Annotated in this window: 51 protein-coding genes and 2 riboswitches (1 of these 53 running past the window's edge); of the genes, 4 read left to right on the forward strand and 47 right to left on the reverse strand. The window is 28.0% G+C overall.

What is annotated here, in order from left to right; translation table 11 throughout:
* Positions 1-63 precede the first annotated feature (63 nt).
* On the forward strand, positions 64-210 hold the full coding sequence (locus KGF52_RS01675) for a hypothetical protein (protein ID WP_227838923.1): 147 nt from the start codon (positions 64-66) through the stop codon (positions 208-210).
* 49 nt (positions 211-259) lie between these two features.
* Here the strand turns inward: KGF52_RS01675 and KGF52_RS01680 are convergent, their stop codons facing one another.
* From KGF52_RS01680 to xylB, 11 genes are all read right to left on the reverse strand, one after another.
* On the reverse strand, positions 260-472 hold the full coding sequence (locus KGF52_RS01680) for a hypothetical protein (protein WP_227838924.1): 213 nt from the start codon (positions 470-472) through the stop codon (positions 260-262).
* A gap of 175 nt (positions 473-647) precedes the next feature.
* Positions 648-896 carry a hypothetical protein gene (locus KGF52_RS01685; protein WP_227838925.1) on the reverse strand — a complete coding sequence of 83 codons (249 nt, stop codon included), beginning with the start codon at positions 894-896 and terminating at the stop codon, positions 648-650.
* Positions 897-2,738, reverse strand: a complete 1,842-nt coding sequence (locus KGF52_RS01690) for an ABC transporter permease (protein ID WP_227838926.1) — start codon at positions 2,736-2,738, stop codon at positions 897-899. It abuts the gene before it with no gap.
* Between the two features lie 59 nt (positions 2,739-2,797).
* Positions 2,798-3,817, reverse strand: coding sequence for a sensor histidine kinase (locus KGF52_RS01695; protein ID WP_227838927.1), 1,020 nt, complete (start codon positions 3,815-3,817; stop codon positions 2,798-2,800).
* On the reverse strand, positions 3,817-4,491 hold the full coding sequence (locus KGF52_RS01700) for a response regulator transcription factor (protein ID WP_227838928.1): 675 nt from the start codon (positions 4,489-4,491) through the stop codon (positions 3,817-3,819). The genes KGF52_RS01695 and KGF52_RS01700 overlap by 1 nt, the downstream gene beginning before the upstream one ends.
* A 246-nt stretch (positions 4,492-4,737) precedes the next feature.
* Complete coding sequence (locus tag KGF52_RS01705) at positions 4,738-6,645, reverse strand: FtsX-like permease family protein (RefSeq protein WP_227838929.1); 1,908 nt, start codon at positions 6,643-6,645, stop codon at positions 4,738-4,740.
* On the reverse strand, positions 6,646-7,398 hold the full coding sequence (locus tag KGF52_RS01710; protein WP_227838930.1) for an ABC transporter ATP-binding protein: 753 nt from the start codon (positions 7,396-7,398) through the stop codon (positions 6,646-6,648).
* Between the two features lie 268 nt (positions 7,399-7,666).
* Positions 7,667-8,176, reverse strand: coding sequence for a helix-turn-helix transcriptional regulator (locus KGF52_RS01715; protein WP_227838931.1), 510 nt, complete (start codon positions 8,174-8,176; stop codon positions 7,667-7,669).
* 160 nt (positions 8,177-8,336) lie between these two features.
* Positions 8,337-9,536 (reverse strand): S41 family peptidase, encoded by a 1,200-nt coding sequence (locus tag KGF52_RS01720; RefSeq protein WP_227838932.1) that lies wholly within the window; start codon positions 9,534-9,536, stop codon positions 8,337-8,339.
* Positions 9,537-10,235: 699 nt separating this feature from the next.
* The gene (gene xylA / locus KGF52_RS01725; protein ID WP_227838933.1) at positions 10,236-11,573 is read right to left on the reverse strand and encodes a xylose isomerase; all 1,338 of its coding nucleotides are present in this window, start codon (positions 11,571-11,573) and stop codon (positions 10,236-10,238) included.
* A gap of 105 nt (positions 11,574-11,678) precedes the next feature.
* Positions 11,679-13,226 carry a xylulokinase gene (xylB, locus tag KGF52_RS01730; protein ID WP_413841437.1) on the reverse strand — a complete coding sequence of 516 codons (1,548 nt, stop codon included), beginning with the start codon at positions 13,224-13,226 and terminating at the stop codon, positions 11,679-11,681.
* A 206-nt stretch (positions 13,227-13,432) separates the two neighbouring features.
* Between xylB and KGF52_RS01735 the strand changes: the two genes are divergently transcribed.
* On the forward strand, positions 13,433-14,614 hold the full coding sequence (locus KGF52_RS01735; RefSeq protein WP_227838935.1) for an ROK family protein: 1,182 nt from the start codon (positions 13,433-13,435) through the stop codon (positions 14,612-14,614).
* Between the two features lie 478 nt (positions 14,615-15,092).
* Here the strand turns inward: KGF52_RS01735 and KGF52_RS01740 are convergent, their stop codons facing one another.
* The 10 genes from KGF52_RS01740 to KGF52_RS01785 all read right to left on the reverse strand — a co-directional run bounded on the left by KGF52_RS01740 (position 15,093) and on the right by KGF52_RS01785 (position 26,479).
* A complete protein-coding gene (locus tag KGF52_RS01740; protein WP_227838936.1) occupies positions 15,093-15,497 on the reverse strand; it encodes a PTS sugar transporter subunit IIA in 405 nt (134 codons plus the stop codon).
* Between the two features lie 20 nt (positions 15,498-15,517).
* Positions 15,518-16,000 carry a PTS sugar transporter subunit IIB gene (locus tag KGF52_RS01745; RefSeq protein ID WP_227838937.1) on the reverse strand — a complete coding sequence of 161 codons (483 nt, stop codon included), beginning with the start codon at positions 15,998-16,000 and terminating at the stop codon, positions 15,518-15,520.
* A gap of 19 nt (positions 16,001-16,019) precedes the next feature.
* Positions 16,020-16,835: a PTS system mannose/fructose/sorbose family transporter subunit IID gene (locus KGF52_RS01750; protein WP_227838938.1), complete on the reverse strand. Its 816-nt coding sequence runs from the start codon at positions 16,833-16,835 to the stop codon at positions 16,020-16,022.
* A complete protein-coding gene (locus KGF52_RS01755; RefSeq protein ID WP_227838939.1) occupies positions 16,822-17,601 on the reverse strand; it encodes a PTS mannose/fructose/sorbose/N-acetylgalactosamine transporter subunit IIC in 780 nt (259 codons plus the stop codon). Before KGF52_RS01755 ends, KGF52_RS01750 begins: the two co-directional genes overlap by 14 nt.
* Positions 17,601-19,679 (reverse strand): TIM-barrel domain-containing protein, encoded by a 2,079-nt coding sequence (locus KGF52_RS01760; RefSeq protein ID WP_227838940.1) that lies wholly within the window; start codon positions 19,677-19,679, stop codon positions 17,601-17,603. Before KGF52_RS01760 ends, KGF52_RS01755 begins: the two co-directional genes overlap by 1 nt.
* Positions 19,680-20,135: 456 nt before the next feature.
* Positions 20,136-21,470, reverse strand: coding sequence for a sensor histidine kinase (locus KGF52_RS01765; protein WP_227838941.1), 1,335 nt, complete (start codon positions 21,468-21,470; stop codon positions 20,136-20,138).
* Entirely contained in the window at positions 21,464-22,174 is a 711-nt protein-coding gene (locus KGF52_RS21560) for a LytR/AlgR family response regulator transcription factor (RefSeq protein ID WP_227838942.1), read from the reverse strand. The genes KGF52_RS01765 and KGF52_RS21560 overlap by 7 nt, the downstream gene beginning before the upstream one ends.
* 170 nt (positions 22,175-22,344) lie before the next feature.
* Positions 22,345-24,855 carry an ABC transporter permease gene (locus KGF52_RS01775; protein WP_227838943.1) on the reverse strand — a complete coding sequence of 837 codons (2,511 nt, stop codon included), beginning with the start codon at positions 24,853-24,855 and terminating at the stop codon, positions 22,345-22,347.
* 8 nt (positions 24,856-24,863) lie between these two features.
* Positions 24,864-25,526 (reverse strand): ABC transporter ATP-binding protein, encoded by a 663-nt coding sequence (locus KGF52_RS01780; protein ID WP_227838944.1) that lies wholly within the window; start codon positions 25,524-25,526, stop codon positions 24,864-24,866.
* A 431-nt stretch (positions 25,527-25,957) separates the two neighbouring features.
* Positions 25,958-26,479, reverse strand: coding sequence for a CD3072 family TudS-related putative desulfidase (locus tag KGF52_RS01785; protein WP_227838945.1), 522 nt, complete (start codon positions 26,477-26,479; stop codon positions 25,958-25,960).
* A 165-nt stretch (positions 26,480-26,644) separates the two neighbouring features.
* Between KGF52_RS01785 and KGF52_RS01790 the strand changes: the two genes are divergently transcribed.
* Positions 26,645-27,211, forward strand: coding sequence for a CD3073 family putative ECF transporter S component (locus KGF52_RS01790; RefSeq protein WP_227838946.1), 567 nt, complete (start codon positions 26,645-26,647; stop codon positions 27,209-27,211).
* Positions 27,212-27,556: 345 nt separating this feature from the next.
* Here KGF52_RS01790 and KGF52_RS01795 read toward each other — a convergent pair whose 3' ends face one another.
* From KGF52_RS01795 to KGF52_RS01845, 11 genes are all read right to left on the reverse strand, one after another.
* A complete protein-coding gene (locus KGF52_RS01795) occupies positions 27,557-27,985 on the reverse strand; it encodes a hypothetical protein (RefSeq protein WP_227838947.1) in 429 nt (142 codons plus the stop codon).
* Positions 27,975-28,355 carry a nucleotidyltransferase domain-containing protein gene (locus KGF52_RS01800; RefSeq protein ID WP_227830062.1) on the reverse strand — a complete coding sequence of 127 codons (381 nt, stop codon included), beginning with the start codon at positions 28,353-28,355 and terminating at the stop codon, positions 27,975-27,977. The genes KGF52_RS01795 and KGF52_RS01800 overlap by 11 nt, the downstream gene beginning before the upstream one ends.
* Before the next feature lie 626 nt (positions 28,356-28,981).
* Positions 28,982-29,857: a tagatose-bisphosphate aldolase subunit GatY gene (gene gatY, locus KGF52_RS01805; RefSeq protein ID WP_227838948.1), complete on the reverse strand. Its 876-nt coding sequence runs from the start codon at positions 29,855-29,857 to the stop codon at positions 28,982-28,984.
* 19 nt (positions 29,858-29,876) lie between these two features.
* Positions 29,877-31,793: a PTS fructose transporter subunit IIABC gene (locus KGF52_RS01810; protein WP_227838949.1), complete on the reverse strand. Its 1,917-nt coding sequence runs from the start codon at positions 31,791-31,793 to the stop codon at positions 29,877-29,879.
* A 2-nt stretch (positions 31,794-31,795) separates the two neighbouring features.
* Entirely contained in the window at positions 31,796-32,716 is a 921-nt protein-coding gene (locus KGF52_RS01815) for a 1-phosphofructokinase (protein WP_227838950.1), read from the reverse strand.
* A 102-nt stretch (positions 32,717-32,818) separates the two neighbouring features.
* Complete coding sequence (locus tag KGF52_RS01820; protein WP_227838951.1) at positions 32,819-33,571, reverse strand: MurR/RpiR family transcriptional regulator; 753 nt, start codon at positions 33,569-33,571, stop codon at positions 32,819-32,821.
* Between the two features lie 296 nt (positions 33,572-33,867).
* A complete protein-coding gene (locus KGF52_RS01825) occupies positions 33,868-34,542 on the reverse strand; it encodes a hypothetical protein (protein ID WP_227838952.1) in 675 nt (224 codons plus the stop codon).
* A gap of 106 nt (positions 34,543-34,648) precedes the next feature.
* Positions 34,649-36,088 (reverse strand): glycoside hydrolase family 1 protein, encoded by a 1,440-nt coding sequence (locus tag KGF52_RS01830; protein WP_413927382.1) that lies wholly within the window; start codon positions 36,086-36,088, stop codon positions 34,649-34,651.
* An 8-nt stretch (positions 36,089-36,096) separates the two neighbouring features.
* Positions 36,097-36,456 (reverse strand): PTS lactose/cellobiose transporter subunit IIA, encoded by a 360-nt coding sequence (locus KGF52_RS01835; protein WP_227838954.1) that lies wholly within the window; start codon positions 36,454-36,456, stop codon positions 36,097-36,099.
* Between the two features lie 28 nt (positions 36,457-36,484).
* Positions 36,485-37,717: a PTS transporter subunit EIIC gene (locus KGF52_RS01840; RefSeq protein WP_227838955.1), complete on the reverse strand. Its 1,233-nt coding sequence runs from the start codon at positions 37,715-37,717 to the stop codon at positions 36,485-36,487.
* A 22-nt stretch (positions 37,718-37,739) separates the two neighbouring features.
* A complete protein-coding gene (locus KGF52_RS01845; protein WP_227838956.1) occupies positions 37,740-38,057 on the reverse strand; it encodes a PTS sugar transporter subunit IIB in 318 nt (105 codons plus the stop codon).
* 253 nt (positions 38,058-38,310) lie between these two features.
* Between KGF52_RS01845 and KGF52_RS01850 the strand changes: the two genes are divergently transcribed.
* Entirely contained in the window at positions 38,311-40,224 is a 1,914-nt protein-coding gene (locus KGF52_RS01850; RefSeq protein WP_227838957.1) for a PTS sugar transporter subunit IIA, read from the forward strand.
* Between the two features lie 129 nt (positions 40,225-40,353).
* On the opposite strand, the gene KGF52_RS01855 is transcribed toward KGF52_RS01850, so the two are convergent.
* From KGF52_RS01855 to KGF52_RS01925, 15 genes are all read right to left on the reverse strand, one after another.
* Positions 40,354-41,508 (reverse strand): glycerate kinase, encoded by a 1,155-nt coding sequence (locus KGF52_RS01855; RefSeq protein WP_227838958.1) that lies wholly within the window; start codon positions 41,506-41,508, stop codon positions 40,354-40,356.
* A gap of 387 nt (positions 41,509-41,895) precedes the next feature.
* The gene (locus tag KGF52_RS01860) at positions 41,896-43,215 is read right to left on the reverse strand and encodes an APC family permease (protein ID WP_227830071.1); all 1,320 of its coding nucleotides are present in this window, start codon (positions 43,213-43,215) and stop codon (positions 41,896-41,898) included.
* Between the two features lie 37 nt (positions 43,216-43,252).
* A complete protein-coding gene (locus KGF52_RS01865; RefSeq protein WP_304521243.1) occupies positions 43,253-44,005 on the reverse strand; it encodes a gamma-glutamyl-gamma-aminobutyrate hydrolase family protein in 753 nt (250 codons plus the stop codon).
* A gap of 246 nt (positions 44,006-44,251) precedes the next feature.
* On the reverse strand, positions 44,252-46,261 hold the full coding sequence (locus KGF52_RS01870) for a sigma 54-interacting transcriptional regulator (RefSeq protein WP_227838959.1): 2,010 nt from the start codon (positions 46,259-46,261) through the stop codon (positions 44,252-44,254).
* 266 nt (positions 46,262-46,527) lie between these two features.
* Positions 46,528-47,715, reverse strand: coding sequence for a M20 family metallopeptidase (locus KGF52_RS01875; protein ID WP_227838960.1), 1,188 nt, complete (start codon positions 47,713-47,715; stop codon positions 46,528-46,530).
* 13 nt (positions 47,716-47,728) lie between these two features.
* Positions 47,729-49,120 (reverse strand): YfcC family protein, encoded by a 1,392-nt coding sequence (locus KGF52_RS01880; RefSeq protein ID WP_227433860.1) that lies wholly within the window; start codon positions 49,118-49,120, stop codon positions 47,729-47,731.
* Between the two features lie 147 nt (positions 49,121-49,267).
* A riboswitch (Lysine riboswitch) is annotated at positions 49,268-49,447 on the reverse strand.
* A gap of 119 nt (positions 49,448-49,566) precedes the next feature.
* Complete coding sequence (locus tag KGF52_RS01885; RefSeq protein ID WP_227838961.1) at positions 49,567-50,388, reverse strand: class I SAM-dependent methyltransferase; 822 nt, start codon at positions 50,386-50,388, stop codon at positions 49,567-49,569.
* Between the two features lie 112 nt (positions 50,389-50,500).
* Positions 50,501-51,265 carry an ATP-binding cassette domain-containing protein gene (locus KGF52_RS01890; protein ID WP_227838962.1) on the reverse strand — a complete coding sequence of 255 codons (765 nt, stop codon included), beginning with the start codon at positions 51,263-51,265 and terminating at the stop codon, positions 50,501-50,503.
* A complete protein-coding gene (locus KGF52_RS01895; RefSeq protein ID WP_227838963.1) occupies positions 51,249-52,199 on the reverse strand; it encodes an ABC transporter ATP-binding protein in 951 nt (316 codons plus the stop codon). Before KGF52_RS01895 ends, KGF52_RS01890 begins: the two co-directional genes overlap by 17 nt.
* Before the next feature lie 13 nt (positions 52,200-52,212).
* A complete protein-coding gene (locus KGF52_RS01900) occupies positions 52,213-53,049 on the reverse strand; it encodes an ABC transporter permease (protein WP_227830078.1) in 837 nt (278 codons plus the stop codon).
* 1 nt (position 53,050) lies between these two features.
* Positions 53,051-53,998 (reverse strand): ABC transporter permease, encoded by a 948-nt coding sequence (locus KGF52_RS21565; protein WP_227830079.1) that lies wholly within the window; start codon positions 53,996-53,998, stop codon positions 53,051-53,053.
* The gene (locus KGF52_RS01910) at positions 53,998-55,578 is read right to left on the reverse strand and encodes an ABC transporter substrate-binding protein (protein ID WP_227838964.1); all 1,581 of its coding nucleotides are present in this window, start codon (positions 55,576-55,578) and stop codon (positions 53,998-54,000) included. Before KGF52_RS01910 ends, KGF52_RS21565 begins: the two co-directional genes overlap by 1 nt.
* Positions 55,579-55,739: 161 nt before the next feature.
* A riboswitch (cobalamin riboswitch) is annotated at positions 55,740-55,877 on the reverse strand.
* A gap of 216 nt (positions 55,878-56,093) precedes the next feature.
* A complete protein-coding gene (locus KGF52_RS01915) occupies positions 56,094-56,792 on the reverse strand; it encodes a methyltransferase (protein ID WP_227838965.1) in 699 nt (232 codons plus the stop codon).
* A gap of 2 nt (positions 56,793-56,794) precedes the next feature.
* Positions 56,795-57,562, reverse strand: a complete 768-nt coding sequence (locus KGF52_RS01920; protein WP_227838966.1) for a Rossmann-like domain-containing protein — start codon at positions 57,560-57,562, stop codon at positions 56,795-56,797.
* A protein-coding gene (locus KGF52_RS01925) for an ATP-binding cassette domain-containing protein (protein WP_227838967.1) crosses the window boundary here: on the reverse strand, positions 57,546-57,671 show its end. The gene runs 930 nt beyond the window's last position; the window shows 126 of its 1,056 coding nt (coding positions 931-1,056); its start codon lies beyond the right edge, outside the window; it ends in the stop codon at positions 57,546-57,548. The genes KGF52_RS01920 and KGF52_RS01925 overlap by 17 nt, the downstream gene beginning before the upstream one ends.

A 57,671-nucleotide genomic window follows, 5' to 3' on the forward strand; every position in this document is an offset into this window, starting at 1 on the left:
AGATAATATCTTAAGGAGTATAGGTAAAGGGGACTCAGAAAAATAGAAGAAAAATATAAACAAATGTTAATGGCCACAAAACAAATAGTTAAAAAACATGATGATAAATTTATACATTCAATTTCTACATTACATAAAGATGAACACTTAACTGAAGAAAAACTTAATGAATTAGAAAATTGGGCAAGAAGCTGGAAAGATGAGGAGTAATGTATAAAATTATCTTAAAAAAGAGTTATCAGGTTTAAATAACTCTTCTCTACTTATCATTCTGATTTTTATTTAAATTTTTTATTAGAGCATATAAAACATCTGAAACAATCTTTAATCCTTTTGCATCTAAATTTTCTAGTCTTCCTGTTATATCATTTGGCAAATGATGCTTTGCATATTTAACAGAATCTTTAAGAATTATGTCTGATGTTGTATTCAATTCATTTACTATTTTAATAAATGTTTCTAGACTAGGCATTTTCTTACCTCATTCAATATTACTTAAATGATTATATCCTATATCAGTTTTCTCTGCTAATTCTTCTTGTAATTCCTAGTTCTTTTCTGCGGTCTCTGATTCTTTCTCCTAAATAATTTAAATTCAATTTATAATCTCCTATTTTTTATATAATTCTTATTAATTAGTATATATTTTAAAGACTCCATTTTTTAAAATCCAATAGGTCTAATTTAGCCCTCTCTTGTACTAAATTTCTTGGTATAATATTATCTCCTGTTGATGTAATTTTAGATATACTATTTTCAATTGTTTTATGATTATATCCATTTTTAATATCAATATTGATTGAATAGTAATCTACTACACCTGTAACACTTTCAAAAGTATCTTCACTTAAGATTAAATTAGGACTTAAAGAACTTCTTTCAAACCCATCATACATTTAATCATAAGAAACTATAGCTCCTATCTTAAATGTTTTGTAAAGATACTTTTCATTTAAATCCTCTAATTTATAATATTTATCATCTAATACTTTATTTTCTCTAAACTTAATAGTAACTGAATCTCCTGGTTGTATATTGACTACACTTTCTCCTTGAAGCAATACTCTAATACTTTTATTGTTAGTCTGTGGAATATATAAAATTGCATCTGCATGCTCTTTCATATCTTTAATATTTATATCTCCTTTTATCGTATATCTTTTTAATTTATTTAAAGCTGAATCATTATATCCCCTCAAACTATTTTTTAGAATAAGCTCATTTGTATTTTTATCTTTATCCAAATAGGAATTAAAGTACATATCCTTAACACCTAAGTTTAAATTGTTAAAATATTTTTGATTTTTTATATCCTCTTCATTTAAAATCATTTTTGATGGTATTAGTTTACAAGTATCTATATCTTTTATGCCATCTAGTTTTTTAAGTTTATTTAGATAAGTTTCTGATATTCCTTTTGATTTATTCTCACTATATACATCTATTTGGAAATCAGAATTAGAGTGCAATTCCCAGTTTTGATAATTCCCTCTTTCTTTTTCTATTGAAAGTTTGTATGATAAAACGATAAATGTTATTCCACATATACTTAATGAAAGTAATATAATTAAAAATGTCTTTTTATTTCTAAATATATTTTTAAAAGATAGTGCTATATATGTTTTCATAAATTTCCTTAAAGTGGTTATTGATATAATACTTTTTTCTAAATTTGCAGTACTAAGCCTTTTATTTATTCCATCTATAATTGAAATCTTTCTTATTTGTTTGTATAATAAAACTGATATTAAAAGTATTATAATGCTGATAAATAATATTGATATTAAAATAATAGATATTGGTATAATAACTTTAAGTTCTACTAATGTTCCATGAATTATTATATTTGTATTAACCTTATTTGATATATTATTTATACCAAATACTCCTAAAAACCCAAATACTATACCTATAGGTATAGAAATTATGTACATAAATATAAGTTCAATAAAAACAAGCTTAAAAATATTATAATTATTACATCCAACAGCCTTTAAAATGCTATAGTCTTTGATTCTGTTATATATTGAAATGTTAAAAATACCATATATAATCAATCCATATATAGAGCTTATTATAAACACAAATTGTAAATCATTAAAATTAATTTTGTTATTTATATTTTCTAAACTGATAATATCACTTTGTGAGTGAACATTTTCTCTTGGAATGTTAATCGAAATTGCTATTTTTTCTATTTCTTTTTCTATATTGACGTGTTGCTTAAACTCTATATATGCAAATATTTCATTGATAGCTTTTTCCTTAAAGTTTAAGTATAAATTCCTTCTTCCATACAATTTATTTGAAGCTATATCATTTAATATACCTACAATAAAAAAATTTTCTTCTTTGTATTTTCCATCATTATCATTAACTTTTAAAGTAATTTCTTGATTTAACTTAAAATCCAATCCTAATAGCTTTAAAATCCAGTCATCTACAACTATTTCATTTTTATTTCTTGGCAATCGCCCTTCTTTTATTTTAGATCCACTCAATAAGTAATCATTATTTGCACTCATTATATCTATATTTTGCTTTTCTTCTTTTGAAGTTTGATTATATAAATATTGTAATCCTATGTGTTCAATACTACTATTTGATTGAATTTTATTTAATTGTTCTTTATTAATTCCATTAAATAAAACATGATAAGGTCCATTTTTATATTTTAATGTCTGTAAATCTAAATTATTATTAGTATATCTAAGAACACTCGTTCCAACTATTGACATTAAAGTAAAAATACTACTATATTTTTCATATTTAAAATGAATTCACTATTTCTATTAATCTAATTATCTAGATTTAAATAATCTGATATATCATAAAAATGAATATTAAAAATTGTATAAACACCATTCTCTGAGTACACATCAATCTTATGCCCTAAATTATCCAACATCTTTTTTGCAAAGTATAATCCCATTCCAGTAGATTTATACAATCTATTTCTTCCATTTGTTCCTGTAAATCCTTTATCAAAAATTCTACATGTATCCTCTTCATTTATACCAATGCCATAATCTTTTATAGATAACACTACTCCGTTTTCTAATGGTTTTGCATTAAATTCAATTTTACCAACTTCTTTTGAGTATTTTATAGCATTATTAATAATTTGGTCTAAAATATATGCTATACATTTAGAATCCGTGTAAACAGTATAATTTAAGTTGTTTAAACTAACTTCAATATTGTTTTTTATGAGTAAAAACGAGTTATTCTTTATAGAGGATTTTATTAATTTTTCTAAATTAACTTTATTCATAAATATGTCCTCAAATATACTATTACTTCTACTGCTATATAAAATAGAATTTACTAAAAAGTTTATTTTTGCAATTTGATTCTTAATATCTATACTATCTTCTATATTATTTAATCTATCTGTAATTATACTCAAAGATGATATTGGAATCTTTATTTCATGAACCCATTTAGCTATGTATTCATCCAATTCTTTTAGAGATTGTTTGTAATTTTTTGTATCATCATTGTTCTTTGATTTCAAATTTTCAATAATATCTCTTATGATATTTTCTTCAAAGGACTGTCCACTAATCAAGTAGTTGTCTATATCATCATGATTTTCTAAACACTTACATAAATCTTTATAGCTATTTTTAAAGTTTATATAATCTACAATAAAAAATACTATTATTATGAGTAAAGCTAAAAAATCTAAGTATATTAACTCTGCATATTGATTCTCAAATATATTTATAGCAAATAAGTAAATATTTATTATACTAATGATAATTAAAAAAAGTACAATATACTTGAATCGGTCTTTTAAATATTTTACTATCATTATATTGTATATCCTATTCCTTTTTTAGTTTTTATAAAATCATCAAACCCTAACTCTTTAATTTTACTTCTTAGCCTATTCATATTTACTGTAAGAGCATTATCTGTAACAAACTCATCATTATCCCATAGAGTCATCATAAGACTTTCTCTTGATACAACTTTATTTTTATTTTTTAATAATAAAGTTAAAATTTTTATTTCATTTTTAGTCAATTCTATATCTTTTTCCTTGTACTTGTTCTTTATGATTCCTTTTCCCACATCAAACATCAAATCTTTGTAGTATAGAACACTATTAGAGTCGCTATAATTGTAAGCTCTTCTTATTATCCCATTTATTTTGGTAACTAATATATCTATAGAAAATGGTTTTGTAATATAATCATCTCCTCCATTATTTATTCCCATTATTAAATCCATATCAGAATCTCTTGATGAAAGGAATATTATTGGAACATTTGAAACAGACCTTATTTTCTCACACCAGTAAAATCCATTATACAGTGGTAAATTAACATCCAAAAGTACTACATCTGGCTTTTTATCTATAAATTCTTCTAAAATCAGTTCAAAATTATCAATTACTTCTACTTTAAATCCCCATCTTTCTAATGCCAAAGCAATTTCTTTTGATAAATCAATATCATCTTCTATTAATAAAATTTTATACATTTATGTAATCTCCATTATTTTAATATTTTCTTATAATATAAATTATCTCTATCATATCATATTTTGTATACATTTATTAGTCAAACGACTTAGACCTAATTAATAAGGTGCTGTCTCAAAATAGATATATGCCTCTTTTTCATTTTTGAAATGATGAAAATATATTTGATTTTATACAAAAAAGAGTGCCTCATGAACTAAAAAGTTCATTTTGAGACACCCCCTTTGTTTTAATAGATTTGTTGATTAATTTTCGTATATTACCTTCTTAAACTTATTAACAGATACTGCTCCATATATTATAAATATTATTAAGCATATTACTAAGCTCAATATATATATACTAAATAAATCAGCCATTAATAAATTACCTGCTAGTCTTAATGCAAAGTAACTTGATATTGTTGCACTTAACATTGGTAAAGTGTAAAATATGGCTACTTCTTTAAATACAGCTTTATTTATTTCTTTTTCTGTAGTTCCTATCTTTAATAAAGTTTTATATTTATCTCTATCTTCATAAGCATCACTATATATTTTCATGTATATTATACTTCCAGCCACAAGCGTAAATACTAAAAATAAAAATACAAGCACTACATATGCAAATTTCATCCATTGACTTTCGTTTTGAGCTTTATATCCATTTCTCATGTAGCCACTTTTCATACTTAAATTTTTTTCAATATTATCAAACATCTTTTGGCTATTTTCTTCATCAGATACTTTTGCTCCATAGAAATATATTGCTTGTCCTTTGTCTTTTAACTTAGAGTAGATGTTATCATTCACTACTATAATACTGTCATTAATCCCTGTTCCTAATACTGGTACTTTTACTTCCCCTTTTGTAATATTATATACTTGTCCATCAATGTTCACACTGGTTTCTTTTTTAGCTAATGTTACTATCGTTTGAGGACTTTTTAACTGTATTACATTATTTCCTTTAACTAATTTTTCGCCATACTCTTTTAATTCTTTCTCATTTCCATTTACTTTAAGAGTATTGTAAAAATCACTGTATTTCATTATTGTATTTAATTTATCATAATCATTTTTGCTATCTGGATTTTCTAAAGCAATTAGTTCTGGATTTACTGAATACCTTATATTATTAGTGTCTTTGATTATATCTTCTATTTGTTTTCTGTTTACTTCATTTCTATCTGTTGAAACTATACTAACAGTATATACATTTCTTTGTTCTTGAGCATTTTGTTGTAGATGTTTTATAGCAACTGATGCACCAAGGGTTGATATTGTAGTAGTTATAATTATAGCTATTATAGAGTAAGTTTTATAGTTTTTATTTAATCTGTAATTTATATTGTTTATAGCAATTATATTATTTCCATTAAATAATACTTTTTTATTTTTCATTATCATATGAAATACAACAGGCATAACTGATTTAAATAGACCATAAGTACCTATTATTATTATCACTATAACTGCCATTACACTAGTTATGTTTCCAGAGCGTATATCCATAGAAAGATAATAACCACATCCTAATACTAAAGTTGATATTATGGCTAATATGTATAATCCTATTCCTACTTTTGGTATTTTGTCTTGCTTCTTAGATGTGTTAATTAGGTTTATTACACTACTTCTACATATTGTTACAAAACCTTTTATAGTCATTATCATAAATATAGAAATAAATATCAAACTGGCATACATTATAGCTTTGATACTAAGCCCATTGGATACATTTATATCAAATCCAGATAATTTTATTATCACTACCTGGAAAAATCTAGATGTTATTATCCCTATAAGTATCCCTGTTATACAAGAGCTTATTCCTATAAGCATATTTTCTACAAAATATATTTTTCCTATAGTATATAAATCCAACCCCATAAAAGATAGTATTCCTATTTCTTTTGACCTATTTTTAAAGAATATATTTGTTGCATACCATATAAAGAAAAATAAAAATACTGATAATATTATTATTACAGATATTAACACTGATAATGTGAATTTCTGATTTTCTCCTTGCAATACATTTATGGCATCACCATATCTTAGTAATTCAAAATTAGTCAGTACAACTACTGAAAAGACCATAGATATAAAAAATGCCAAATAAGTTCTTATATTACTTTTAAAATTATTATAAGCAATCCCAAGTACACTCACTTACATTTCACCTCCCATAGAGGCCAACATATCCATAATTTTTCCATAAAATTCTTTTCTACTACTTCCTTTGTTTAATTTACACTTTATAGTTCCATCATTTATCATATATACTTCATTTGAATAACTTGCTGTTAGAGGGTCATGTGTAATCATTATAATAGTAGCATTATTTTCTTTATTTATCCTTTCTAATGAGTTTAAAAGTTCATAAGCTGATTTAGAATCTAAAGCACCCGTTGGTTCATCTGCAAATATTACTGCTGGGTTTGTAATTAGTGACCTTGCTGCTGCACCTCTTTGTTTTTGACCACCTGATAATTGGTATGGATATTTATCTAAATGATTTTCTAATCCAAATTTTTTGGCTATAGAAAATACCTTATCTTCAATTTCCTTACTTTTCTTTTTCCCTAACGCCAGAGGAAGTGCTATATTATTCATGAGTGTCATATTATCTAGTAAGTTATAGTCTTGAAATATAAATCCTATTTTTTCTCTTCTTAATTTCGATAGTTCATTATTTTTTACTTTCGATATATCAATCCCATCGAGTATTATTTCTCCTGAGGTTTGTTTGTCAAGCGTAGACATTAGATTAAGTAATGTTGTTTTGCCTGCACCTGATGGCCCCATTATTGCTATAAAATCACCTTCATTAACTGTAAGAGATATACTTTTTAGTACATTTGTTTTAAATCCTTTTATACCGTAATCTTTTGATATATTCTTTATTTTTAATATTTCTTTCATAATTAATAACCTCCGTTTGCTCACTTCTTAGTATATCTTCATTTTAAAGGTTTTGTACGGTTAAATCCTTATGTAAATATTACATTTTGCCTACCAATATTACACTTTTGTAACATAGAAAGGTTATTAATAAATATGTTTCTTAAATTTTTACTTATATTAATTTTTTAATGCTGAAAATGCCATTTCCTTATTAAATACTCATCATATATATTTATTTTATTTTTATATTCAATACTTCTAAATGCTTTGCTTATATTATTTTCTGTCATTTTAGATTTAAAATATAATTTTTAGCATCCTCAAAGTTATCAAATATTCTAAAATTGTTTGATTTATTTAACTCTAACATTAATTCTGAAAATCTTTTATTTATCTTATTTTCATCACTTCGCCAGAATGTAAAATCAACTTTCAACCACTTTGGTTCCAAGACATTTCTAAAAATATCACTAATTTTACTTAATGCAATTTCAGCATTAGGATATTTTATAACCTGTAACATTTGTAATCCCTGATATATGTTCTGTTGCTCCTCTTTAGATAACAATGATTTGTCGAGAGCATGTCCGTCTATTAGCGATATTCCCCCACCTGTTCCCTTTGTGGATATGATAGGTATTCCGGCAATAGACAGAGTATTGATATAGCGGTATATTGTTCTTGTTGATACATTAAAATAATCTGCCAATTCTTTAGCTGTTATATGTTCATGATTGACTATATAAAAAAAATTTGTACTAATTTCCTCCTTTCTGTTGCCATATGAAAACGCCACCTATAGTCTCTACTTAGGTGGCGTTATTCACTGGTTGGAAATCTATTTTTACTTGTTCTTATATATTTGCCTTGGTCAAGTGATGGGAGTAATATAACTTCTCAAACCATTGATTTTTTAATTCTATTCTATCCAGCATAAAGTAATATTTAATTGTTATTTAATAATTGATATTTTCAAGTTTCAATACCTTTTTTATACTGTTATCATCTTTAAAATTTATCGTTCTTTTACAGTCTTTTACTTTAAACTCAGGAATAGTTTTAAATTCTTCATCACATGTTCCGTCTTTGTTTAAATACATACAGCTTGACATTCTAACTATTAAACCACTATTTTTTAACTCAAACAACACAGGGTCTATTCCTCCACCATCACCTCCAGTAGTTTCTCCTACTAAAGTTGCAAGCTTAGTCTCTTTACAAAACATAGAAAACGACTCTGATGATGAGTATACTTTTTCGTCTATAAGTAAGTATATATTACCTTGAAATTTTAAATCATTATTAGTATTTATAGTATAAGAAGTCTTTTCAAAATCACTAAAATTTTTTAAAGTTTCTTCTGGTGCATTTTTCTTTACACCTACTGGTAGATTTTCTATAGGCTCTAACTTTATATTTCTTGCATTGGTGTATTTTTTAACTATTTCATTATTATTTCTATAGAGTCTATAACCCTCTATTTTTATATCATTTTTTATAAGTTTAGATACAATTCCTTTCCAATATCTGTCACTTCCCCCTGAATTTCCTCTTATATCAATAATTAAAGCTTGATGTTTTTCTAAATTATTAATATAATCTCCTATAATTTTTAAATCCTTATCTATTGACCCATTTTGTGGCGACATTGCAGGTAAATACATGTATCCAACCTTGCCTTTAATTATATCTTCTAAAATTAGTTCTTTTTTCACAAAAATATCATTTGGCATTTTTATCTTAGTATTTATAGAATCATATCTATCTACAACTTTTTTATCATTAAGAAAGTCATACCAATTATTATTAGAGTATGATTTTTTAAAAAGTTCATATCGGTTTTTATTATCTATTAATTCAGTATGTTTATTGTTTAATTCAGATAATATAGATGACATTTTTTCTATAAATTCTTCATCACTTTCAGTATTTTTAATTCTTTTTATATACTTATCCTCATTTTCTAACCAGTCAATATTATTAAGTCTCTTATTTACATCTAAGTAAGGATACCCCGTTTTTATAACATTATATACATATTTAAAGTCATCTACCTTTTCTTTCTCAGATAGTTGCTTCTTTTGGGAATAAGTAGAATTACCTAGTAAAATTATAGATATACAAATAATTCCTAAAAACAATATTTTCTTTTTCATATAATTCTCATCAACTTTCCAGCTTCATATTTTAATATATTATATTATTATAAATATTTAGAGTAATACTTATATATTATATTTCATTATAATTTATATATCCATAAATATATTTTAAATTTATTATTCTATAGTTTTATCAAAGGAATTCTAATCTGTATTTATATATTAATAAACAAATTAATAATAACTTTTGCCACTAACTTTTAACTGTACACAATGTATTTCTATATAACAAAAAATATTTAGATATATATTTATATAATCTTTATTAGTGTAACCACTTATCTCATTATATATATATTTCTCAAAACTACTAACTAAAACAAACATCATTCAAAATTATTGTAAATAAAAACGTAGGAAGATTTATCTAACAAAAATCTCCCTACGTTCTTATTTACCCTATTTTCCTTTTTAGTTATTCTTCATCTAATACTGTTATCCATATTTTCTTTATGTAAAGCAACTCCACTAGTAACTATACATATATAGCTTCTTGATAAGTTTATTATAGCTTATTTTTTACTTAGTGTTATATATCTTTTATCTCAAAGGTATTTGAAAACTCACTATAAATAGAAAATCTTTCAGACAATTTTTTACTGATAAAGAATGCTCTTATTTATATTTTTTTAATAAAAACTATAGAATACTCCATAGTTTTTATTTAATCATCTAAGATTTATAACAATACAACTACTTGTTACAAATTGTATCAACTTCATATATATACCTATTAAGCATATTTTCTAACATTTCTTGTCTTCCCGACTTATTCTTTATAGTTGGCATTTGTAGTGCATAAGCTTCTAAATCCTTAAATCCAACCTTACCTTCTACTATGTCTTTACCTATACCTTCACTAAAGCTTCTATATCTATCTTTAGTAAAGTTTTCAAATACCTCATCCTCTAATAATTTATGAGCTATCAATAATCCTTTTGCAAATGTATCCATTCCTGCAATATAAGCTAAGAATAAATCTTCTACTTCAAAAGATGCTCTTCTTACTTTAGAGTCAAAGTTAAATCCACCTGGTGCTATTCCACCTTGTTTTAACACTTCATACATTGCAAGGGTTGCATCATATATGTTTGTTGGAAATTGGTCTGTATCCCATCCTAATAATAAATCTCCTTGATTTGCATCGACACTTCCTAAAACATTGTTTATTCTAGCTATATTTAATTCATGTTGGAAAGTATGACCTGCCAGTGTTGCATGGTTTGCTTCTATATTCAACTTGAAATATTTATCTAAATTGTACTTTCTTAAGAATCCTAAAACTGTAGCAGTATCAAAATCATATTGATGTTTAGTAGGCTCCTTTGGCTTAGGTTCTATTAAGAATTGTCCAGTAAATCCAATTTCTTTAGCATAATCTACAGCCATTTTTAGAAATCTTGCAAAGTTATCCATTTCAAGTTCTGTATTAGTATTAAGTAAAGTTTCATAACCTTCTCTTCCACCCCAGAATACAAAGTTTTCTCCACCTAAATACTTAGTCACTTCCATAGCCTTTTTCACTTGAGCTGCTGCATAAGCATAAACATCAGCATTACAAGTTGTAGATGCCCCATGAACAAATCTTGGATTGCCAAACATATTAGCAGTTCCCCATAACAACTTTATGTCTGTTTCTTTCATTTTAAGTTTTATGTACTCAACTATTTCATCTAATATTTTATTTGTTTCAGCTAAATCTTTTCCTTCTGGAGCTATATCTCTATCATGGAAACAGAAATACTCAATTCCCATCTTAGTCATAAATTCAAATCCTGCATCAACTTTAAACTTTGCTATTTCCATTGGATTTGTCATGTTATTCCAAGGTCTATCTACTGTACCTACTCCAAATGGGTCGTTACTTTCTCCACATAAAGTATGCCAGTAACTCATTGCAAACCTTAAGTGCTCTTTCATAGCCTTATTGCCTACTACTTGTTCAGGATTGTAGTATCTAAATGCTAACTCATTGTTAGATTTTGGTCCTTCAAATTTTATCTGTCCTATTCCTTCAAATATCTCACTCATTTTATATCCTCCCAATGTTTTACACACATGATATATGTAATATTTTTTCTTAATTTAAAATTATCTTTTATTTTTATCTTTATCTTCATTTTTAAGCTGTCTTAATTATTTATCTTTAAAATTAACTGCTTCATCTAATAACTTAAAATCTTCTTTCAAAGATTTATATATTTTTTTATACAATTTGTGATATCTCTTGTATATGTCCACACTTTCACTTATTGGCTCTAATTTAGTTGAAGCTTTTATTATAATATCACAAGCTTTTTGTACATTTTCGTATATTCCAGCTCCTACTAATGCAAGAATTGCCACTCCAAGTGCTGGTCCTTCACTTGAGTTTATAGTATATACATCTTGATTAAACATATCTGCCTGCATCTGTCTCCAGACTTTACTTTTACCTCCTCCACCAGAGGCCCTTACTTCATTAACTTCTATATTAAGACTTTGTATTATATCCATACAGTCTTTTAAACTGTATGAAACACCCTCCATAATTGCTCTTGCCATTTCTTTTTTAGAGTGCATTGGAGATAATCCAAAGAACACTCCTCTAGCATAAGGGTCAAGATAAGGAGTCCTCTCTCCCATCATATATGGTAAGTAAAGTAATCCATTACATCCTGATGGCACCTGACTTACTTGCCCATTTATAATTTCATATACATCTTTCTCTAAAGATTTTGAAATTTCTATTTCTATTTGGCAGAAATTATCCTTAAACCATTTTAATGATAATCCTGCTCCTTGAGTAACGCCCATAACATGCCATGTATTTGGTACTGCGTGACAGAAAGTATGAACTCTACCTTCTTTATCAATTTTAGGTTCTTTTGTATATGCAAATACCACCCCTGATGTGCCAATAGTAGATGAAACTACACCTTCTTCAACTATTCCATTTCCTATAGCTCCTGCTGCTTGGTCTCCAGCTCCACCTACAACTATTGTTCCTTCCTTAAGTCCTGTTAAGTTTGCTACCTCTTTAGTCACATATCCTGTAATTTCTTGAGATTCATAAACTTTACCTAAGAGGTTTTTATCTATATTTAACTTTTCAAGTACTTCATCACTCCAATTTCTTTTACTTATATCAAGTAACTGCATACCACTTGCATCTGATACTTCTGTAGCATACTCTCCTGTCAACTTGTATCTTATATAATCTTTTGGAAGAAGTATTTTATTAGTATTTTCGTAAATATCAGGTTCATTATTTCTAACCCATAATATTTTTGATGCTGTAAAACCTGTAAGTGCTGGATTAGCAGTTATTTCAATTAATCTTTCTTTTCCCACTAAATCAGTTATCTCTTCACATTCTTTTATTGTACGTTGGTCACACCATATTATAGAGTTTCTTAATGTATTACCTTCTTTATCTAGCATAACTAGACCATGCATCTGTCCTGATAATCCAATTCCTTTTATATATTCACTACTTATACTTGAACTTTGAATTACATGTCTTATAGATTCTACTACAGCTTCCCACCAGTCATTAGCATCCTGCTCTGCCCAGCCTGATTTCTCTTGTATAAGAGGATATTCATATGTACAGCTTTCTATAGTATTTCCTAGTTTATCAAATAAGACAGTTTTAGTACCTGATGTACCAATATCTACACCTAATACATACTCCAATTTAATCCCTCCTTGAGATAGTGCTTAAAATTATCGTTTTCCTATTCCAATTTTTTTATATTTAGATATATTTTACTTGCTTTATTTTTGTTAGTATATTAAACTAACTTATGAACTAATAATAAAATATTTAATTATCTTTGTCAATGCAAAATAACCTTTTATTTTTAACTAAAAAGTATTACAATATTATTTTAAGGAGGAATATCAAATTGGTTACTGATAAATACACTATTCGAGAAATGAACGAAAGATTGGTACTTGAACAAATTATAAAAAATCAGCCTATTTCTAGGGCGAGTATCGCGTCTACCATAGGATTAAACAAAGCAACTATATCCGCTATTACCAAAAAGCTTATTGATGAATCTCTAGTCCATGAAATAGGAATTGGAAATAGCACTCATAGTGGTGGAAGAAAACCCATACTTTTAGTATTTAATAAATGTGCAGGTATTTCTTTAAGTATGGATATTGGATATGACTATATATTTTCTTCTTTATCTTATTTAGATGGAACTATTATAAAGTCAAAGAATTTGACAGATATACAGATAAATAAAGATAATGTCATACAACTAATAGATGAAGTCATAAATAGTTATAATATATCCAAAATAGACACTCCTTATAATGTAATAGGATTCACTCTGGCTATACATGGGATTACTTGTGAAAATAAAATACTGTTCACTCCATATTATAATCTTAATGAGATTGATTTATATAGTATCCTTAGTGAAAAATACGACTTCCCTATTCATATAGAAAATGAGGCAAACTTAACAGCTTTAGCTGAGAGTACTTTCTCAACTGTACATAATTCACTACTTAGTCTTAGTATTCACAGTGGATTTGGTTCAGGCATTATAATAAATAATAAATTATATAGTGGTAGAAATGGTATGAGTGGCGAAATTGGTCACACTATTATCATGCCTAATGGTAAACCCTGCCCTTGTGGAAACCTTGGATGTTTAGAACAATATTGTTCAGAGAAAAAAGTATTTGAACAACTTTCTACTTTAGAAAATATCCCTAAGATGGATTCTAATATGGTAAAACAGCTATACTATGCAAATAATCAAAATGCTAAAAAAGTTATTCAGGATTTTTGCAGTTACTTATCAATAGCTATAAATAACGCTATTGCAACTTATGCTCCTGAGATAATCTATTTAAATAGCCAAATAATTAGAGATATACCTGAGATATTACAGATTACAAAAGATATGTTAGTTAGTTCTTTTAACAAAGGTATAAATATAGAAATTTCATCATTAGGGTCTGAGGCATCTCTATATGGTGGTTCTGCTGTAAATATTAAGAGCTTTTTAAATATACAAAATTTAACTTTGATGAACGAAATAAATGAAAAAATAGCTGTACTATAATATTAAATAATCTGTGAACTAGCTTATTTAAGCTAGTTACATTTTTTAATATCTAAGTGAATCGATACCTATTATTTTTACTACAAATGTAATAGAACACTAGAAAAGACAACTACATCTAAATCAACATTTACAACAGATGAATCACTTCATAAGTCACTTTATTTAATAGCTTCAAGATTATATATAAGTGAATTCAAAGTTTTAGAACCTGACCTAAAGTATTAAATCGATTAAATATTCATCTTAATGAAATATTAGTTACAGTCATTATTAAAGTCAAAAAAATTAAGAATAGCTTTATATAGATGCTATTTTTATAAAAATAGTAATAATCTTAAATAAGGGTTATGACTACATAGCCATAACCCCTTTAAAGTATAAATTCTAAAATTAAATTTATTCTGGAGTTTACACAAGATTATTTATATTCTCTTTCTCAGAAGTTGTACATTAATTAAATATTAATATGAGATTTCTATTCATCATCAGCTAATAAATTCATTGTAGGTTCAACTATAGAAATATTGTCTTTACCTATCTTCTCTAACTTTACTGCTAGTTCTTTTGCATCTGAAAAAGCTGATTCAATAACCATACCTAAATTTAGCCCTGAAATGATTTTAATTCTACTATCACTATTGGCTTCTAATAAAGCGGCATTGCATGGCGTCCCACCGATTAAATCTACCATTATAATTATTTCTGAACTTTCTTTATATACTTCTAAAGCTTTTTTTAGTTTTTTTATTGTTCCTTCAATTCCATCATCTTGCTTCATATTTACTGTAGGATAGTCTACAGAGTCCCCTATTATCATTTTAGCAGCATTCAAAACTTCTTCAGCCATATTTCCATGACTCATCAAAATAATACTATTCACTTTAATACACCTCTCTAATTTTATAAAATATCTACAAGATAAGTTTTCTTATCATCAGGCGTCATTATAGTTGTAATTTCAATTCCTTCATCTAGGAGTTTTCTAAATGCTTCTTTCTCTTCTTCAGTAACACTGATATTAGGTTTTAACACAGTTGTATTCTTTCTACTTGACATATTTCCAACATTTATATTATGTATCTTTAATCCTGCTTCTATAAACGGAATAAGGTCAACAGGAGACTTTACAATTAACAATACATTTTGTCCTTCATACTTACCAGCAGTAATATTTTTTATAGCAGTTTCTTCTGTAATTATAGATGATGCTATTCCCGCAGGTGTCGCCATTCTTAGAACTTGTTTTTGAACAGAATTATTGGCTACTGCGTCATTTACTACCATTAATCTTGTAACGCCTAATTTATTACTCCACATAGTTGCAACTTGACCATGAATTAAACGGTCATCTATACGAATATTTTTAATTCCTTTCATTTCCATATCTAATATCACCCTTTCCTTATTTTAAAATACCTAACGCATATAGAATTATTGAAACCACCATTACACCTAAAATTAAGTATATTGGTTTTATATTTTTTTTAAGAGCCCAATAAACAATAACAACTAAAATTGCAGGAATTAAACCAGGCATAATTTGGTCTAATATTTCTTGACCTTTCATTGTAAAATCACCTTGCTGAAAGTTAAGAGCAACATTAGCTTTTACTACTGAAGGTATTAATGCACCTACAACCATCAATCCTAAAATAGATGTACTCTCAGTTAATATTTTTAAACTTTTTTCAATTGAAGATATTAGCTTAGTCCCTGATGTATAACCAGCATTAAACAGCGGTATACTTAATAGTTTCAATGCTACACTTACTATAATCCATAATAAGATTCCAAAAGGACTTCCATCTATCGCCATATTAGCTGCTATAGCTCCAAAAATTGTCCATGGAATAACGACAAACAAACTATCTCCTAGACCTGCTACTGGCCCCATCAATCCTGTTTTAATTGAAGTAACAGCCTCCTCAGTATCTTCACTTGATAATTCCTCCATAGCTACATTAATACCCAAAATATAAGGAGCAACCCATGGATTAGTATTAAAAAATTGTAAATGGTTTAATACAGCATTTTGAAGTTTTTCTGGCTTATCTTTATATACTGTTTTTAAAAATGGTAATACTGCATAACAATATGCTAAAGCTTGCATCTTCTCATAATTTGAAGAAACAGAACTGGTAAAAAACCAACGCCATAAAACACTTTTTTTAACTTTTTCATTTGATTTATTTAATGACACATTATCACTCATCTTCATCCATACCTCCTACTACAGTATATTGTTGTGCTTGATTTTCCACATTCTTTTTATAAATTATAAGTGCGATTGCTCCTCCGATTAAAGCCACACCTAATAATGGTACTTTCATATAGACTGCTAAAACAAATCCAATCACTAAATAACTAAAATACTCTTTTGCAGGAAGATATCTAAGTAGTAATCCTATTCCTACTGCTGGAAGTAATCCTCCAGCTACTGTTAAACCACCTGTTAACCATTCAGGTGTATATTTTAAAATAGTATCAACCAAGGAAGGCCCAAATATTACAGCTAGAGCAACTGGAATACCCGTTGTAGCTGCTGTTAATAATACTCCTAACATTTGCATATATGTTATGTTTTTATAATTTCCTTTTTTAGCTCCATCTTCTGCTTTATGAACTAGCCATATACCAATAGTATTTCTAAGGACATCCAATTGTACCATTAACAAAGCAACTGGAATACCTATAGAAATTCCTACAGATGCTTCTTGATTAGTCGTAATAGTTATAAACGTAGCTACTATACTTGCTGTTTGATAATCAGGAATGGATGCTCCACCAAAATTACTAATCCCTAATGATAGTAATTGTAATGTACCCCCAATATATAAACCTGTATTTATATCACCTAATATAAGACCAGTAATAAAACCTGCTGTTACTGGCTGATATGTCCCAAACATTGTTGAATTTTTTTCATAGTTTATAAAAAATCCATATAGTACGATTAATAATAATTGCCATAATTGTGGCTCCATTATGATTTCACCTCACTCAAAATATTTTTTAGTTCTTCAAAATTATGCTTAGAATTTTTATTTAAGAAGATAGGAATTTCTTCAAGTGGGCATTCTATTTCATAAACTTCTCCACCTGCATAACTAATTCCACTAAATATATTCTCCCATGTGTATCCTTTTGGCAAATATACTTTTCTACTTCTATCTTTATAATTCATTATTGGAGCAACCAAAATTTCATCTCCAAACATATATGTATTATCAATCTCCCAAGTTTTCTCATCTTCAGGAAATTCATAAAATAGAGTTCTCATAACTGGTGTTCCATCTTCATGAGCTTCCTTCATTAATTTTTTTAAATAGCTTTTTAAACTTTCTCTAATTTTTATAAACCTTGTAAGAATTCTTTCAACATCTTCACCATAAGACCATATCTCATTAGGAGCTCCAGTGACCATTGAACCTCCACCTTTGTTTGATAATGGCTTACTGTGAGGTAGCCTATCTCCATGCATTCTCAAAATTGGTGAAAAAGTAGCATATTGGAACCATCTTACCATAAGTTCTCTAAACTCTGGGTCGTTAGGATTTCCTCCATGGAAACCTCCAATGTCTGTAGTCCACCAAGGTATACCTGCTAGTCCCATATTTAGCCCTGTATTTACTTGATTGTTAAAAGCCTCAAAACTAGAATCAATATCACCAGACCATACTAAAGCTCCATACTTTTGAGCACCTGCCCAAGCTCCTCTTACAAGAGTTACAACAGACTCTGTATCATCATGTAAACCATCATAAATCATTTTTAAATAATCGATAGGATATATATTTCCACAGCTTAAAACATTTCCTTTTTTGTATCTATAATTATCAAAATCATAAACAGAATATCCAGGTTCAGCTACATCTAACCAATAATAATCAATTCCTAGTTGCTTATAATTTTTATCTATTCTATCCCAAACATACTCCCTTGCATTTTTGTTTGTCATATCTACAAAGACTGTATTCCCTTGAATTTGCATTGTCATTCTGACACCACGATTAACATTAACCAAATAACCATTTTCTAAATAATCATTGTAGTTTTCTGCATCACTTTGAACTGTGGGCCATACAGATACGATTGGTTCTACTAAATACTCTTCTTTCAGTTTTTTAACTAATTCCTTAGGATTTTTCCAATAATCTAAGTCAAATTTATATTCTCCTTGCTTAGGCCAATGAAAATAGTCGATTGCAATTGATGAAAGTTTAATTCCCCTTTTTGAGTATTCTTTCACAACATCCAAGACTTCTTCCGAAGTTCTATATCTTAATTTACTTTGCCATAGCCCTAATAGGTTTTCAGGCATCATAGGTACAGTTCCTGTAACTTGAGAGTAATTTTTACTTAACTCTTTTGGGCTTTCTCCACAAGTAATCCAATAATCTATAAAGTTTGTAGAAAACATCTTCCACTCTGTTATGTTCTTGGCAAAAGATACTCTTCCAATTCCTGGATTATTCCATAAAAATCCATACCCTAAACTAGAAATATAATAAGGAACTGATATTTGAGAATTTCTTTGGGCTAACTCCAAAACGGTATTCTTTAAATCTAGAAATTCATGCTGGTATTGTCCCATCCCAAAAACCTTTTCATAAGGTTCAGACTCAAATCTAGTAGTTACTTCAAATTCCCCACTACAACTTGGTCGATATTCTCTTGATTTTAATTTAAGTGTGGAGTTAAAGTCTTTGGTAATTTCAATGGTTCCTACATCTTCTCCACCATCATCGTGTTTTACAGCTCTTAATCTAATAAATTCCTTTAACAATATTTCATTTTTATCGTTATAAAATGTAATTCTATCTCTATGGTCTAAGATAGCCTTTAATTTTCCATTTTTAATACTTACACTACCATCTTCACTCTTGTCGATTTTAATATCTTCTTTATTCAACTTAGGTTTTTCATTAAGAGCATAATTTTCATCAATAAAATTTTGGTCGACAAATGACCTAATACGTAAAGAATTTTTTCCCCATGCTTCTATTCGCAGTAGTTCATTGTCAAATCTTTTTTCAATATAATCTTCAAATATTCTTACCACAGCCATCCTCCTAAATCGATAATTTAATATTCCATTTTGATGTACTTTAAAATTAAATAACTCAGTCTAATATCTTAATTTTATATATTAAACATTGCATACAATTTATTTGTACGTTAAACTAACTTACTAATAATATACTTTATTTAGTTCTCTTTGTCAATCGTTTTCCAAAATTTGATAGAATTTTCCAATTTAGTTATAGATAACAGCTTTTGTATAACCTAATACTCACAAATAAACAAATCCATTGTTATCCTCGCTGTCATCTATAACACTTATTCTTAGTTATAAAAATAAGGAATAGTTTGTCTACTATCCCTCAAAAAAATCTTAATATTCAAATTTATAATATATGTCTTCCCTATAATTCTAATAAATTAAAAACCATACAAATAATAAATACTTCCTATATACTTAAAGTTTATTTTAGAGACTTCATATTATTTATAGTATTTAAAATCTTGATAATGGAATATCTATTATTATTATAAATTTATTTTCATCAACTTTTATTTCTAAATTCCCATTATATTTTTCTACTGATTTTCTCATACTACTTATTCCTATTCCATGCATAAATTTATCTTCCTTGTCAGTTATTATTTTTTCTCCATTAAATTTCAATTCGTTAGTTCTTGAATTCTCGCATTTTATAACAAAGAAATTATTTACTTTAGTTCCTCTAAGTTTAATTTTTTTATTAATTGTATTTTCATTTATCTTGATGCAAGCATTGATGGCATTATCTAACATATTAGAAAATATACTACATATATCACTTCTTTCCAAAAAATTACAATTATCCATTCTTATATCAACTACAAAGTCTATATTGTACTTTTTACAAAGTAGACTTTTATCATTTATAATCACATCTAAAACTACGTTGCCAGTGTCAGACATTAATCTATAACTTTCTAATTCATCATTAATACTATTAATATATTCATTATTACCATATACATTTGTTATACATATCATATGATTTTTCATGTCATGATATAATTGTCTAATATTTGATTGAGATTCTTGTAAGCTTAAATAATATATGTTTTGTTTTTTAATATCTTCTCTAATCACTTTATTTTCTAACATTAATTTATTATGGTTAACTATCTTATTTATCATATTTACAGAAAATATACTTGTTAATAATAATATTGAAGATACTAATACCATAATAAAGTCCATGTATATACTTGTATTCCCAAAAGTGTATCTATATACAGTGTCAAATAATATAATAATACATATCAAATTTCCTATTATTGAGAGAAGTACATATATGTAATGTATACCAATTATCTTTCTTTTTAATTTAAGTGATTTAGCAATTGGTATCAAAAATAATAAAATCATATTTGATATAACTATTACTTCTAACCTTATTATTTTATTACCTAACAGAGCATAATAATCAAAGAGTATAACTCTACCTCTTATAGAAACCATAACTTCATATATTGTTTTATACACTAATAGGTATACCAATATAAAAATTATCAGATAACCTATACTTATAATTACACACTTTAAGTTATTAAAACCATATATTTTCTTATAGTATACAAACATTAACACAAAATATAACATCAAAGTTACTCTAATATCTATATGTTTTAGATTGTATAAACAGGAAATTATTATTCCTAGTAATAAAAAAATAGGTATTCTTTTATTTTCTCTATTACATGAAAACACTTCTTCAAGTATTACTTTTGATATTATTAAAGGTACTATTATTCCTGGTATTGATAACATGATGCTCCAAATATATTGTTCTAACATAAAATATCTCCAAGCATATTAGTTAATGTTTTTCTAAGATTACTTATTCTATGTTTACTAACTGGAACTTCTCTATCTCTAATCATAACTGTATTGTTTTCTATACTATCAATATAGACCATATTAATTAGAAAACTCTTATGACATCTAAAAAAATTGAATAATTTCAACTCTTTTTCTACTTTATCCATACTGCACTTTGTGTGATACTCTCCATCTATGGTATGTACAATAATATCTCTTCTTATAACCTCAATATATAAAATGTCCTTTATAGGTATTTTTTTAATGCTTCCTCTATTTTCTAAAATCATAAAATTATCTTTTTTTCTAGTTAAATCTTTTACACAGCTTAAGATACTTTCCTTTAGTTCTTCATACTTTATAGGCTTTAGTAAATATCTATATGCTCTAACTTTATAACCTTCTTGAATATACTCAACTAGAGAAGTAATAAACATTATTTCGGCTGATTCATTTTCATTTCTTATAACCTTTGCTAAACTCATTCCCGTCATATCTCCCATCCTAATATCTAGAATATAAATATCTATACCTGCAGGATTTTCCTCTAGAAACTGTTCTGCACAATCATACTCAAATATTTTAATATGACTTGATACATCTTCTAATATCTGAGTAATCGAATTTCTTATTTTCTCTCTTTGTTCTACATCATCTTCACAAATAACTATCCTATACACCCTTACCTCCCTGTAATATATGCATTATAAAAACATTATTTTTATTATAATATTATTTTAATTTACTGTAAAACTCAATATAAAAATAAGCTCATCATGCAATATTATTTTTATATTGAGATTGATATCAACTCCATATTAAGATAGTTTTAAATCTACTTAAATCATTATTATAATGTCTTTATTTGTTCTACAAAATCTTCACTCTGTACATTTTTTAAAACTTTTATAATTGTCATTATAATTATTATCAACAAAAACACTACTATTATAATCACAGCTCCTATAAGCTTTAGGTTTATCAGCTTGATAGTTTCAAAATCTTTTATTATTATCAATCTTGCAATCAAACTGGGTATTATAGCTAAGATAACTCCATTAAATAGATATATTATCCCTTCTATTTTAATAATTCTTTTAATTTCATCTTTTGAAATGCCTATACCTCTAAGTAATGCAAATTCTCTTCTTCTATTCTTTATACTAACAACTATAATATTACAACAATTAAACATAGATAATACAACTATAATTCCAATAACTATTATCACAATCATATTTTTTTGATTATCGCTTTTTTCAATTCCAGATGCCTCCTCCTTATAAGGGGTCAATAGACCTTTGCCTGATTTGTCTACTATTTTATTCAATTCGCTTTCAATATATTTGTTATTGGCAAGCTTACTAGTCCATACATCAAATCGCTCATATGAATGAACTCCTGTAAATTTATCCATTTGATTTACATGCAGAACAGCTCCAAAGCTTGTTCCTACTCCTTGAGATATTATAGGTAAATTTGTAATAATTCCCCCAACAATAAACTCTTTAGAAATTGTTTCTTTATAGTTACCTGTTTTAGTGTCTGAAATATTAAAGTTTAAATTTATTTTATCACCAGTTTTTACATTAAGTGATTCACTATACTTTTTATCTATTAATATATATGGTTCTTTCTCTAATTTACTTAAATTTCCTTTACCTTCTATTAATACCTTCTTTAATATATTGTTATCTTCAACTCCTAAAACTTCAATAAAACTTGGCATTATCTTTTTTCCATTTTCAATATGGGCATTTTGTTTTAGTACATCTTTATTTTCCTTCCAATATTTTGATTTTTTATTTATATTCTCAATACTATTCATCGTGATAAAGTATTTATTTCTATGAGCATTTACTTTTTTAACACCATTTATATTTTCTATCTCTTTTAAAGTTTTTTTATCATAGCTTACTGTATTTTGTAATATAGATGAGGAATCTATGTTAGTTATTAAAAAATCTCCAGGAATCCATAACCGTAACCCACCATCATTTAAAAAATTGCTTGTAGCTTTTGAATATACTGTTAATATTAAAAAAAATACTAATGATATTGATACTATAAGCAAATTTGTTCGTTTTTGATTTCTTTGTATGTTTTTTAATGCTATATTTCCATAGTCATTATAAAGTTTAGTCATCAGTCTATTTATGGATGATTTTTTCCTTACAACAATCTCCCCTTCAATTTTTTTTATACATGTCATTGGGTCAGTTTTAGAGAATTCTATAAGTGGTTTTAATACTGATATTATTATGGTTAATGTACTTAATAATATTGAGTATATGTATGCATTCATATGGCTAGTATCTTTAATTAAATTTATATAATTAATACCATATATTGCTCCTATCATGTATTCACTACACAAACTAACTATTAATTTTCCTATTATTATTCCAATAGGAATACTTATAATCGAATATACAAATACTTCCCAGACTATTATTTTAGAAATATCAGATGGTATAAAACCAAGTGTTTTTAGTATTCCAAAATCCTTAGCTCTATTCAACATTAATGTATAAAATATATTGTAAATTAATAATATAGTAGCTAAAGCAATTACTATATTTACTAAAATATATGGTATTTTCAAATTTAAACTATCTGACATAGCTAATATTAATGGTCTATTTAATGTTATATTATCTTCATTTAATTTTCTATCTTTAACGAGCTTATCTATTTGCTTTTGTATATTTAATTCTTTTTTAAACATAAAAATAACTTGGTCATATTTATTTTTAATATGCATATTTTTCATGGCATACTCTTTACTTATAGTGGCTACAGACATACCTTGTGCTTTTAAAATTGGATTACTTTCTAATATTCCTACAATCTTAAATTCTTTTTCATTAGTATATAAATTTACTCCTTTTTTACTTTGTTTAATATAGTCTATCTTTATTTTTTTACCTATTGGCTCTTTTATTTTACACTGTTTAATATACCATGTATCTACTGCTATTTCGTCTTCTTTTGCTGGAAATCTGCCATTTTTTAAAGTATACGAGTTAGACATTTCTTGAGTAGCCTTATCATCCCATAATATTTGAAGTATTTGACCTTTTCCTATTTCATGCAATCCTAAAAATATTGATTTTCCAATCTTCTTTATATCAGGATTATTCTCTAAATACTTTAATTCTTCATTAGGTGGTTCAGAGTATGCAACATGCTTTGTACCTAACTCTTTTTTAGATTGATTTATCATTAAATTTCTAACATCTTCACTTATTATATTCATTACTAAAAATAATGCAGTTGAAATTACAATACTTATAACTATTAATAATGTATTTTTCTTATCTCCTATCATATATTTTCTTGCTAGTTTTTTTAGATTCACAGCTACACCTACTCTCTTATAACTCCATCTTCTATTTTTATGACTCTGCCTGCATACTTAGCAATATTCATGTTATGAGTTATCATTATTATTGTCTGATTGTATTTTTTCTGAGATTTTTTTAGCAAATTTAAAACCTCAGATTCACTTTTAGTGTCTAGATTACCAGTAGGTTCATCTGCTAATATTATTGATGGTTTGTTTATAAGTGCTCTTGCTATTGCTACTCTTTGTTGCTGTCCACCAGATAGTTGATGTGGTAGATGTTCTTTTCTATCATTTATACTTAGTAATAGCATTAATTCATCAACATAATTATCATTTTTATTATTGATATTTATTGTTGGTAATTTTATGTTTTCCTCAACTGTTAAAGCAGGAATTAGATTGTATGATTGAAATATTAAACCTATTTTTTCTCTCCGTAAAATAGATTGTTGTTTTTCATTAAGAGATGAGATATTTATATCTTCTATAATTACATGTCCACTTGTTGGAGTTTCAAGACCAGCCATTATATGTAATAATGTACTCTTTCCACTTCCACTCTTGCCTATTATTGCAACAAATTCACCTTTGTTTATTTTTATATTTATATTATTTAATGCCTTAACTTCTGTTTCATCTTTTCCATATATTTTAGTTAGGTTTTTTATTTGTAAAATACCCATTTTACCCTCCTTAGAATATAACTGTTTTATTTTTTATAGTTTTAATCATATACATGTACATTCCATATGGCTTTAAGATAATTATATAAATCAACATTTATATAATTACTCCAACAAATATACTATTTTTTAATTGAGTTATCTTAAATACAAAATAGCATTAAGGCATTCTACGTTCAATATTTATAGCACAAGTGGGTATTTGGGAGACACAACTGGGGTTAAACTTATGTATTTTTCAATTTTTAGGTTACTATATAAATTCATAAAAAGGGTGATTATTCTCCTTCTTCAGAATAATCACCCTTTTATATAAAAGCTTCTATTACAAATATTTATATGAAGTTTTTGAATCTGAATTTATATTATTATAGCTATCTAATATTCTTTTAGATAAGATAGTAAGCTTTTATAATATATCCTTAATATATTTACTTATCTTCTCTAAGTTCGTCAAATCCAACTATAGGTATTTCTAAATTATATTCATTAAGTAATTTTTCTAACTCATCTATAAAAATACCTTTCTCTTCTACCATTTGGATATCATTTATTTTATTCATCAAATCCTTGCAACCACTTAATTCACCAAACCAATTTTTAGAACTACAGGTCTTGTTATATCCACAACTTGGGCTACCATCTACGGCAATGATACTTTTTATATTATAATTATTTTTTAAATATTCATCAAACTGTCTTATATAAGGTATTAGCATTTGTCTACATTGTTCTCTAAAAAACAAATTGTCAAACTGTTCTTTTACATGTCCCCACCTATTTATTCCATACATAATCATCTCTGGACATGGTAGTTGAATTATTCCATATCCATTATTTATTAAATTTATTGTTATACTTTGTGCACCTTTAAATTCTGATAGCCCCTCTACTTTAGAGTTACAATTCAATATACAATGACAAACTACTACAATCTCTCTGTTTCTTTTCATAATATTCTCCTTAAGTATTCTCACTTTTAATAATACTACATATTTTGATAATTATATTATTCATTTGCTCTATATTTATAGTATTCTATATAGAAATATACAATTAGTAATCTTTTATAATCTATACTATGATAAATATATACATTTTTTTAGGAGGTATTATAATTGAATACTAAGAAAATAACATTTTCTTCAATGTGTATAGTTATTAACATTGTTTTAGGTATAGCTATATCTATGATAAATATACCATTATTATTTTTAGATACGGTTGGTACTGTGCTTGGAGCTGTAGTATTAGGGCCTTTTTGGGGTGCTCTTATTGGTGGCTGTACAAACTTGGTTTTAGGAGTTATATCAGGCCCTACGAATATACCTTTTGCCCTTGTAAATATTGTTCTTGGTCTTATCGTTGGTTATATTTCTAAGAAAAAAGGTTTTGGTTATAAGGAGGCTATTATTACAGGACTAATTCTATCTGTTGTTTGTCCTTTAATTGGTACTCCTATTTCAGTTTTATTGTTTGGTGGTTTAAGTGGAAGTGGTGCTGATTTATTAGTCGGTTTTTTAGTTCAGTCTGGTCAGAAGATATTTACTGCTGCATTCTTTCCAAGAATACTTAGCAATATAGTAGACAAGCCTTTGTCTTGTATTATGGTTGTGTATTTTATAAGTAAAATGCCTAAAGGTTTTATATCTCAATATAATAGAAATACATCTAGTTCTTCTTAATAAATTGTAAATAATATATGATTTATTAATCTTTATAATAAATTTATATGCATATATTTGTATAATGATATTTTCTATTTTGGCTTCATTAACTTTTAGTATTTATGATTTAATTATACAACATTTGTATTAATTTAATTAAATACAACCTCTTAATATAGATTTAGATTCTAAAGCTGTATTAAGAGGTTGTATTGTTATTTTATTATAATCAAATAAGATATTAGCCAATTGCTACTACTAACTTATCTCTGATACATTTTATTTAACTTCTTTTAAAAACTCAAAGTTACTCAAGGTTTTTTCTTTCCTTTACATCTTAGTTAAAATGCGTCTCCCTAAAAATCATTTTTTACAAGTATTTCTTATACTAACAAATACCTCTTCGTTTTCTGTAAACAACTCATACATATCTTCAAACTCTGGTATATCATATCCATGAGAATCATCATTTCTTAACTTTCTAAGTGTTTCTATAACAATAGAAGAATTTTGGGGCAATAAGTTATGATACTCACAAGCCAAGAGATAATCATAGAAGGTCTTAGATTTTATATTTAAATTAATTGATTTATAATACAGCATTGCTTTTGTTAATTCTAGAAATGATACCATATAGCTTTTAAAACCTTCTTTTATATATCTAGCCCATAATTCAGGTATTTCTTCTTTAGTATATAGTATTTTGAAGTTTTGCAAATCATATAAACAAGAACCAAAATCTCTATTTACTTCTTCTATTGAACTCCAAGACAATTTATTTCTAATTACCATACATATCCCTCCAATCTAAGATATCTATTACATCACTATTTTCAAAATAGAAATTATTTATATAATCCTTAAAATCTTTAGATTCATAAATAACATCACCTTCTAAAATAGCCTTTCTAAGTGCTATTGTATAGTTATCTGTAACAATCTTTAAGTCTACATCAACATCTAATATATTTCTTAGAGCCTCTGTTTTCGTTGCAAGCTCTGTAATTGATACTTTTTTGATAGGAATCCATGCTATATCTATATCACTTTCTGATGTATGCCTATCTGTTCCATAACTACCAAATATTATGATGGCCATAGTATTTTCTTTTGGAAATATATTTATTATTGAGTTTTTAATCTCATCTGGTATATTTCTCATTTAATCACCTCATATTTATTATGTAATATTACTTAGTTAAATAATTCTCCTTCAAAAGCTCTTTACATTAATGAATTAAAGTTATATTATAACTATTTTAAACTAATTTTCATTTCTAGTTTTCATTTATCTACTTGATTAACAGAATCACTGAATTGCATCTAAAAATTTGCTTTTCATACTAATCTCTTATCTGCTTTATGTCTTAATTTATCTATAATTATATACGACTTTCCATAAAATAATTTGAATATATATTTTAGTTATACTTCTTAATAATTGGTAACCCTTTACACTCAATTAAAAATCACTCTAAATAGTTATCAAATTTTCTTTTTATTATACTTTTTAATTTTTAAAATTAACATAACAATCTTATTTTATAATTATTATATATACTATACAAAATTATTTTATCATATATTCATCATTGAAGTACCATCTACTTTAATAACTATTCCTCTATTATGGTCTTTTTACTATTAAATTAAAATGAAAGAAGAGATTTTTTATTACATTAATAATATCTTCTTTATTCCAGATTTCCACTTACTCTCTTAAATATATAAAATAAAGTAAGAGGTTTATTATAGACCTCTTACTTTATTTTTATTTATGATTAGGTTTTATTGATAACACTCCACTTCCCCTACTGATTTTCCTACACATCCACAAACTTCCATTCTACTCTTAACAAATTCTTTAACCGAATCTAAACCTTTTTTACCATATTTCTTAGGGTCAATTACCTCTGGGTCAGAATTAAGCACATCCTTAACCCCATTACTATAAGCAATCCTTAACTCTGTTGCATAATTAACCTTGCAAATCCCTCTTTTTATAGATTCTTTAATAATCTCATCTGGTATCCCTGACCCACCATGTAATACTAATGGAACTGATACAACCTCTCTAATTTCAGATAATCTATCTAAATCAAGTTTTGGCTCTCCCTTATATAACCCATGTGCCGTACCTATTGCTACTGCTAAAGATGATACCCCTGTTCTTTCTACAAATTCTTTTGCTTCTAGTGGGTCTGTATATGCTCCACCATCACCACCATCTAAATCGTCTTCCTTACCTCCAACTTTACCTAATTCGGCTTCAACAGGTATATCTGAAGGTGTACATGCATCTACAACAGCTTTAGATACTGATATATTATCTTCGTAACTTTCATGAGAACCATCAATCATAATAGAAGTATATCCAACTCTAAGTGCCTGCATTGCTAGCCCAAAACTTGAACCATGGTCTAAGTGCATTGCTACAGGAACGCTTGCCTTCTCTGATGCTACCTTTACATTTGCTAAATAATAATCCAATCCTGCATACTTTATTGTTGAAGGTGTTGTCTGTAGTATTACAGGTGATTTAAGTTCTTCAGCAGCTTCTATTACTGCCATAACCATCTCCATATTTTCAACATTAAATGCTCCTACTGCATAATGCCCTTCTTGTGCATCTAATAATATTTGTTTAGTTGTCACTAATGCCATAATTCATCCTCCTATATATTTATAATGATTTAATTTCTTCATTATTTAATTTTGATACTATTTCTATGCTTGTCTTACTATTTATTAGCTCATTTAAAAATTCTTCATCCATTAGCTTTGCAGATAGTTGAGACAATGTCTTTAAGTGTAAATTATCACCATTATCTGTAGCTGCTATCATAAATATAATATGTACTGGACTTCCATCCTCCGATTCAAAATCAAACCCTTCTTTTGATACACCAACTGCTACACGTGGTACTTTTACTGCATCTGTTTTTGCGTGTGGTATCGCTATGCCCATACCAAAACCTGTAGATGATATTTCTTCTCTCTTATGAATTTCTTCTTTAAATTTATTTTTATCTAAAAGAACACCCGATTTATCAAGTATTTCAACCATTTCATCAATTACATCTGTTTTATTTTTTCCTTTAACATCTAAAACTACTGTTTCTTCGTTATACAAAGATATGTTATTAGATACGTTTTCCAATTTTGTATTTTTATTTTTATGTCCATTTTTAATTTCATTTGTATTTTCTGTAGTATTATTGTTATTTACTACCTTAGGTGTAACCATCATATAAAGTATTGCTCCTACTAATGAACCTACAAGTATGCATCCTACCCATAAAAGTGGCTTATTTACTAATCCTAAGACTAAAAATCCTCCATGTGGAGCTGGTACCTCTATTTTCATTATGTAAGTTAAAATCGCTGATATTGATGATGCAATCATAAGTACTGGCAAGACTTTCAGTGGATTCTTTGCTGCAAAAGGTATCGCTCCTTCTGTTATATGAGTACTACCTAGTATATAATTAATCAGTCCTGCTGCTCTATCTTCTTCTGTAAATCTATTTTTAAATAAAGTAGATGCTATTGCTATTACTAATGGTGGTGTTATACAAGCTGCAGATACACCTGCCATGAATAAGTAGTTTCCTTGACCTAGAAGCATAGTTCCAGTTACATATGCTGCTTTATTTACTGGACCTCCCATATCAAATGCTGACATACACCCTATTACTAATCCCAAGATTATAGGGCTTGAGTTCTGTAATCCTGAAAGGAAATTCATCATAGCATTATTAAGTGCTGAACATGGTCCTCCAAGTAACAACATAGATATACCAACAACACCTACACTGACTATAGGAATTATAAAAATTGACTTAAGGCCTTCTAACTGTCTTGGTAATTTTCTTAATAAATACACGAATAATTTAACTGCATAACCTGCTAAAAATCCTGATATAATTCCACCTAAAAAACCTGAGCCTGTGTCAAACGATATCATTCCTCCAACAAGCCCTGCCAACATACCAGGTCTACCTGATATAGATTGAGCTATAAATGCTGCTAATATAGGAACCATCAAATTCATAGAATATCCACCAACAGATTTTAATGTAGCTGCTATCTGATTATACTGTTCTGAATTTGGGTCAAATGAATAAATTCCCCACAAAAATGATATAGCAGTTAGCACTCCTCCTGCTACTACTAAAGGTAGCATATGAGATACCCCATTCATTAAGTCCTTATATAACTTTTGACCAAACGATAAATTACCTTCTTCTGTAAATTTGTTACTTGATGTACTTCCTTTTCTAACTGGTACTTTACCATCAATACACTTTTTTATAAGCTCACTAGCTTTGTGTATACCTTCTTTTACAGGCACCTCTATTACTGGTTTTCCATTAAATCTATCCATATCAACGTTTTTATCACAAGCAACTATTATTGCATCTGCCATTTCGATATCTTCTGCTGTTAATTTATTCTCTACACCTATTGCGCCATTTGTTTCAACTTTTATATCACATCCTAATTCTTTAGCTGATTTTTTTAATGCTTCTTCTGCCATAAATGTATGAGCAATTCCAGTTGGACAACCTGTTACCCCAAGGATTATCTTCTTCCCCATTTTTATACCACCTTTCTTACTTTTATATTTTTTATGTAATCTTCTACATTCGCCAGATTACCTATACCATTACTTTCAGCCACACTTGCACCCGTTGCCGCAGACCTTTTTAATGCATATTCAATATCTTCTGGATTTTCTAGCCATATACTTAAAAAAGCAGCTAATGCAGAGTCACCAGCACATGCAGAACTAACAACTGTAACTGGTTGAGCACTAGCATAATAAATTGCTTTTCCATTGTAAAAATAAGAACCTTTTTCTCCTAATGTTAGTAATATATTTTGAGCTCCTTTTAAATGTAGTAACTTAAGTACATCCTTAATATCCTCTTCATCTCTTACGATAATTCCAAATATATCTTTGATTTCCTCATCATTTGGTTTTATCAAATATGGATTATATTCTAATAATTCATTTAATTTCGGCGAACTTATATCAAGTATTGTTTTTATATTCTTATTTTTACAAATCTCAAATATTTCTTCATAGTAATTCTCATCAATACCAGGTGGTAAACTTCCACTTATTGACAAATAACTTATATCTTCTAATGACTCTAGCTTCTCTAGCATGTCTAATTTTTGCTTTGCATTTACATATGACCCAGAGTTTACAAATTTAAACTCATCATTTCCATCATTTAAAAATATATTTATACGAGTTGTATCTTCTACCCATGTAGGTAGTACATCAAACCCTTTCTTTTCACTTTCTTCAACTATATATTTTCCTGAGAATCCTCCAAAAAAACCTAATATCTTAGACTCTATACCATAATGACCTAGTACAAATGTTACATTTAAACCTTTTCCATTAGGAGAATATGTAGCATTTGATGTACGATTTACTAATTTACTTTTTATACCATTAGTAGATATGTTCATATCTATTGCTGGATTCGTGGTTAATGTATATATCATTGTCTTCCCCCTTGCTTCTGTTGTGTATGCTTTCATTATAATAAAAAAGTCTATGAAAATCTTTTCATAAATAGAAAATAGATTTTCATAGACTTTTTCAATTTAATTTCCAGAATTATTATATTTGACCATATAATCTATAATTATCCTAGATATAATGTACAGGGGCAACCTAGAAGACACTTCATATTCAGATATAGATATATGATAATGCTTATATCCTACAATATATAAATCAGAATACTTTATAAGTTTTGCATTTTCACTACAGCAACATGTTATAACTTTGGCTCCACCTAAATTGGCATTTTGTGCTGATTCTACAAGTTCTTTAGTATTTCCATTCAACGAAAATATGATTATAAGTTCATCTTCTTTCATTGATTTAGATTTTATTTTCATTATATTAGGGTCATTTATGAAAAACACATTAAAATCAAGCAATTGTAACTTAAGGCTAAACTCTTTTGCTACATATTCAGTAAGACCTCTTGCTAGGACGTATATCTTACTAGATTCATTTATAGTTTTTATTATATTAATTAGTGTAGTTAAAGATATTTGTTCTATAACTCGTTGTGCTTCTATAAAAGACTTGTTTATTATATCCCCCATATTGTGTATATCATTATTTTCATCTTTTACTGTCAACCTGTATCTAAGTTCATTAAATCCATTTAAACCACATTTTCTAATTGCTCTTGAAACAGTTGCTGGAGACGAATATGTTTCATGAGCAATCTCTACTATGGACAATTCTGGTAATATCGACTCATTTTGATTTATAAATTTAATTATTTCCATTTCCGTTTTCGTTAGATTTTCAGAGTTTCTTTTATTTAACTCAATTATCATATTTTCGCTCTCCTTATATATAGGTTTTATTTGTCTAAATTTATCACATATTATAATATATTACCTCTTAACTACTTATTTTTATACACAATTATGATTTAGTCAATGTCTATAGATATAAATTTATAATATTATAATTTTATACTTTAGTTTATTATATTATCATTATGTTATATCACAATAAAAAAGTAATTGCTCAATCATCAAAATTGAGCAATTACAAGATTTTCAGTATTCAAGCGACTTAAATTATTGAATACTATTCATATATACCTCATACTTATCCACTTATCAGTTTATATATTTGAAAAGTATATTTTTTTATTAGTAGAGATTAATTTACTAAAAATTGAAATTGTGGTCCCTGTACATAATATGGAAAATAGAGTTCCAAATCCTAAATTTCCGCCTAAATATACACCTAGAATTAAAAATAGTACATCTACTGTAGTTTTTAAAACTTTATATGAATATTTAAAGTTATTTTCAATATGGATTAATATTGCATCTAAAGGACTCATTCCAATATCAAACTTTATAAGCATTGCAAATCCACCACACATAAGCATATGCCCCATGAGAAAACTCATGTTTCTAATAATAATATCTAAACTCCCTATATTAAAATTCAATAGCAAATATGTATATAAATCTATAAATGCACCTGCTAATAGTACATAAACACAACTTCCTAATCCCAATCCTTTTTTATTCAATAACAATGCTAGCAATAATAAAATTCCATTATATATTAACCCTGCTACTGTATAATTTACACCTAGCTTTAAGTGTATACCTTCGTTTAAAAGTGTAATGGCATCGCTACCAAGACCTGACTGAAGTATAAGAGATATTCCACATCCCAACATATTTATAATTAAAAATATAAACATAAACTTTTTTATAAACTTTTTTATAAACTTTTTTATAAACCTTTTTATAAACTTTTTTATAAACCTTTTTATACTCATAATTAATAAAACCACCTTATTTATAATTATAATCCCTCCTATAAAACCATATTATTAATATAGTTTTTATAAGAGGGATTATTCATATTTAGAAACTATTTACTTTTTATTTTAGTTCTTCTCCATTGGTTCTTATTACACTTTGATACCACTCAAAACTATCTTTTTTATAACGTTTTCTGCTTCCATTTCCATTGTTATCTATATCTACATATATAAACCCATATCTCTTTTCCATTTCTTGAGACGAACAACTTATTATATCTATTGGTGACCACATACAATAAGCTAGTATTTCAGCCCCATCAGCTATAGCTTCACCTATTTGCTCTATATGCTTTCCTAAATAATCTATTCTATAGCTATCATGAATTTTTCCATCTTCAAATTTATCATGCATCCCAAATCCATTTTCAGCTATCATTATTGGTTTTTGATATCTATCATAATATTGAGACAAAGTATGATACAATCCTTTTGGGTCAATTGCCCATCCCCAAGGATTTGCCTTTAAATATGGATTTTTTATATTATCAATTGGATTCATAGTATTTTTACTTGCTGATACTACTGTAGAATAATAATATGATAGAGCTAGGAAGTCCATAGTATTTTCTTTTAATACTTCTTTGTCCCCTTCTTCCATAACTATATTTATATTGTTTTCTGTGAAAAATCTCTTAATATAAGTTGGATACTCTCCTCTAAAACTTACATCTGTAAAGAAATACTGTATTCTATTTCTTTTTAAGGCAAATACTATATTTTCAGGGTCACAATCTTCTGGATAAGATGTGCAGTCTGCCATCATCATACCTATCATCATATCTGAATTTATTTCTTTTCCAAGCTTCTTAGTTAAAGCTGTAGCCATAAACTGATGATGTATAGCTTGATATTTAGCTTGTTCTACATTATCTACTTGGTCTACACAAAATGCAACTGAGTTAAATGATTCATGATACATTAAGTTTATTTGGTTTATAGCTATCCAGTATTTGACCTTGTCTTTATATCTATTTAACATTAATTCTGCATATCTAACAAAGAAATCTACTACTTTTCTATTAGTCCAACCTTTATACTTTAATGTTAAATTTAAAGGAGTCTCATAATGAAGTAGTGTTACAATAGGCTCCATACCATTATTAATTACTTCATTTATAAGATTATCATAAAACTTTAATCCCTCTTCATTAGGCACTAAGTCATCTCCATTTGGAAATATTCTAGACCAGTTTATCGAAAATCTAAAACATTTTAATCCTAATTCTTTTAAAAGTTTTAAATCTTCTTTATATGTATGATAAAAGTCTATTCCACTACGCTTAGGATAATAACCTTCCTTATCTTCCATAGCGAACTTTATTTTGTCTATAGTCATATCAGACTCGTAATGTTTAGATATATCTCTATCTTTATCATATATATGTACATCCGCTAAACACCACCCTTTTCCACCTTCATTCCAAGCACCTTCTAGCTGGTTAGCTGCTACAGCTCCACCCCATAAAAAATCTTTAGGAAACTTACTCAACTTAATCACTCCTCATTTTATCTATTATTTATACTATTTACCTTATCTTCTATAGACTTTACTATCCCTACTAAAGACATAGCTATATTTAATTCACTAAATATTGTCATAAGAGTATCCTGAGCATGTGCAAATAATAATGAATGCTCTCTTTTTTCTCCTCCAGCTTCTCCTTGTATAATATTGGTTTGGGCTCTATGTGCTTCTGTCATAAACTCTTTTGCTTTAGCTAATTTTATATCAGCATTTTTGTAGTCAAACTTTTCCAAATCACTAAGAGCTTGCTTAATTTCTGTTCTAGCTTCTCCTGCACGAAGTATTATTTGCATTGCTACTTCTATTAACTCTTCATCTATTACTTGTTCTTCAATTGTCATATTTATAATTTCCTTTCAACATCTAAATTTAAGCTTCTTGATTCTCCAACTTTAATTCTTCTTTTTCATAGGCTTTAAAGAATGGATACCATATCATAAATAGTAATATTATATTTATTGCTAGAACAATTAACCCTCTAACATCTTCATTTATCATAAAAGTAGATATTCCAAAAGGAAGATACCATAAATTAAATACTTTACTTGGAATTGTAACAAACCCCAGACTCATTGATAAGTAAGTAGTTATTGATATTACTATCGTTCCTATCCACATAGGTAGCATTAAGAATGGATTCCATGCTACTGGAGCTCCAAACATTACTGGCTCATTTATATTCATTATTGATGGAACAACACATGCTCTTCCTATTGCTTTGATTCTTCCAGCCTTAGATAAACACATCATTAAAACTAGTGGTAATGTTGCTCCCCATCCTCCTATAGTTATCCAACCTGTTTGAATAACTTCATAAGTATATATGTTAGTTGCCACACCTCCTGATGCTACAGCTGCTGCATTAGTTGCAATTGCACTAAGTTGAATTGCATAAGTTATTGGAGATAGTACCCAACCACTTATACCTAAAGAATACAAAAATACTACTAAGAAGTTTAATAGTACAAAACCAGGCAATGTTTGTGCTATATCTGATACTGGCTTGAAGATTTTAACTATTATTTCAAACATATCAAAGTTGAGTCCATAAATTAATAACCAACCTATAAACATTATTACTGCTATAGGTAACATACTGTCAAACCATTTGCTTACAAAATCAGGAAGTGCCGAATCTTCACCGAAAAATGAAAAAGACCCAAATAAAGACATTATTAATCCAGAGAATAAACCTGCAACCAGTGCCACAAGCATCCCCTCTCCTCCGAATCTGTTAAAGTTAAATACAGTTCCTTGTTCTGTAATCTCTGGACGAATCATCATTAACATTAATCCTGCACCAGCAAGACCTGCAACAACACTCATAGTTTCAAATTTCTTATTTTTCATTATTTCCATAGGTAATAAAAATGCTATAAATAATCCTAAAAGTCCAAATGTATATTGATTTATTGGACTTAAATCAGGTAAAAAACTTATGTAATTTTTCAAAACAGAAACTATAGTTACCAAAGAACCTACAAATACCATCGGTAAAACCTTCATTATGGTTGATTGAACTGATTGTATCCACACATTTTTAGTTATCTTATTTACAGCAGGTGTGAACTTCTCGCTTAAAAAATCTATAAATTTATTCATAAATAATCTCCCTATAAATATTTTATTTATTTGATATTAGCTCTAGTGCTTCTTCTAAAGCTTTTGCACCATCTAATCTCCCGTATGCAATTTTAGATATACATGCCACTGGAACGTTATACTCATCTGCTCTTTTTTGAATCTCATCTTTCATATAGTCTAGATGCGGCCCTAATAATAAACAATCTATCTCTGGTAAATATTTATCTATTTCTGACTCACTTCTAGCCTTTATATCTGCTTCTATCCCCTTTTTCTTTGCACTCTTTCTCATACTAGTTGCCATAAACCCTGTACTTGCTCCTGAACCACATGCTAATAACACGCTTATATTTTTCATAATAATACCTCCAATATCTTCATTCATTATTTACTTCTTAATGAATTTTTTTTATTTTTATTTGATTATATTTATATTGTACTTCCTAAATAAGTTCCTTTAACATAAATATAGTTCCTAACAATAGGAAATCATTTACTCTTAACTAGGCATGTTAATATATAGTATAATGTACTTTACAATACGTACATTCAATTATACAATATATCATATCATACAGATTTTATTTTAAAAATTATGCGAGGGGATATTGATGAAAACATCTAAAAAAGAGTTATTTTTAAATTTCATAAAAACGCAACATGCTTGGATAGATTCATCTACAATAGCTAATTATCTTAACGTATCAACACGTTCAATTAGAAAATATGTAAATGAGATTAATTCTACTGGTGAAATTATATTGTCCTCTAAAAAAGGATATAAAGTAAATCTTAATAGTAGTTGTCAAACTAAAATTGATAGTTCAGAAAATGCATCACCTGCTAATAGGTTAAATTTAATTTTAAAGGAACTTATCGTTAATAGTAAAGGAATTAATATATTTGATTTAAGTGAAGAATTATTTGTTAGCTCAGCAACCATTGAAGGTGATATCGTCAAAGCTAATAAATTTATAGAAAATTATAATTTAAAAATAAAACAATCAAGATTTTTACTAAAACTAGTTGGAGATGAGTCTTCAAAACGTAAATTAATGAGTTCTATAATATTTAAAGAAACAGGAAGTGACTTTTTAAGTTTATTTGATGTTCAAAAAATATATCAGGAATATAATCTAACTAAACTAAAGGAAAATGTAATACATATATTAAAAAAGTACAATTTATTTATAAATGAATATGCTATAAATAACATACTTCTTCATCTAATGATAACCATAGATAGGATAAAAAAGAATAATTACATAGAATCAGGTAAAGTAGTAAATTACATAGACAATAATATAGATATAAATATAGCAAAAGATATATCAAGCTTTTTAGAGTCTGAATACGATATAACTTTAACTAGTGCAGAACTATATTATTTAGTATTTCAGTTAACAAACAAAACCACAGTCTTAAACTACCATCAAATGGATACTAAATCATTATCTAATTATATAAATGAACATTTCGTTGATTTAACTAAGAAAATAATTAAAAATGTATATGATTTATATTTTATAGATTTATCTGATGATGAATTCGTTGTAAGATTTACTCTTCATGTAAAAAATTTAGTAAGTAGGGCTAATAATAATCAAGTTTTGAGAAATCAAATACCTCAAAAGTTAAAAGATTCCTATCCTCTAATATATGATATTTCTGTTTATATTTGTAATCAAATTCAAATTTTAGAGGATATAAAGATAGATGAAGATGAGATATCATATATATCTCTTCATGTAGGCTCATTTTTTGATAGGCAAAAACTACTAGAAGATAAAGTTCTCTGTGCATTAATTACTCCAAATTACTATGACTTACAACTCAAAATAGTGAGAGACCTCGAAAAAAGATTTAATGAATCTATAGAAGTTATTCAGATTTTTTCAGACACTCATAATCTAGACTTTGATAGCAAAGTAGATATGGTTATTACTACCTTACCAATTAGTGATAGATGTCCTCTACCTTTTGTCTATATAAATCCTTATCCAAACATAAAAGATTATGACAATATTCAAAGTAAATTTATTCAGATTAAGGAAAGAAAAAATATACTTACTGTACAAAATCATTTAGAAATGTACTTCAGTGAGTCTTTATTTATGAAAAACATATATTTAGACAGTGCTAAAGATTATATAAGATTTATGGGAAATGTACTATATGAAAATAAATATGTTGAGCCTAACTATATAGATGACGTTCTTATAAGAGAAAATATGTCTTCAACTGCGTTTAATAACAATGTAGCAATTCCTCATAGTATGAAAATGAATGCTTTAAAAACTGGAGTCTGTTTAATTGTAAACGATAAACCAGTTAAATGGGGAGAGGAAAAAGTTCAAATTATAGCCATGATACCTATAAACGAAAAAGAAAAAGAAAGATTCAATTACATATTTGAAAGTTTTATTGAAATACTATCTGAGTGGAATAATGTAAAAGAACTCACTAAAGCAGATAGTTATAGTAGTTTTATGAATAGAATAGCTTATCTTATTCAAAGCATCTAAATTCATTAATTTGTTCACAATACATATTATTAAAATTATTAATACAAAATAAATTAAGCTGTCACACTGAAAAAATCTAAATTCATATGTGACAGCTTTCTTTTTACTCAATATATCTTAATTTAAATACTACTTATTTTTTGTCTGTTGTATACTAGTTATAAGATTAAATATTTGTATTGTTGTAGCAGTCATATTATTACTTGCAGTTTCTTTATCCATTGCTTCTTCAATTGTCATAGCCCTATTTACTATAGAGAAATAAGCATCTATCCCTTCTTCATTGCACTTAACTGCATCTTCTGTCGTTGCCCCAGCCAAACCTATTACTTTTACTCCATACTTTTTGGCTAGTTTTGCAACTCCTATTGGTGCCTTACCCATAGCAGTTTGATTGTCCAACCTACCTTCACCTGTTATAACAAGGTCTACACATTTTATTTCATCTTCTAATTTAATTTCATCTAATATTATTTTTACTCCTGATTCTAATTTTGAATTTAAAAACGCTAAAAATGCAAAACCTAATCCACCTGCTGCTCCTACGCCTTCTACATTAGCTACATCTTTATTTAGGTTACTTTTTACTACCTTAGAAAAATTTCTAAGTCCATTATCTAACTCTTCAATTATTTCTGGTGTTGCACCTTTTTGAGGTCCGTATATGTACGCAGCTCCATTTTTTCCAAACAGTGGGTTGTTTACATCACAAGCTATTTTAAAATTACATTCATCTAATTCTTTTAATCTATTATCTACTTTTATATGTCTTATTTCATTTAAAACTGTTCCACCTAACCCTACTAAGTTGTTGTTTTCATCATAAAACTCAAATCCTAAAGCTTGAAGCATACCTACACCAGCATCATTAGTAGCACTTCCACCTATTCCAACTATAAAGTTTCTATAGCCTTTATTTATTGCTTCCTTTATTATTTCTCCAACACCATAAGTCGTGGTATATAAAGGATTTCTAAATTCAGTTGGAACTAATGTTAATCCTGAGGCTTGAGCCATTTCTATTATTGCTGTATTTGTACCTTTTAATAATCCATGTGTCGCACTTACTTTCTTAATTATAGGTCCAGTAACCTCTATAGTTTCTTTTTTCCCATTCATTCCTTGAACTAAAGCATCTACTGTCCCTTCACCACCATCTGCAAGTGGCAATATTTTTACTTCTGCATCTTTTTTTACTTTTAATATTCCCTTTTTTATTGCATTTGCTGCCTCGATTGAAGATAAACTTCCTTTCAAGGAATCTATAGAAATTAATACTTTCATTTTTATCTGCTCCTTATTTTAACCATACAATTTTATAAGTTTTAGTTTACACTCTATTTTATACTCTACTCCTTTCTTTGTACATACAGTTTCTTCTTTATAGACATCTCTTATTAGATGAATTTAATATTCCATCATTTTACACAACTAGAGCAGTAAAAAATAAAGTTATTTATACAAAGAGCGGTATAACACCAAAATGTTATACCGCTTATCCTAAATTCAAAAGTATCCTTATAAAATACATATAAATATGATTCTTTGTGAATTTCAATACTAGAGCTAAAGTACAAAAAAATCAATCACATGATTATACTTCTGCATCCAATTTATAGATAGAAAATTTATTACAATCCTCGTAATTTTACTATCTAATAATTATAAGGATTATTTGACTTCAATATCATTATATTTCTTTGAGTATACCTTGGTCATATAGAAATATATAGGAACTACAATTATCATACCACCTAGTCCCCAAACTATCTTCATTGGTTCATCAATACCTGCTTTTATCAATAATACTACACTTATAGCTACTGCAAATATTGGTATAATTGCTCCTCCAGGTATCCTAAAGTTTATGTCTTTACCAGCATACTTCTTTCTTAATATTAATACAGCTAGACAGGTAGGAATATATTGAATAAATCTAGATACAACACTTATTTGAGATAATGTTGTAAATGACCCTGACCATGCTATTAATAAAGTTCCTATAACAGATACTATAATTGCTATATATGGAGCTCCATTTTTATTAGTTTTTCTTATAGACTTAGGCATTAATCCTTGCTCAACCAAAGCAGCAGCAGACCTTGGTGTAAATATAGATGATGCAATATTTATACCTCCAACAGATACTATAGTCCCTATTGTAATTATATATCCACCTATAGGACCTAACATTTTAATAGCAGCATCTGCAACAGGAGTCGCTGACCCTCTTAATCCATCTCCCAATACACCTATACTTATCCCCAATATAAGCATATATATTACTGATACCACAAACATTACCATCACTAATGCCTTAGGTACATTTTTCTTAGGATTCTCCATATCTTTTGCTGCAACAGCTAAAGATTCAAACCCTGTAAAAGCATAAAATAAAGTTATTGATACTGCTACAAAAGCTGATGATGTACTTTGACCTTTTTGTATTATTACAAATGGTGTAAAATTAGAACTTTTTATAAAGAATAAACCTACAGCTATAAATAAAACTATTGGTAATAATTTTCCTATAGTCATTATATTATTTAAATGCTTAGATTGCTTCATTCCCATAAAATTTATAAGCCCAAGTCCTCCAACTAATATACCAATTATTATATTTTTAATAAGTGGCTCTGCTGCTTGAGGCCATATAGATGATAGTGTGACTGCAAAAAAGTTTGCCATAGTCGCCCAGGCAATCATACTAACTATCCACTTCATAAATCCAACTTCAAACCCAATAAAATCTCCAAATGCCTCTTTTGCATAAAGATATGGCCCTCCATCAGTATCAAACCAACTCCCTGCTTCAGCAAAACATAAAGCAATAGAGACAGCTAAAAACATACAAAAAACTAGTACTAATATACTCGCTGGACCTATATTTGTATAAGCATCTCCAGGTAAACCAAATATACCTGACCCTATTATTGCATTAATCCCTAATAATACAATACTCCAGAAACCTAACTTAACGCTTTTTTTCATTGCTATTCCTCCAAACCCAACTTAAATATAGTTATAATTATTTTTCTTTAGATGCTTCTTTAACTATTGCCATAAATATTTTTTTCATATTATCACAATCCTTAGTCATCATTTCTGGATGCCATTGTATACCTATTACAAACTCATTTCCCTCCTTTTCTATAGCTTCAACTAAACCATCTTTAGCAGTAGCTGAAACAATATATCCTGGAGCTACCTTATTGACAACTAAATGATGGAAACTATTAACTAAGATTTCTTTTTCTCCTAATATTTCATACAACTTTGTACCCTCTTTTATCTGCGCTGTATGTGTAGGTATATTCGATAAATGTTGCTGATTATGTTTTATGTAAGCTCCTTCAATTAAAGATAAGTCTTGATATAAGCTTCCTCCCTCAGTTACATTTATTATTTGCTCCCCTCTACATATACCTAACACTGGTTTTTTCATATCTAAAGCATGTTTTAATAACTTCATATCAAAACCATCTCTTTTGGGTGATATTGCACCTAGCTTATTATGAGGTTCCTCTTTCCATATGAGAGGATTTACATCTTGCCCTCCTGATAGTATAAGTGCATCTATATTTGATACTTGTTCCTTTATAATCTCATCATCATATACAATTGGTACAATATATGGTATAGCTTTACACATAACTACTGACTGTATATAGTCATTGTTTACATAAGCCCTTTCATAACCAGGAAACATCCCCCCTTCATCAATTAATAAGTTTCCTGATATTCCTATTACTGGATATTTCTTTTTAATCACTTTCTTCACCCCTTAAATTATTTATGAACAATAAAAAATGCTACTTCTCTCTTAAAGAGCAAGTAGCATACCAATATTTTATTTATTTAAAAATTCTAATTTATTTTTAAAATACTTTTTCTAAGGCAGCAGTTATATAAATCATTCTACTAATTTATATTTTATTTTAATCCTGTTTAATTCGGCTTTTTTGAATAGTCTTAAGTCTAATTAATGGGCAAAATAGGCATTTATATTTTCCTTTTTATTGACCTATTAAATACTATTTAATATATTTTTTCCTCTTCTATTTAACTCACTTCCCTTTCTACCTGATTCACATATTATCAAATCTAGTTCTTTAAGTATATTAAGTATTCCCCTTACCTCACCTTCTGTTATATTATAACCTAATTCATTTATTGAATTAACAATACCATTTCTACCTATGTTTTTATTAAGGTTATTGGCATTTTTTAAGCATTCCATTACTAACCTTACTTTTTCTATAGATGTTCTATCTTTTAATGTACTTATTTCTTTACTATAATCTTCAGTTATATTTAATAGGTTATGAGGTAGGTCATTGATTAAAATAACATGCTCAGAACTCATAATGTTAATATACATAGCTGTATTTTTTAACTCTCTTATATTCCCTGGCCATTCATATGCATTAATAACGTCTTGAACATCTTGACTAATTTCCCTCTTCCTTTTCATAAAATACTTTAACATAACTTCTATATCTTCTTTTCTCTCCCTTAAAGGTGGTATGTTTATAGGCAATACATTTATCCTATAATATAAATCAGCTCTGAACCTATCTTTTTTTATCATTTCTAATAAATTTTTATTTGTAGCTGCAATTACTCTAACATCAGTGTCTATTACATTTTCTCCCCCAACTCTCATGACTTGATTCTCTTGTAATACTCTAAGTAATTTGCTTTGTAAATATATAGGCATGTCTCCTATTTCATCTAAAAATATAGTTCCATTATTAGCTTGCTCAAATAAACCTTTTTTTCCTCCTCTTAAAGCACCTGTAAAAGCACCCTCTTCATATCCAAAAAGTTCACTTTCAAGTAAATTTTCTGGCATAGCTGCACAGTTTATAGCTATAAATGGTTGACTATGTCTTGGTGATGCATTATGAATAGACTGAGCCATGAGTTCTTTTCCTGTTCCACTTTCTCCAGTTATAAGAACTGTATAATCAGATTCCGCTATTTTCATACCTAGCTCTTTAGTTCTTTCCATTTTTACTGATACTGTTTTTATGTCATCAAAGGTATACCTAGCAACTTGCCCTTTTTCTCTAAGCTTCTTTGATAGGTTTTGTTCCAATTTCCTTATGTAAGTTATTTCTTGAATACAAAAATAATATCCAGTCACCCTTCCAAAACTTTCTATATTATACTTATTTACATTTAAATATTTATTATTAAACTTTATAACTTCATCATGTGCCTTACTTAATCTAAAAATCTTTTTAATATTTTCATTCTCTAGTTCATCTATATTTTTTCCTATAATATCATTTTGAATATCTAGTGTATCACTCAAACTATCATTACAAATAATTATATTTTCCTTCTCTGATATCATTGCCATACCTAAATTTGATAGGTTTATTATAGAGTTTAATTCATCTGCTTTTATAGTAAGTTCTTTATATTTAGTATTTATACCTGAATATAAACTAATCACTTCATCTGTATATTTAATTAACCTTTCAGTAATTTCTTTATCATCTAGTTTAAGCTTTGCTATTATTTGAATAAATGTTGAACTATCAATATATCTATGTCCTAAATCAATAACTTCTTTAATATATTCAGGAACTAACTCTCTCTCTCCTGGTGTTATAGCTATCTTAATGTGTCTATATTCTTCATTAGGATTATATGGTATAAAATTTAAGTGATTTATTCCTATATTGTATAAATTAGATATTGTTTCTAATACAGTATGGTTATTATCATTTACTACTAATACATCTATTCCTTCTGGTAATGAAAATAACTTGTATATATCCCTTTGCTTTATACTCCTGTTTATAGTTATTATTTTTGAGACATCCTTTACATATTTTTTTATTTTTAATACTCTATCATCTATCATTACTAATATTATGTCATCTTTTATCAATTCTTCTTCTGTTATTCTATTTAAATAATAATTTTTTATTTTTACTTTATCTTTAAATATTAGCTTTAGATTTTTATTTAAAAAACATTCTAATTTAGATAATCCATCAGTTACTACTGCTATTGTTTTCATTATAAATCTATCCTTTCTTTTGTTTATATTATGTGAGATTTTAATAGTTCTAATATAGTTCAAAATCTTTTAACTTAGTATAAAGCAAAAGTTATGCCAAATTGATAGATTACTTATTTTTATTTAATATTGACTTAGAAATATTATTATATGATTAAGATTAGATAAATAATATAACTTTATCTATAGAATCTACAAAAATATGACTTCTATCAAAAAATAAAGAGGTATTACCAACTTTTCGGTAATACCCCTTTGTTTTATTTTTAATTTAAGTGATTTTTCTTAATCTCATCAAGTAGTCCATCTTCTAGATAAATTTCTAATGCACATCCTACCATTGCCTTTACTGCTTTGTGAAGTTTATCATAAGCTTCCTCAGAATTTGCATAATTTAAAAACTCTTTTTCATGAACATATACCATTGGATTTATGTCTAGAGCTATTTCTGTATACATAGTAGGACAAACTTGGCTTACATTTCCTATATCTGTAGAACCTACTGGTCCCTCTTTTCCTTCTAATATATCCGTTATACCTGCTTCAATTAAATTATTCTTTGTTATATTCTGAAGCACCTTATTATTAATTATGTTGTCAAAAGAATTTTCAAAGTATCTATAAGAAAGTTTAGCTCCTGTCATTAGCTCTGCACCTTTCGCACAGTTTATAACTTTTTTAGTTACTTCATCTAAATAACTTCTTTCAGCAGCTCTTACGAAAAACTCACAGGCTGCTTTTTCTGGAACTATGTTTGGAGCTTCTCCTCCATTTGAAACTATCCCATGTATTCTAACATCTGATTTTACATGCTGTCTTAGTGCATTTATTCCTGCAAAAGTAAGTTGTACTGCATCTAATGCATTAACTCCCATATGAGGGTGACTAGCTGCATGTGCTGATACACCTTCAAAACTAAACTCTATTGAGTCTATTGCCAAAGCCTTGCAGTTTATGTTATTAAAAGCTTCTATATGCATCTGATAACTTACATCAACATCATCAAAAGCTCCTGCTTTAACTAAATCACACTTTCCTCCTGTTGTCTCTTCAGCTGGTGTTCCTATTAGTACAATTTTTCCTTTAAAATTTTCTTTTAACTTACTTAGTACTATACAAGCTCCTAATGTAGATGCAGCAATCCAGTTATGTCCACAAGCATGACCTGGTTCTTTATTTTCCCCATACCCAGGCAGTGCATCATACTCAGCTAAAAATGCTATAGTTGGACCATCGTTATCCCCTAGCTCTGCTCTAAAAGCAGTATCCATATTGCAGTACGGATAAGTTGTATCAAATCCATATTCCTTCATTTTCTCTACTAAGTACTTTGATGATATATATTCTTCTTCTCCTAACTCTGGATTGTTAAATATAAAATCACATACTTCTTCAATTTCTTTTCCCAGTTCATTCTCTATCTCATAAGCTCTTTTCTTTATACTTTCAATCATAATATACCTCCTATTAGAATCCAACAAATAATCCTATTGTTAAAAATACCATTACAGTAATTGTTAATACTACCATTAAAGGCATTACAAATCTAACCCACTTTGACCAAGGAATATTAGCTACTGCTAGTGCTCCCATTAAAACACCTGATGTAGGTGTTATTAAATTAGTTACACCTATACCAAATTGATAAGCTGTAACTATCATTTGTCTAGATACATCTACTAAATCTCCAAGTGGTGCAAGTACAGGTATTGTAAGTGATGCAAGTCCTGATGCTGATGGTATAAAAAATGCTATTAAACCTTCTATTAAGAAAGTTAAATTTATAAATATAGTTTTTGGAAGTCCATTTAATAAATTTGCGGCAGAATTTAAAATTGTATCTATTATAAATCCATTTTCTGCTATTATTACTATTCCACGTGCAAATGCTATACATAACCCTGCTGTCATTAAATCTCCTGCTCCACTTATAAATGAATTGACTATGTCATCTTGTTTAAGCCCTGATGCTATTCCTGATATTATACCTATAGCTGTAAATATCATTGCAATTTCAGTTATGTACCATCCTAGCTTTAAAACTCCATATATCATAATTGCCATACCTATTGTGAAAATTGCTATTACCATAGCTTCTCTTTTTGTAAATTCTTTTATGTTTGTATCAGTATTAGCCATTGATTCTTGATTCAATGATATACCATGTACTAAAGACTTTTTAGGGTCTTTTTTAACTTTATTGGCATACATCATAACAAATCCTATAGATATAGCCATATATATTATAAACATAACAACTCTCAACTCTATCCCAGAACCTGGTGTTATTTGTGACAATGCTTGTGCTATTCCTACAGAGAAAGGATTAGTAGTAGCTGCTCCAAATCCAGCTGTTGCTCCTATAAATACTGTCGCCACTGCTGTTAATGAATCATATCCCATACTGGTCATGAGTGGAATAAATATCATATAAAAAGGTAGTGTTTCTTCACTCATTCCAAATGTTGTTCCACCTAATCCAAATAGAATCATTGATATAGGTATTATTAAAAATTGGAATCTCTTCATTTTATTTACAGTATGAGCTATAACAGCTTCTATAGCTCCTGTTTTATTAACTATTCCAAAAGCTCCTCCAACTATCAAAACAAATCCAACTACTTCAGCCGCATCTATAAATCCATTTATAGGTGCTGTAAATACATCAGTAATTCCCTGTGGATTTGATGCTGCTTTTTCATAAGTTCCAGCTACAACAACCGATCTTCCGTCTATATCTACCCTTTCAAAATTTCCACTTGGCACTATCCAAGTAAGAACTGCCATTACTACTATTAGTAAAAATATTATAGTAAGTGTCTGTGGCATAGTAAACTTTTTCTTTTTTAAACTGCTCATTTTTAATCTCCCCACTTTTTAAATTAAAATATTTTATTATTGATTCCCTTTTCTATCCTATTTTGTATAGATGTAAAAAAGCTCAACATGGATACATGTTGAGCTAAATGCGCTAAATACAATATACCTACATCTTCCCTTTATCTTAGTTAAGATAGCTCTCCATCAAAATTCGGGATAATTTTGATGACAGTGCTGTACTTATTAAATACAGCCCCAGCACTAGCTTTGGACACTAGCACTTCGGCACTTACTCCTTTTATATTGCTTCATTGGCTTCCAACCTCTTCAATATTAATCTTAGTAAATGCGACCTCTACCTCAATCTTTTTATTAGATGAGGTAATTCTTATTAAATTTTATTTATTCTAAATAATTGTAGCATAATATGTCGAGATTGTAAATATTTTCAGAAGAGTTTCTATGCTTCGATAATATTAACAAATCTAACTTATACTATTCCAGTATATAATTACAACTTTAGTATTATGTTTAAAAATATATTTGTTTTCTCTTTTTTCTATCATATTGTCTATATACTTATCTAACATATCACTAAAGTTAATCTTTTTATTTAATTCTGTTTCCATTTTAAAAAGTATATCCTCTATACTATTGAATTCAATTTCATTTTCAACATCAATAAATTTTATATCTGCACATATATTTAAAGAATGTAGTATATTTGGAATGTATATATAATCTGGACAAGTTCTATCTTTATCACCTAAATCCATATACAAATCATTAAATAATGGTTTTTGAATAGTTCTCACTATAATCACTTTTTCTCTAGCTAACTTATCCATCTTACTCAAAGCATCTTTAATATCCCAAATTCGATAAAGAGAATTCACAGATAAAATATAATCACTATGCCCAACATTAATCTCTTCCCATTTTCCTTGTACTATGTCTATATTAGTTATATTATGTTCACTAATCTTTCCTTCAAGCACATTAAGCATATCTATTGAAAAATCATTAGCAATTACACCTTTACATTTCTTAGAAAGTGGTATAGTAAATTTTCCAGTACCTGCACCAATTTCTATAAGATTTTTTCCTTCATCTATTAACTCATCTATAAAATCAAATACTTCTTTTGAATAATCATAAAGTGTTGGATTATCATCATATTTATGAGATAATTTTTTGAAAAATATTCTTTCCGCTTCATCATCAAAAGCTCTTTCTCTTGCATATCCTTCTTTACTTTCAATATACTCATGCCATTTTCTCTCAAAATCTATATCTTTATAATACATGATTAATCTTCCTTTCTAAAAGTGTTAGGGACAAGATTTGTAATTTTCTATACTCAAAAAACTACTCTTACTAATGTAATAATTGATTAACTAAACAATTGATTGCTATATTTTAAAAATTAGTGAAATTCTCAATAAGCTCTTTGGTATAAGCATGCTTTGCACTTTTATACAATTCCTTAGCCTCTATAGTTTCAACTATCTTGCCATTTAACATGACCGCAACCTCATCACTAACTTCTTTTACCAAGTCTATATCATGAGATATAAATAAATAGCTTATATTAAACTGTTTTTGAGCTTTCTTCAAAACCTGTATAACTTGAGCTTGCACAGATACATCTAACATTGATGTAGGTTCATCCAATATCATAAATTTAGGATTTAATAAAAGCACTCTAGCTAAGGCAACTCTTTGTATTTGTCCTCCACTTACTTGATGTGGGTATCTATTTAAAATTTCCTCACTAAGCCCAACAAAACTTAAGTATTCCATTATGTATTCTCTTGCTTTATTCTTTTCGTAGAGTTTATGAATTTTTAATGGCTCCACAAGGCTCCCATATATAGTTTTTTTAGGGCTTAGGGCAGAATCTGGATGTTGAAATATTATCTGCATCTCTTTTCTTAAATCCCTCATTTGAGAAAAATCATAATTACTGATATCTCTACCATTAAAATAAATTTTACCTCCATCAGATTTAATAAGTCTTAAAATAAGCCTTGATAAAGTTGATTTTCCGCATCCACTTTCTCCTACAAGACCTAATGTTTTTCCCTCTTTTATTTCAAACGATACATCATCTACCGCCTTGACTATCTTTTTATTGATTATTCCGCTTTTAAACTCCTTATAAAGGTTACAAACTTTTATCATAAAGAAAACACCTCACCTTTGAACCATTAACATCAAATAGTCTTGGTTCATAATCAATACATGTTTTTTTTGCAACCTTGCATCTTGGAGAAAATCTACATCCTTTTGGTAAGTTTGTTAAACTTGGTGCTACCCCTTCAATAGGTATTAATTTTTCATTTGGCTGTGAATCGATTAAACCTCTTGTATAAGGATGTAGTGGATTATTAAATATACTATTTTTTGGACCATCTTCTATGATTTTACCTGCATACATAACTACAACTTCATCACAAAGCTTTTTAGCCAGCATTAAATCATGAGTTATAAGTATCATACTAACACCCATATTATTTCTTAAATCATAAAATACTTCATATACTTGCTTTCTTATTGTTGCATCCAAACCTTTAGTTGGTTCATCTGCAACTATCCAGTTAGGTTTTAATGATGTCCCTATAGCTGCCAGTGCCCTTTGACTCATACCTCCACTTAGCTGAAATCCATACGAATTATAAACCAACTCACTATTTGATAAAAAGAATTTTTTTAATATCTCTAAACTTTTACTATTGCAAGAATTCTTTTTTTCTTTTCCATGATAATAAAAAAGTTCATTCATATGACTTCCTATTTTCAATATTGGATTAAAAGAACTTGATGGATTTTGGGGGATTAACGCTATTTTTTTCCCTCTGATTTCTCTAATTTCCTTTTCTTTAATTTTTAGCAAATCTTTTTCTTCATATAAAACACTGCCTGAAACAGTTGAATTATTAGATACAAGGTTCAAAATTCCTAGTCCTAGCACCGATTTTCCACTTCCAGTTTCTCCAATAATTCCTGTAATTCTACCACTTTGAAAGGTTCTAGATACTCCATCTACAGCTCTTACTTTTCCTTCTTTAGTATTAAAATGAATTTTTAAATCTTTTATACTTATATCTCTATTCATAGTTTTATTCCTTCTAAAGATATTGGCTTAAAGAGTTGCTTTTTTCATCAAACATATCCCTTAGTGCATCTCCAATTAAATTTATACTGCAACACAATAATAATATACTAAAACCAGGTGCTAATAATAGATTTGGATAGCTTCTAAAATGAGTCTTAGCATCATTTATCATAACACCCCAATCTGCTTGTGGAGGTTGTATTCCTAGACCTAAAAAACTTAACGATGCCATAGAAAGTACACTTTTTCCTATCCTTATTGTAAATAGTACTATAAAAGGAGCAAATATGTTTGGAATTATATAGTGCAAAATTATATAAAGATGACTAGCACCTAATGCTCTTGCACCTTCAACATATTTTTCTTCTTTTACCTTTAATACCTCTCCTCTAACTACTCTTGAAAAACCAGCCCAGGAAGTAAATACTATTGCAATTAATAAACTTTTTATACCTGGTCCAAGAACTCCAGCAAGAGCAATCATAAAGCTAAGACTGGGAAGACCTTGAAATATATTTACAATAGACTGGATTATCGTATCTACTATACCACCACAATATCCTGCTATTATACCTACAAAACTACCAAATAGCATTGTTAATAGGCTTGCTAAAAAAGCTAAAGATATGGATACTCTGGCTCCATATAATATTCTACTTAGAATATCTCTACCTAGAGTATCTGTTCCAAGTATATGCTCTCTAGAAATCCCCATTAACCTATCCTCCATTTGTACTTGATTAGGGTCATATGGAGCTAACTCTGGTGCAAACATTGCAACAAGTATCATAATTATTAGCACTAAAAAAGCTAGTTTATGTATAAATAACATTTCTTTAAATTTATCCATATTATTTACCTCCAACCCTCATTTTAGGATTAAGAAATAGGTAACATATATCTACAATTAAATTAAACACTATAAATATAATCCCTGTAAATAGCACATATCCTTGCACTACTGGATAATCCCTACTCATTATTCCTTGTATTACATAGCTTCCCATCCCTGGAATACTAAAAATAACCTCAACCACTGTGGAGCCTCCTAAAATAGCTCCAAAATAGTTTCCCAGAACAGTTACAATAGGCATTAATGAATTTAAAAAAGCATACTTAAAAATAACTATTTTATTTGGCAGGCCCTTAGCTTTTGCTACTGTTATATAGTTTTGTCCTATACTTTCTATTAAAGTTGCTCTATTTAGTCTTGCTACAGTTCCTATAGTTCCAGCTGCTAAAACAAATCCAGGCATTATTAAATGTTTAATTGTACCATACCCACTTGTAGGTAGCCATCTAAGATTCTCACAAAATATACTTAACATGATAATAGCTAACCAAAACCCTGGAATAGATGTCAGAAGTAATGATACAAAAGTGCCAATCTTATCTATCGTTGAATCCTTTTTTAAAGCCATGATTATAGCTAGTGGTATAGATAACACTATAACAAAAAACATAGCCATTAAAGATAAAGAGAAGGTTATTGGTAACCTTCTTAATATCTCTTCTGTGATTGATGTCTTTTTGATATAGGAAAGTCCTAAATCTCCAGTCATAGCTTTTTTAGTCCAATTAATATACTGAACTATAATATTATCATTTAACCCTAATTCTTCTCTAACTCTTTCTATTTCTTCATCTGTAGGAGCAGAAATACCATCCATGCTTAAATATTCAACTGCTGGGTCACCAGGTGCTATAACCCCTAATATAAATCCTAGAAAAGTTATTCCTATCAAAATAGGGATAGTCATCAATATCCTTCTAATTAAATATTTAAATGGTGTTTTCACTACTTACTCCACTCCATATTTGCTAATGTAGTTCCATATAATGTAGGTTTGTACCCAGTTATTTTTTTATTATAGGCAATTAAGTTAACATCTTCAAATAATGGTATAGCTGATGGATGTTCTGCTGATATATCTTGAAGTTCATCATATATTTTACGTCTTTCATCTAAGTCCATTGTTTTTTCTAATTGACCTATTAATTCATCTGCTCTTTCATTTTTATAGCCCAATGAATAAGCCATATTACTTGACCCTGTGCTTCTCATATAACTATCAAATATAGAAAATGGTTCTGCATTTGGAAGCCCTTGAGTGTGAAGTGCTATATCATAATTTCCTGTTTTTTGTGCTTCCTTAAAAGCCGCTCCATCAAGTATAGTTATTTTAGAGTTTAATCCAACTTCACTTAATACAGATTGTATATACTCTGCTACAGTTTTGTATGGATAACGGTCTACACCATAAGATGGTATTATAAACTCTAACTCTTTTGTTTCCCCTTTTAACTCATCCTTTATGATTTTTTTTGCTTTTTCTGCATCATAAACAGGTTTAATTTCCTTAGCAAAAGGAGAACCTTGATTCAATATATTCATAGTTGGAGTTCCATATCCTCCATAAAATTTATTTACTATAGTTTCTCTATCCAACAACAAACTTAGTGCTTCTTTTATCTTAACATTATTAAATGGTGCCCTAGTACCGTTTGTAGATACAAATTGAGTTATTGTTGATGGAGATGTTTTAATCTCAAAGTTTTCATCCTTTATTAGCTCACTAGCTAACTCTGGAGTAATAGCCCCTAAATCCATAACACCCATAATTTCCTCTGATTTAAGTGCTGTGTAACGAGTTTGTGCATCTTTAATTACATTTACTCTTACATTTTTAACTTTACTTTTATCTCCATAATAGTCTTGATTTCTCTCTAACAAAACAAATTGTTCTTTTTCTCTTTCTTTTATCTTGAATGGACCAGTTCCTTGTGCATATTTAGTAAAATCTCCCGTTTTTATATCAAAACACTCTGGACTATACATAGCACTTCCAAATCTAGCCATGTTATATATTAAAGTTGATATTGGTTTACTAAAAGTAAGTTTAACTTCATAGTCAGAAACTTTATCCACACTTAGTAAATTAGGATATGTCTTTTCTATATCAAACGAATAAAAAGGTGAGGATTTTGTTTTCATATTCATATAACGTTCAAAGTTTTTTACTACTGAATCTGCATTCAAATCTACACCATCATGAAATTTTACACCCTTCTTTATTGTAAATGTCCATTCTTTATAATCATCTGAATTTGACCACTTTTCTGCAAGTTCTGCCTTTGGTTTTCCATCATCACCCAATCCTACTAGCGGTTCCCAAACATAAAGTATAGAACTTGTGTAATAAGCATCTTGTTCACCTGGTGCCAAATCCCTAGCTGCTGCTAAAACTACTTCCTTTTCATTATTCATCTTGCTAACATCATTATTTTCCTCTGGTTTACTACACCCTGTTAGCAATGATAACATCAGCATAACTACTAAAATTATACTACTCAACTTCCCTTTTGAAATCTTCCTCATGATACATTTCCCCCTTATTTAGAAATATGAGCATAAAAAAAGTTATAGCAAATAATGCTATAACATCCCATTTTAATATGTATACTTTAAATTCTAAATTCCATATACAAAACAATAAATCTAGTTGCTCCCCCCTAAATTTATTTACTAATATTTAATGTAGGTATCTGACTTACATTTCATTTTCTCAGCCTTTCTAAATAACATCTGTTGGCTATGTAGAATTTATCCATGCTTACAGTGATGGGTTCGTGTTGGATTTTCACCAACTTCCCTACTCTTTAAATACGTTTATTCAATTCTTAGTTTAATTGTATGCAATCTTATATAAATTGTCAACTTAAATCAAAATATAGCACTATATGCAAAATTAAAAATTATAAATATATAGTAATTCATCCGATAAAAACACTACTTTTAATTTAGTATTTATATTTACTAGTTGTATATGTTACAAACTAAGTGTCTAAGCTTTATTATGAAATATAAATATTTAAATTAAAATTTACAATTATCTATCTATTAAAGTCTATTATAAAAACAGATATATTTTTTTCATACGGAAGGTAATAAGCTACTTTATCTCCTTTAACTACATTTTTCATAATATGATTGTATATAGTTTCATACTCTCCGCCTTCATCATAAGACTTAGCATACCTGACTATATCATCTTCACAAGTAAATGTCTGTCCAAATTCAAGACTTAATGGTATTAATTCATATTTAAGTTTCTTTTCATCTAATAATGATTTTAAATTTTTTGAACTATGTCTTTCTACCATGTCCATTCTTTTCTTAGATACTGGAATATGAGTTTTGGATTTATCATTAACAATTGCAATTAATCTATCACAGTGTTCAGTAAAAAATTCTATATTCTCATATGAAAAAAATGAAATTAATATAGTATCAAATCTTGTATTTATCTCTTTAAAATCTTTGACCATATATCTAATATTGTTTATATTATTGTCTTTTATTGATTTTTCTAAGTAATTTATAGCATTTTGGTTTATATCAATACAAGTTATATCTTTTAGTTCTTCGCTTAAATACATATCTATTAAACCTAATCCACAACCTACATCACAAAAAGTTTGGCTATCTTTGATGTATGGAATTATTTCTTTAGCTAATATCTTGTGAAAACCAGTATATTCACTTGCATCAACAAAAGATTTTATTGTAGTATCATTCCAATTCATTCTCATACTTAAATTTCCCCACTATCTTTTAAATTTACTTTCTGACCTGTACTGTAAAACATACTGTTTCTCTCATTTCCACTTATTATGCTCATTACTTTATCATGTTCTTTAATTACAAATCCTGATAAATCATTTACCCCATACTTAAATAATATAGGTGCCATTGGAGTTGCTGGACCTACCAATACCACATAAGCATTTTTACTTAATTCTAAATACCAAGGAAAAGTTTTTGTACTTAATGTATAACAAGATATAACTACAAAGTCCTGTTCAGGTAAGATATATGGTGCTGAAGTCTCTGGATAATCACCATATATATCTTCACTTTCTATTATGGATAAATCACACACAGGTGCAAATAGTTCTTCTAAATAGTGAAAATGACCTATAACCGCTACCTTTTTCCCCCTTATCATATTTTGGTATGAAATAAAAGGGTCATTAATTCTATCTTCTATAAAATTGTTTTCATTTAACTTTATATTATTTTCTTTTGAAATTTTTACAGAATTATAATAAGAATTTATTGCAGCTAAGCCAATTCCTGATTCTGTGATATTCCAAGACTTAATACATCCAGCTATTTCATGTAAAGATTTTCCTTTAAAAGATTTCACAAACTCTGGAGGACGCCCATCTTCATTATATACAAAACCTATACCACTACCTACACTACTTCTTACTAAAATATTATGTTGCCCAACAGCTATATCTTCAACGATTATATCCTTAGGAATTCCTTCTATTAAATCATCATAAATTTCCCACAAAGCCAGTTACCTCCTCCTGTACAATACTTTTTATTTCTTTTCTATTTAAGACTTCACCTTTTCTAACCTTGTGCCTAATATCTAGTAAAATATTATCTAAGCTTTCTAT

The organism is Clostridioides sp. ZZV15-6597, from assembly GCF_020657815.1.
Taxonomy (GTDB): domain Bacteria; phylum Bacillota; class Clostridia; order Peptostreptococcales; family Peptostreptococcaceae; genus Clostridioides.

What these genes read in the sequence shown, in the direction of transcription:
- KGF52_RS01675 (WP_227838923.1), top strand. Translation starts at nt 64, where the DNA reads ATGTTAATGGCCACAAAACAAATAGTTAAAAAACATGATGATAAATTT.
- KGF52_RS01680 (WP_227838924.1), bottom strand. Translation starts at nt 472, where the DNA reads ATGCCTAGTCTAGAAACATTTATTAAAATAGTAAATGAATTGAATACA.
- KGF52_RS01685 (WP_227838925.1), bottom strand. Translation starts at nt 896, where the DNA reads ATGTATGATGGGTTTGAAAGAAGTTCTTTAAGTCCTAATTTAATCTTA.
- KGF52_RS01690 (WP_227838926.1), bottom strand. Translation starts at nt 2,738, where the DNA reads ATGTCAATAGTTGGAACGAGTGTTCTTAGATATACTAATAATAATTTA.
- KGF52_RS01695 (WP_227838927.1), bottom strand. Translation starts at nt 3,817, where the DNA reads ATGATAGTAAAATATTTAAAAGACCGATTCAAGTATATTGTACTTTTT.
- KGF52_RS01700 (WP_227838928.1), bottom strand. Translation starts at nt 4,491, where the DNA reads ATGTATAAAATTTTATTAATAGAAGATGATATTGATTTATCAAAAGAA.
- KGF52_RS01710 (WP_227838930.1), bottom strand. Translation starts at nt 7,398, where the DNA reads ATGAAAGAAATATTAAAAATAAAGAATATATCAAAAGATTACGGTATA.
- KGF52_RS01720 (WP_227838932.1), bottom strand. Translation starts at nt 9,536, where the DNA reads ATGAAAAAGAAAATATTGTTTTTAGGAATTATTTGTATATCTATAATT.
- xylA (WP_227838933.1), bottom strand. Translation starts at nt 11,573, where the DNA reads ATGAGTGAGATATTTGAAGGAATAGGACAGATAAAATTTGAAGGACCA.
- KGF52_RS01745 (WP_227838937.1), bottom strand. Translation starts at nt 16,000, where the DNA reads ATGGAAATGAAAGGAATTAAAAATATTCGTATAGATGACCGTTTAATT.
- KGF52_RS01750 (WP_227838938.1), bottom strand. Translation starts at nt 16,835, where the DNA reads ATGAAGATGAGTGATAATGTGTCATTAAATAAATCAAATGAAAAAGTT.
- KGF52_RS01755 (WP_227838939.1), bottom strand. Translation starts at nt 17,601, where the DNA reads ATGGAGCCACAATTATGGCAATTATTATTAATCGTACTATATGGATTT.
- KGF52_RS01765 (WP_227838941.1), bottom strand. Translation starts at nt 21,470, where the DNA reads ATGTTAGAACAATATATTTGGAGCATCATGTTATCAATACCAGGAATA.
- KGF52_RS01780 (WP_227838944.1), bottom strand. Translation starts at nt 25,526, where the DNA reads ATGGGTATTTTACAAATAAAAAACCTAACTAAAATATATGGAAAAGAT.
- KGF52_RS01785 (WP_227838945.1), bottom strand. Translation starts at nt 26,479, where the DNA reads ATGAAAAGAAACAGAGAGATTGTAGTAGTTTGTCATTGTATATTGAAT.
- KGF52_RS01795 (WP_227838947.1), bottom strand. Translation starts at nt 27,985, where the DNA reads ATGGTAATTAGAAATAAATTGTCTTGGAGTTCAATAGAAGAAGTAAAT.
- KGF52_RS01800 (WP_227830062.1), bottom strand. Translation starts at nt 28,355, where the DNA reads ATGAGAAATATACCAGATGAGATTAAAAACTCAATAATAAATATATTT.
- gatY (WP_227838948.1), bottom strand. Translation starts at nt 29,857, where the DNA reads ATGGCATTAGTGACAACTAAACAAATATTATTAGATGCACAAGAAGGG.
- KGF52_RS01810 (WP_227838949.1), bottom strand. Translation starts at nt 31,793, where the DNA reads ATGGGGAAGAAGATAATCCTTGGGGTAACAGGTTGTCCAACTGGAATT.
- KGF52_RS01815 (WP_227838950.1), bottom strand. Translation starts at nt 32,716, where the DNA reads ATGATATATACATTAACCACGAATCCAGCAATAGATATGAACATATCT.
- KGF52_RS01820 (WP_227838951.1), bottom strand. Translation starts at nt 33,571, where the DNA reads ATGATAATTGAGTTAAATAAAAGAAACTCTGAAAATCTAACGAAAACG.
- KGF52_RS01825 (WP_227838952.1), bottom strand. Translation starts at nt 34,542, where the DNA reads ATGAGTATAAAAAGGTTTATAAAAAAGTTTATAAAAAGGTTTATAAAA.
- KGF52_RS01835 (WP_227838954.1), bottom strand. Translation starts at nt 36,456, where the DNA reads ATGACAATTGAAGAACAAGTAATAGATGAAGAGTTAATAGAAGTAGCA.
- KGF52_RS01840 (WP_227838955.1), bottom strand. Translation starts at nt 37,717, where the DNA reads ATGAATAAATTTATAGATTTTTTAAGCGAGAAGTTCACACCTGCTGTA.
- KGF52_RS01845 (WP_227838956.1), bottom strand. Translation starts at nt 38,057, where the DNA reads ATGAAAAATATAAGCGTGTTATTAGCATGTGGTTCAGGAGCAAGTACA.
- KGF52_RS01850 (WP_227838957.1), top strand. Translation starts at nt 38,311, where the DNA reads ATGAAAACATCTAAAAAAGAGTTATTTTTAAATTTCATAAAAACGCAA.
- KGF52_RS01855 (WP_227838958.1), bottom strand. Translation starts at nt 41,508, where the DNA reads ATGAAAGTATTAATTTCTATAGATTCCTTGAAAGGAAGTTTATCTTCA.
- KGF52_RS01860 (WP_227830071.1), bottom strand. Translation starts at nt 43,215, where the DNA reads ATGAAAAAAAGCGTTAAGTTAGGTTTCTGGAGTATTGTATTATTAGGG.
- KGF52_RS01870 (WP_227838959.1), bottom strand. Translation starts at nt 46,261, where the DNA reads ATGAAAACAATAGCAGTAGTAACTGATGGATTATCTAAATTAGAATGT.
- KGF52_RS01875 (WP_227838960.1), bottom strand. Translation starts at nt 47,715, where the DNA reads ATGATTGAAAGTATAAAGAAAAGAGCTTATGAGATAGAGAATGAACTG.
- KGF52_RS01880 (WP_227433860.1), bottom strand. Translation starts at nt 49,120, where the DNA reads ATGAGCAGTTTAAAAAAGAAAAAGTTTACTATGCCACAGACACTTACT.
- KGF52_RS01885 (WP_227838961.1), bottom strand. Translation starts at nt 50,388, where the DNA reads ATGTATTATAAAGATATAGATTTTGAGAGAAAATGGCATGAGTATATT.
- KGF52_RS01890 (WP_227838962.1), bottom strand. Translation starts at nt 51,265, where the DNA reads ATGATAAAAGTTTGTAACCTTTATAAGGAGTTTAAAAGCGGAATAATC.
- KGF52_RS01895 (WP_227838963.1), bottom strand. Translation starts at nt 52,199, where the DNA reads ATGAATAGAGATATAAGTATAAAAGATTTAAAAATTCATTTTAATACT.
- KGF52_RS01900 (WP_227830078.1), bottom strand. Translation starts at nt 53,049, where the DNA reads ATGGATAAATTTAAAGAAATGTTATTTATACATAAACTAGCTTTTTTA.
- KGF52_RS01910 (WP_227838964.1), bottom strand. Translation starts at nt 55,578, where the DNA reads ATGAGGAAGATTTCAAAAGGGAAGTTGAGTAGTATAATTTTAGTAGTT.
- KGF52_RS01915 (WP_227838965.1), bottom strand. Translation starts at nt 56,792, where the DNA reads ATGAGAATGAATTGGAATGATACTACAATAAAATCTTTTGTTGATGCA.